Origin of the sequence: Kribbella caucasensis (genome assembly GCF_004361855.1) — a bacterium.
In the GTDB taxonomy this organism is placed as follows: domain Bacteria; phylum Actinomycetota; class Actinomycetes; order Propionibacteriales; family Kribbellaceae; genus Kribbella; species Kribbella caucasensis.
Genome location: NZ_SNWQ01000017.1, coordinates 56,190 through 113,860, shown reverse-complemented (window position 1 = coordinate 113,860; position 57,671 = coordinate 56,190). Strand labels below are relative to the sequence as shown.

Below are 57,671 nucleotides of genomic sequence, written 5' to 3'. Positions count from 1 at the left end.
AAGGAGTTCTGCAACGCAGCGACGGCCTGCGGGGTACCCATCGCGTCGATCTGCTCGTCGATGAACGGGCCCTCCTGACCGCCGGAGTACGACTCGATGGCCGATGCCTTCGAACCGGGCGGGGTGTCGGCGTTGGTGAGGGCAACGAGTTTGGCGCAGGCCGCGTTTTTCGACGACGCCGTGATGTCCCCGCCTTCCGCCGCCTGATCCGACTCGATCGAAAACCCCGGCGGTAGATCCGCCAACGCCATCAGTGCCTTCTTCAGCTCGGCCGCGGTCCGCGTCTGCGGTCCGGCCGGCTTCGGCGTGGACGGTGTCGCCGAGGGTGTCGGAGTTGGTGTCGGCGTCGCGCTCGGCGTACTGGTGCTGGTCGACGGCGCGGGCGAGCCCGACGGCTCTTCGTTCGAGCAGCCCACGACCAGCAGGCCCGCGGCGGCGGCAAAGGCGAGCGACTTCGGAGCACGCATCGGTCCGTCCAATCCTGGACCGGGCGGGATCCCGTCGACAACAAGTCACCGCAATCTACAACGACGGCAATCCGTACGCCGGCACGCTCGGTCGCGTGTTCCGGAGCCCGCGGGCAATCCTGTGGACCGCCGATCTCGACGGCCACCCCATCCAACTCCTCCAGCCGCTCAGTGAGCTGCTCCGGCTGGCGGGGTCTCGAGTGCCGCCGCTTTGAGCACCGGCCGGCCGTGTTCCGGGCCAGGACGTGACTGGCCCGTGCTCAAGGTCGCCGCTCAAACCCATCTGGAAGGCCGGGCCTCCTGCCAAGCGGACTTGGGAGAGTTCCTCCGGCGCAGCCGCAGTTCCCGGAACCGTGAACAAGTTGTCGGGGGCTGGGACAGGTTATGCCTTGTTCACGGTCCCGGGATGGTGTTCAAGGTCCCCGCGTCCGGCGGGGTCAGCCGAATGGTCTGGTGCCCCACCAGGGGCCGACGTCGTAGTAGCGGTAGATGTCGTCGTAGTCCGGGGCGTCGGTCAGTTCGGGGTCGTAGCCGGGGGCATCGACCACGGCCTGCCGGTGGCGGTCGATCACGACCTGGTCGGCGTCGAGCTTGCGGACCAGTTCGACCGGGACCAGGCGCGACTCCTTGCCCAGGCCGAGGAATCCGCCGTCCACGACCTGCAGCAGCCGCACCTTGCCCTCGTCGTGGTCCAGGAAGAGTCCGTCCACCTTGCCGAACTTCTCCCCGTCGGTGTCCACGACCGTCCGGCCACGAATATCGTCCTCGGGATCAGCCAGCACCAGGTCCGTTTCACCCAGTTTCACCAGCAGTACACGGTCACTCATCGTGGTCCTCCTCTCGTCGACCACACTCCCGGTAACCGTCATCGCTCCATTTCAAACAACTAGTGGCGCGCAACGGGCCACTAGCTCACCTTGACGGTGGCGGGGCCGGACAGGCCGGCGGCGTGTTGTTTGGTGGCGGCTCGGAGGACTCGGACCGACCAGGTTCCGGTGGTTGGGAAGGCGTAGGCGATGCGGGTGATCGTGTTGGTCGGGACTGCGACGCTGCGGACCGTGGTCCACACGGTGGAGCCGGGCTTGCGGGCCTGCAGGTGTGCGACGGCTCCGGCGTCGTACGGCGCCGCGGCGACCTCGTAGGTGACGGTCTTCGCGCGAGTGACCGAGGTCGGCACAACGCGCCAGACAACGGTCGCGACGGACACGGCCGGTACGGTCGGCGCGATCACCGTCTCGCCCGGGACCGAGGACGCCAGTACGGCCCGGAAGCTGCCGTTTGCGCCGCTGGTGAAGGGGATCGAGGCCACGCCGCCCGTCACCGTCTTCACCGAGCCGACCGTCGCCCAGGTGGTACCGCCGACCGCCTGGCGCTGCAAGGTCACGGTGATACCGGCGGGCGCGGCCGACCAGGTACCGAGCCGGTGGGTGTCCTGCACGGTCACCTTCGCAGTGCCCCGTTGACCGTAGTTCACCGCCGGAGCGGAGATCGTCGCCCGGCGCGCCGCGAGGAGCGTCACCGGCTGCGCGATCAGCTTGCGGTGGGAGCCGTCGGTCTCGAGCGAGAAGGAGATGGATCCCGGACCGGAGACCTTCGGTGTCACCGCCGCCGTGGTGCGGGGACTGGCGGTGGGTGTGGCGCAGTAGCTGCCCATGCCCACGGAGTCGGCCGGCTGCGCGGCGCTCAACTCGACCAAGCAGGTCTTCAGCAGATAGCCGGTCGGGGCGTCAGCGCTGACCGAGACGGTCGAACGAACCCCCAGAGTAAGTCGCAGCGGGCGGGAAATGGCCGCGCCCGCTGGCTTATCGGGTGATCACGGTGAGTGTTACAAGCGTTTGCGTAAAGGTTGCGCAAGGAGTGGGCGGGTGTTGGTGAGGACCGTGGCGTAGAGCTCTCGGACCTCGGCTGCGTCGGTGTCGGTCAGGCCGGCTGGTTCGGGAGTGCCGAGCGCGATCGGCCAGGTGGTCGGGGTCGGATCGCCGGAGAGGGCCCAGGCGGCTTGGCGGGCGGCACCGAGTGCGACGTACTCACCTGGCTCCGGGAGAACGACCGCAGCGCCCAGCAACGCGGGGGCGAGAGCCTGTACTGCGCGGGAGCGGGCGGCACCACCAAGAAGGAGGATGCGGTTGACCGGGATGCCCTGGGCGCGGAGCGCGTCGACCGCGTCGGCCAGGCCGCAGAGCAGGCCTTCCACGGCGGCCCGGGCCATGGTCGACGGGTTGGCGGTGGCCCGGGTGAGGCCGTAGATGAGGCCGGTCGAGTGCGGGAGGTCGGGGGTGCGTTCGCCGTCCAGGTAGGGCAGAAGGACCAGACCGTCGGAACCGGAGGAGGCCAGAGCGGCTTCGTCGAAGGCGGTGAGGTCAAGGCCGACGAGCTGGGCGGTGGCGGAGAGGACCCGAGCTGCATTGAGGGTGCAGACGAGGGGGAGGTAGCCGCCGGTCGCATCGGCAAAGCCCGCCACCAAGCCGGTCGGGTCGGCGGTGGGAGTCGACGTCGTGGCGAAGGCGGTGCCGCTGGTGCCGAGGGAGACGGCGACGTCGCCGGGTTGGAGGTCGAGACCGAGTGCCGCCGCCATGTTGTCGCCGGTGCCGGCGGCCAGGGCGGCGCCGGACGCGGTGTGGCCGACGATCTCGGCTGGGCCGGCGACGCGGGGCAGGGCGAGGGGGCGGCCGAAGGCGCGTTCGACGAGCTCCGGTGAGTAGTCGTTGGAGAACGGGGACCACCAACCGGTACCTGATGCGTCGCCGCGGTCGGTGGTGATGTCCTGGATGCCGTCACGGTCCGCGGCCAGCTTGTGCGTGAGCCAGTCATGCGGCAGCGCAACAGCCTCTGCCCGAGCGGCCGCAGGAGCGTCGCGGACCCAGCGGAGCTTGGTGATCGTGAAGCTGGGGACCGGGACCGATCCGGTCGCCTTGGCCCAGGCCTCGGGGCCGCCCAGTTCGGAGATCAGCTCGAGCGTGGCATCGGCCGAACTGGTGTCGTTCCACAGCACGGCCGGGTGGACGACGTCACCAGCGCCGTCGAGCAGGACCATGCCGTGTTGCTGGCCGCCGACCGAGATCGCCTCGACCCCCTCGAGCAGGCCGTCCGCCGACGCGATCTCCCAAGCCCGGAACCACTCGGCCGGGTCGACCTGGGTGGCGTCGGGATGCGGCGCGCGCCCCTCCCGTAGTACCTCACCGGTCGCCGCATCGCACACCACGACCTTGGTCGCCTGGGTGGAGCAGTCCACTCCGGCGACCAGTCTCTGCTGACTCATGTTCGGCCTCTCTTCTCGGAGCGGTGGGGCGCGGCCCAACGGTATCCGCTACCCACCGGCCTCGAGGATGACGCTCACCTCCCGGGATGGACGATCGCCTTGATCGCCTCGGGGTCCCGGCGGGAGGCAGCCAACGCGTCCGGTGTCTGCTCCAGCCCGTGGCGGCTGGTCACCAGCCTGTCCAGGTCGACTCGGCCGCTCTCCACCAATGCGATCGCCGTAGGCCACGTATTGGCATAGCGGAAGGTTCCGGTCACCTCGATCTCATGCTCCTGCACGTACGACAGCGGCAACGGCAGCTCGTCACCACCCATGCCCACCAGCACCGCGCGGCCGGCCGCGGCGAGGGATCGGATGCCCTCGGCGACGACGGGTGGATGTCCGGAGCATTCGAGCAGTACGGTCGGGGACCAGTCCAGTCCGGCCGCCAACCTCGCCGTACGGGCGTCGATCACGTCGGTGGCACCAAGCTCCGACGCTGCCGCGAGACGTGCGGGATTCACGTCGGAGACCGCGATCCGGGTCGCGCCGAGTGCTCGCGCCACCTGCACGCAGAGCAGGCCGATCGCCCCGGCGCCGGTGACCAGCACCCGTGAACCGGCACCGACCGCGCCCTTTCCGCAGGCCCAGACAGCCACCGACAACGGCTCCAGCAAAGCCGCCGCCTCGTCGCTCACGCCGTCCGGTACGACGTGCGCCATCGCCTGGTGTACGACGACCAACTCGGCGAAGGCACCGTCGACCGGAGGGGTGGCGAAGAACCGCATGTCCGGGCAGAGGTTGTACCGTCCGGCGAGGCACTGCTCGCAGGTGAAGTCCGGCCGGCCGGGCTCGATCGACACCCGCTGCCCGACCCGGCGGCCGGTCACTCCCGGGCCGACCTCGGCGATCACGCCCGACGCTTCGTGACCCAGGACGAGCGGCTGGTCGACGACGAATCTCCCGATCCGTCCGTGGTCGAAGTAGTGCGTGTCGGATCCGCACACCCCGACGGCGGACACCTTCACCAGAACCTCGCCTGGGCCCGGCCGTGGCACCGCCCGCCGCTCCAGGACCACGTCGCCGACGCCACGCAGTACGGACACCCGCATGGTGTCAACCATCAACCGGCCAGTCCTTCAAGCGTCGCCCGGGCTCCACGCTCGTGCAGCGACGACAGCGAAGATCTGTACGCCGCCACGAACCGCTCATCGGCAGCCAGGTCACCGAACAGATCCGGATCAGAGATGAACACCAAGGGATCTTCCCGGTTCCGCTGGGCCCGCTCAACCAGCTTGTCGCGCAATCGGTCGACCACCTCGATCGGTTCGCCCTGCTCGTCCACGCCCTCGGCGTACCGGGCCCAGGAGGCGACCACCAGCGCGGCTCGGTCGATCCCGCGGCCCGCGGCGAGCTGTTCACGGATGACGGGCAGCAACCATTTCGGGATCCGGTCCGAGCTCTCCGCGCAGAGCCGCGCGAGCGTGTCCCGCACCTCCGGGTTGGCGAACCGCTCGATCAGCTGCCGCTTGTACCGGAACAGGTCGACCCCGGGCACCTCCGGCAGCGTCGGCGTCCCCTCCTCGTCCATGTAGCCGAGCAGGAAGTCGACGAACAGCTTGTCCTGGCAGACCTCGTGCGCGTACCGGTATCCGGCCAGATAGCCCAGGTAGCAGAGCGCCTGGTGGCTCGCGTTCAGCAGCCGCAACTTCATCAGCTCGTACGGCTCGACGTCGTGCACCAGTTGCACGCCGACCTCCTCGTACGGCGGCCGGCCGGCACCGAAATCGTCCTCGAGCACCCATTGGGTGAACGGCTCGCAGACCACCGGCCACCCGTCCTCGACGCCGAACCGGTCGGCCAGCGCGTCCCGGTCGGCATCGGCGGTGACCGGCGTGATCCGGTCCACCATCGAGTTCGGGAACCGGACCTCGCGCTCGACCCAGTCGGCCAGCTCGGGGTCCTTCAACCGGGCGAACGAGGTCAGCATCTTCCGCGCGACGTGACCGTTCCCCGGGATGTTGTCGCACGACATCACCGTGAAAGGCGGAACCCCGGCCGCCCGGCGCCGGGCCAGCGCCTCCACGACGAACCCGAAGACACTGATCGGCGTGGCGCCCTCGACCAGGTCCGCGGCAAGCCCGGCGTCGGACGTGTCCAGTTCCCCAGTCACCTGGTGAACGTGATACCCGCCCTCGGTGATCGTCAGCGAAACGATCCGGGTCTGCGGATCCGCCATCCGCGCGAGCACCGCCTCCGGGTCGTCCGGCGCGAACAGGTACTCGACGATCGAGCCGATCACCCGTGGCTCGAGCGTCCCGTCCGGATGCTTGACCACCAACGTGTACAGGCAGTCCTGCGCCTTCATCACGTCGGCCATCCGCCGATCGGCCGGCATCACCCCGACCCCGGCGATCCCCCAGTCGAGTGCCTTGCCGTCGTTCATCAACCGGTCCAGGTACATCGCCTGATGGGCCCGGTGGAACCCGCCCACGCCGAAGTGCACGATGCCCGGGCGGACCGCCGTACGGTCGTACGCCGGCCCGCCGACCTTGTTGCCGAGAGCACCCAACGAGCCGGAGTTCAAGGTCACTTGACGGCTCCCAGCGACAGACCCTGGACGAGCTTGTCCTGAGCCGCGAACCCGGCGATCAGCACAGGCAGCGACACCACGATCGACGCGGCACACACCTTGGCGAGGAACAACCCTTGACTGGTCACGAACCCAGTCAAGAACACCGGCGCGGTCTGCGCCACCGTACCGGTCAGCACCCGGGCGAACAGCAGCTCGTTCCAGCTGAAGATGAAGCAGATCAGCGCCGCCGACGCGATCCCCGGTGTCACCACCGGCGCGACCACGGACCGCAGTGTCCGGACCAGGTTCGCACCGTCGACCGACGCGGCCTCCAGGATCTCCACCGGTACCTCGGACAGGAACGACCGCAGCATCCACACGGCGATCGGCAGGTTCATCGACGTGTACAGGATGATCAGCAGCCAGATGTTGTCCAGGAACCCGACCGACTGTGCGAACAGGTAGATCGGCAGCAGGCCGGCGACCACCGGCAGCATCTTCGTGGACAGGAAGAAGAACAGCACGTCGGTCCACTTCCGTACCGGCCGGATCGACAGCGCGTACGCCGCCGGGAACGCGAGCAGGATGACCAGCGCGGTGGACAGGATGCTCGCGGTCAGCGAGTTCGCGATCGACGGCCAGGGCCCGGTGTCGAAGAACGACCGGTAGCCGTCCAGCGTCAGCGGCGCGGCGACGTCCGGCGGGTTCTTCGCCGCGTCCTCCTCGGAGTGGAACGAGGTCAGCAGCATCCACAGCACCGGCAGCACGAACAGGAGGCCGACGATCCAGGCCAGCCCGCTCAGCAGCACCCCGCCACGCTTCTTCCGTCCGGTCACGATCGTGATCTGCCCGCTCATCGTCCGGTCTCCTCTCGGAACAGCGTGGACACCGACCGCAGCGCGAACGTCGCGATCAGGATCGTGCCGATGACGACGATCACGCCCGCCGCCGAAGCCCGGCCGTAGTCGTGCGCGGTGTAGAACGTCTGGTAGATCGTGTACGGCAGGTTCGCCGTACCGAGACCGCCGGACGTGATGGTGAAGACGGCGTCGAAGTTCTGCACCACGTAGATCGAGCCGAGCAGCGCGCTCAGTTCGAGGTACTGGCGCAGGTGCGGCAACGTCATGTACCGGAAGATCTCCCACTGGTTGGCGCCGTCGATCCCGGCCGCCTCGATCACGTCCAGCGGGCGGCTCTGCAGACCGGCCAGCAGGATCAGCATCATGAACGGCGTCCACTGCCAGACCAGCGCGAAGATGATCGACCACAACGGCTGGTTGCTGATCCAGTCCGGCTGCGGCGCGTTGTCACCGAACAACCACTTCAGCACCCCGTTGAAGAGCCCGTACGACGGGTTGTAGAGCGCGTGCTTCCACAGCAGGGCGGCCGCGACCGGTACGACGAGGAACGGCGTGATCATCATCGTCCGGACCACGCCGCGGCCGCGGAACTTCCGGTCCAGCAGCAACGCGATCAGGAGTCCGAGCACCAGGCTGATCAGGACGACACCCGCGGTGAGCAGGATCGTCACCCAGATCGCGCTCCGGGTGTTCGAGTCGGTCAGCACCCGGCGGAAGTTGTCGATCCCGGCGAACCCGCGCTCGTCGGGGTAGTACGCGTTCCAGTCCATGAACGAGACGATGATGGTGACCACGAACGGCAACTGGGTCACGATGATCATGAAGATCAGGGCCGGCAGCAACGGTGCCCGGCGGGCCCAGTCCCCGGTCCGGCGCATCAGGGTTCCTTCGCCACCGGGCGGCGGCGCGGCGTGCCGGCCAGGCCGGGTCTCGGTTTCGACGGTCATCACAGCTCCCCTACTTCGCTTCTCGTGAGCGGTACCGCTCGGCCACGTCGTCGGCGAGCTCCTGCCCGCGTTTCAGGGCGTCGTCGACGCTCATCCGCCCGGCGATCGCCGAACTCACGTCCTGGCTGACCTGGGTGCCGAGATCCGGGAACTCCGGGATGTCGACGAACTGGATCCCGATCGCCGGCCGCGGCTGGACCCCGGGATTGCGCGGATCGGCCGTCTCGATCGCCTGCTTGGTCGGCCCCGCGAAGGCCGCGGCCTCCTTGAGGTACTCGGGGTTCTCGTACGTCGAGGCACGCTTGCCGGCCGGCACCCGGGACCAGCCGAGCTGCTGGCCGACCAGTTCCTCGTACTCCTTGCCGGACGCCCAGGAGATGAACTTCCAGGCGTTGTCCTTCTTCTTGCTGGCCTCCTGGATGCTCCAGGACCAGGCGTACAACCAGCCGGCGCTGTCGGTCTTCACGACCGGCGCGGGCGCGTACCCCATCTTGCCCTTGACCGGAGAGTTCGGCGCCTCCAGCGAACCCGCGGCCGACGTCGCGTCGTACCACATCGCCACGTTGCTCTGGACGGTGTTGTTCAGGCACTCGGTGAAGCCCGCTTGTGGTGCGCCCAGCTCACCGTGGGTGCGGACCAGGTCGACGTAGAACTTGACCGCCTCGGTGAACTCCGGGGCGTCGACCTTCGCCTGCCAGTCCTCGGTGAACCAGGTCCCGCCGAAGGTGTTCACCACGGTGGTCAGCGGCGCGAACACCTGGCCCCAGCCGGGCTGCCCGCGAAGGCAGATCCCGCGCATCCCGGGCTGGGCGTTGTCGACCTGGGCGGCGATCTCGGCGACCTGCTGCCAGGTCGGTTTGGCCGGCATCGTGATGCCCTTCGACTCCAGCACGTCCTTGCGGTACATCAGGAACGACGACTCGCCGTAGAAGGGTTCGCCGTACACCTTGCCGTCCTGGCCGGACAGCGAGTCCGTCATCGGCTTGAGCACGTCGTCCTGGTCGAAGGTCGGGTCGTTGGCGATGTAGTCCGACAGGGGTGCGATCCACTTGCTGGTGGCATAGATCGGGATCTCGAAGTTGCTCAGCGACGCCACGTCGTACTGGCCGGCCTGGCTGGAGAACTCCTGGCTGATCTTGTCCCGGACGTCGTTCTCCGGCAGCACGGTGAAGTTGACCGCGATACCGGTCTCTTTGGTGAAGTGGTCGGCGGTGAGCTTCTGCAGATCGACCATCTGCGGGTTGTTCACCATCAGCACGTTGATGCTGTCCGCACCACCGCCACCGGCGCCGCCACCCCAGCCGGCGCAGCCGCTGACCGCAGTCACCAGGAATGCGATCGCGACGGCCCCGATGCGTTTCCGCTGTCCCAGCACGAGCCGCTCCTCTGTGTGTGTCAGTCAAGAGACGTTGTCGGTCAGGGTTCGCTCATATGAGCAGGGCTCTGCTCACAGCATGAGTGAACCGGGAACGGATGTGCCTGTCAAGAGTCTGTGCAACACTAGGGCGCACGCATGCTCATATGAGCGGGGAGGACCGATGGAGCCGAGCAGCTTTGCCGGCGGGCCGGCACAGCTCGTCCTGACGGCGTCGATCGCGCGCCGGTACTACGTCGACGGCCGCTCCAAGGTCGAGATCGCCGACGAGTTCCGGCTCAGCCGGTTCAAGGTGGCGCGGCTGCTCGACCAGGCGCGCAGCAGCGGGCTGGTGCGGATCGAGATCAGCCATCCCGGCGCGATCGACCTCGACCTCTCCGCCCGGCTGCAGGAGGCGCTCGGACTCCGGCGCGCGATCGTGGTGGACACCCCCGAGGAGGACCCCGCCGCCCTGCGTCTCCAGCTCGGCAAGGCCGCCGCCGATCTGCTGTCGGAGATCGTCACCGCCGAGGACGTTCTCGGGCTCGCGTGGGCCCGGGCGGTGACCGCGATGACCGAACAGTTGACCTCGCTGGCACCCGTTCCCGTCGTACAGCTCACGGGTGCCCTGACCCGGCCGGACGTCGACGCGAACTCGGTCGAGCTGGTGCGACACGTCGCGCGGCTGTCGGGCGGACCGGCGTACCTCTTCTACGCCCCGCTCGTCGTACCGGATGCGGCCACGGCGCGAGCGCTGCGGCAGCAACCCGAGGTGGCCGACGCGATCGGGCATTTCGAATCGGTGACCAAGGCGGTGGTCGGGCTGGGGTCCTGGGAGGCCGGCCAGTCGACGCTGTTCGACGCGATGGACGACAAGGCTCGTGAGCAGCTGGGCCGTCGGGGAGTCGTCGCCGACATCTCCGGGGTGTTCGTCAGTGCCGATGGCGAGCCGGTCCAGAGCCGGGTCACGGACCGGGTGATCGCGATCAGCGCCGCGCAGATGGATGCGATCGACGAGGTGATCGCGATTCCCTACGGGATGGCGAAGGTCGAGGCGGTCCGCGTCGCGGTGCGCAGCGGCCTGGTCAACGGAATCGTCACCCATACCCCGCTCGCGAAGGCGCTGCTGGATGAGGTTGACTGAACGGCGTGCCCGAGGTCGAGACCCAGCTGCTCGGCGGTACCGCCAACCGCGGCCTGGTGGTGCGGGTCGGCGACACCGTTCGCCGCCCGCTGCGCCCGAGCAGCACCGCCACCCACGCGCTGCTCCAGCATCTGGAGCGGGTCGGTTTCAGCGGCGGTGGCAACGGCGCACCGACCCTCCTCGGCGTCGACGCTCAAGGCCGTGAGGTGTTGTCGTTCCTGCCGGGCGAGACGGTCACGCCGCCGTACCCGGACTGGTCGATGACGGACGCCGCGCTCGACAGCGTCGCGCAGCTGCTTCGTCGCTATCACTCGGCGGTCGCGGGCTTCGACCCGGACACTTTCGAGTGGGCCGAGCCGGTGCCACCGGCGTACGTCGAGGGCATGGTCAGCCACAATGATCCGAACCTGGACAACGTCGTGTTCCGCGACGGCGTGGCGGTCGCCCTGATCGACTTCGACCTCGCCGGACCTGGTTCGGCACTGTGGGACGTCGCCACCGCGATCCGGCTGTGGGCGCCGCTGCGACCTGATGCCGATATCAACGATCCCCGTCGTGGCCGCGCCCTGACTCGGCTCCGACGCTTCGCCGACAGCTACGGGTTGGGCGAGGCGGACCGTCTGCGCCTGGTCGACGCCGCCGCGCTCAACCACGTCTGGTGCATGGACTATGTACGCCGCGGCGCCGAGACGGGCCACCCGTGGTTCCGCCAGCGCTGGACCACCGGCGAAGCGGACCTCACCGACCGAACCAACCACTGGTTCACCACCCACGCCAGCGCACTTCGCCAGGCGCTACTCAGCTAGCAGATCGCTGTTGAGGAGGCGGCGATGCACGGACTGGGTCGCCGGCGACGGATCGGCACCGAGTTCGTCGGCGAGGCGGAAGCGCAGTTCCTCGTAGACCCGCAGCGCCTCGGCGATGTTGCCCTGTGCGGCCAACGCCTTCATCAGGAGCCGGTACCCGCTCTCGCGGTACGGGGCCTCGGCAACCAGTTCGCGCCCGAGCCGTGCGGCCTGGACGATCTCACCGCCCCCGATCCGGAGACTTGCGGTGGTGTAGACCTCGACGGCCCGGAGGTGAACCTCCTCCAGCTCGCGCCGCCAGTCATCGATCCACCCACCCTCGTGTCCGGGCAGGAAGGTGCGGGCGCTGACGTACATCGGCGTCGCGGCGGCCCACCACGCCTCGGCGTACCGTCCCGCGGCGAGCATGGACTCGGCCAGGTGGACGAACCTGAGCGCTGACTCCACGTCGACGAGCGTGTCGGACGGCAGCCACAGCTCGCAGCTGTCGCGCCCGGCCAGCCGGTCAGGCCCCAGCACTCTGCGAAGTCGGGACAGCACGGCCGAGAGTGACGACGATGCGGCCGGGGGCAGTGCGTCCGGCCAGAGCGCGGTCATCAACTCGTCCCGGGGAACCGGGCGGCGGGGATTGACCGCGAGATAGGCGAACACGAGCCGGCCCTGCTTGCCGGGCAGCGCCGTCTCGACCCGTGAGCCGTCGAGTTCTATCACGAGCCGACCGCACAACTGCACCCGATTCGTCGTGGTGCGCCTCCACAAGGAGCCTGCAAGGTTTGCGCAAGGCCATGTCAAAGGTAGCGCGGCAGCGTGGACCTCGAGGCCGGCGAAGGACGCCGGCCCGGTTCAGAGGAGAACATCATGGCCAAGGTCATCAACTGCGACGACGGTTACGTCGTGCGCGGCGACAACGACGACGAGCTGATCGCCAACGCCGAGCGGCACCTCCGCGAGGCCCACCCCGACCTGGTCGGCAAGGTCACCCGCGACCAGCTACTCGCCCAAGCCGTCGAAGCCTGATGCTGATGGCAAGATGATTTGGGGAAAGGACATGCCATGGCGTATCTCATCCCGTGCTCGTGTGGCTACCTCATCCGCGGCAACACCGAGGACGAGCTCATCGAAGCGGCGTTCGAACACGCCCGAACCGCCCACCCCCACATGCTCGACACCCTCAACCGAGAAGCCCTACTGGCAATGGCCCAGGTCGAGTAAGCCCTTAGTCGCCGGGCTGCTGAGGTGTTCCGGCTTTCTGCCGCTCCGCAGCCCTGGCCTTGGCGATCAGACGGCCCTCCTCGGCGCCTTGGCGGTAGGCGTCCTCGAGGCGGCGGACTCCGTACGGTACGAAGATGGCCGACCAGACGGGCCACGTGCCGAAGTCGTACTGGCTCAGCATCACGATCAGGATCATGAGTACGGCGAGGCCGATGACCGCCAGACCCCCGCGGCGGCTGAACACCCGCGTGTCGTCCCCGACGAGCGGCATTTGGGTGATCGAGGCGACCACGGCGGGACCTTGAACAAGAAGCCGGGACCGTGACCCCCAAATAGCTTGTTCAAGCCCACCGTTTCTTGTTCAAGCTCCCCGCCATCCGCCCGTCCGGGCGGGCGGATGGACGAGAATGGGGCGGTGAGTGCTCGGGTGGTGTTGTTGGCGGGGCCTTCGGGGGCGGGGAAGTCGCACCTGGCTGAGGTCGTGGGGTTGCCGGTGGTGCGGCTGGACGACTTCTACCGGGACGGGGACGACGAGGCGATGCCCCGGTCGTCGCTCGGGATCGTCGACTGGGACGACCCGGGATCGTGGGACGCGGCGCGCGCGGTGGAGGCGCTGGAACGGCTCTGTACGACGGGGGCGGCGGACATGCCGATCTACGACATCGCCGTGGACGCGACGGTCGGGCATCGGGTGGTGTCGACCGACGGGCGGCCGCTGGTGATTGCCGAGGGCATCTTCGCGGACCAGATCGCGGGCGAACTCCGGTCCCGCGGGCTGCTGGCGGCCGCGATCTGCGTGCGGCACCACCGGCTGGTCACGTTCATCCGGCGGTTCCAGCGCGATCTCCGCGAGCACCGCAAACCACCGTTCACCCTGTTACGCCGGGGCTTGCGCCTGCTGCAGGACGACCCCCGAGTGGTCCGCCGCTGCATCGATGCCGGTTGCGAACCCCTCCCGCCCAAAGCCGCCCGCCGCCGCATCGCGGACTTGCTGGCCACCGCCCAGAACGCTTGAGAAGATTGGGGGTCGATGCGACAGTACATAGGACGTCCCAGGCTTCGGAGCGCAGCGAATGCCTTACACATAGTGCATTCGCCTGGTGTTCACCTTCGTCTGATGGCATCGGCGCGGAATCCCCTGACCTGCGGAGGAATCGTGAGGCGGAAAGCGCCGGGCATGACCGCTGTGCTCTTGTGTGCCGTCCTCGGTGTGTCCGGCTGTGCGGGAGGTGACGCCGGCGCCCTGACCAGCTCTGGAAGCTCCGGCCGCCAGGCCGCGCCGGCTCCCGGAGCGGCGTCGGCACCCGCTGACGCCCTGAAGGGCGGGATAGCCGGGTTGATCGTCGTACCGAAGGGTTACGTCGCCGACTCGCGTGAGATGAGCGGCCCGTTCAAGCTGGCGTCGTACCTCGACACCGTCTCCGCGTTCCAGGCGGAGGACCGGGCTCTCCTGCTCAACGCGACCTTCACCGAGGGCTACCAGGCCGCGCGGATGAGCCCGGACCGGCAGAAGCAGTACACGGTCCAGCTGTTCAAGACCGGCTCGGCCAAGAAGGCGAAGTACCTGCAGCTCGGTTTCTGGAACCAGCAGTCGCACACCATGAAGTTCGCCGTCCCCGGCGTACCGCAGGCCTTCAGCGACCAGCGGGTCGGCATCACCGGCACCGCGGAGCAGTCCGAAGCGGTCGCCGAGGTCAGCTTCGTGGTCGGCGCGATGCTCGTCCAGATCAGGGTCCGCCAGGTCGGCGAACTCGAGACCACCCTGGTCCCGGACACCGCCCTCGCCCGCACCTTGGCCAAACAGCAGTACACCCGCCTGACCAGCAAGTCCGGCTGACCCCGCGTCAACCACCTGGGTTCAGGCGGTCACCCGGTCGATGATCAGGCGGCGGTCGGGGGCCGACGTACCGACCTCGACGGCGTCGGCCAGGGCGTCGAGGGCTCGGTCGAAGCGGGTGGCGTCTTCGGTGTGCAGGGTGAGTAGGGGCTGACCGGCGGTGACCTCTTCGCCGGGTTTGGCGTGGAGCTCGACGCCTGCGACCGCGGAGACCGGGTCCTCCTTACGGGCCCGGCCGGCGCCCAAGCGCCACGCGGCGATGCCGACGGCGAGAGCGTCCAGGCGAGTCAGTACGCCGGACGCGTCGGCCGTCACCACGTGCTGCTCGGGAGCGACGGGCAACGGCGCGTCGGGGTCGCCTTCCTGGGCGGCGATCATCTGCCGCCAGACATCCATCGCCGAGCCGTCCCGCAACTTCGACGCCGGATCCACGTCCGTGACCCCGGCCGCGGCCAGCATCTCGCTCGCCAGCGCGACCGTCAGCTCGACCACATCCGCCGGACCGCCGCCCGCGAGCACTTCCAGCGATTCACGGACTTCCAGGGCATGCCCCGCCGTCAGACCGAGCGGCGTGGACATGTCGGTCAGCAGCGCGACCGTCTTCACCCCGGCATCGGTGCCCAGCGCAACCATCGTCTCGGCCAGCTCACGGGCGTCGGCGAGCTCCTTCATGAACGCGCCGGTCCCGACCTTCACGTCGAGCACCAGCGCACCGGTCCCCTCGGCGATCTTCTTGCTCATGATCGAGCTGGCGATCAACGGGATCGCCTCGACCGTGCCGGTCACGTCGCGCAGCGCGTAGAGCTTCTTGTCCGCCGGCGCCAGCCCGTCCCCGGCCGCGCAGATCACCGCACCGACGTCCTCCAGCTGACGCATCATCTCGTCGTTGGTCAGCGCCGCCCGCCACCCAGGGATCGACTCCAGCTTGTCCAGCGTCCCGCCGGTGTGCCCGAGACCGCGCCCCGACAGCTGCGGTACGGCGACACCGCAGGCCGCGACGAGGGGCGCCAGCGGCAACGTGATCTTGTCGCCGACGCCGCCGGTGGAGTGCTTGTCCGCGGTCGGCCGGGACAGCTTGCCGAAGTCCATCCGCTCACCCGAAGCGATCATCGCGGCGGTCCAGCGGGCGATCTCGCGCCGGTTCATCCCGTTCAGCAGGATCGCCATCGCCAGCGACGACATCTGCTCCTCCGCGACCGCGCCGCGCGTGTACGCGTCGATCACCCAGTCGATCTGGGCATCGCTCAGCTCACCCTTGTCCCGCTTGGTCCGGATCACGTCGACAGCGTCGAAGCTCACGTCACTCCTCCAGGTTCTCCGGCCCGAACGCGTCGGGCAGCAACTCGCGCAGCGGGCGGCTGCCGCTAGCCGTTTCGATCAGCAACCCCGGACCACCGTGCTCATGAAGCAGCTGGCGACACCGCCCGCACGGCGTCAGCAGGTCGCCGTTGTGGTCCACGCAGGTGAACGCGACCAGCCGTCCACCCCCGGTCCGGTGCAGCTCGGACACCAGCCCGCACTCGGCGCACAGGGTCAGCCCGTACGACGCGTTCTCCACGTTGCACCCGGCAACGATCCGGCCGTCGTCCACGTACGCCGCCGCGCCGACCGGGTACCCGGAGTACGGCGCGTAGGCGCGGCCCATCATCTCGACGGCGACCTTCCGCAACGCCGCCCAGTCGACCTCATTCGGTGACGTAGGGCTCACCATCGGCCTTCGGAGCGCGGACTCGTCCCACCAGACCGGCCACCGCGATCACGGTCGCCAGGTAAGGGGCCATCAGCAACAACTCGCCCGGGATCGGGGTCTGGATGACCTGCAGCTGGGACTGCAGTTGGGTGGCGAAGCCGAAGAACAACGCGGCCACCATCGCCCCGATCGGGTGCCAGCGGCCCATGATCAACGCGGCCAGCGCGATGAACCCGTTACCCGCGGTCATATCCTTGTTGAACGAGCCCGCGAACCCGACCGTGAAGAACGCACCACCGAGGCCGGCGAGCACGCCCGCCCACAGCACCGCCGAGTACCGGACCCGCTTCACCTTGATGCCGACCGTGTCGGCCGCCTTCGGGTGCTCGCCGACCGCGCGGACCCGCAAACCCCAGCGGGTCTGGAAGAGCATGAAGGTGACGACAGCGACCGCGATGTAGGTCAGGTACACCAGCACGGTTTGCTGGAACAAGATCGGCCCGATGAACGGGATGTCGCCCAGCCCCGGGATCTTCACCGCAGACAGAACCTCGGGCGTGTTCAGACTCGCGTCCTCCTGCAGGAACTGGTCGAACAGGTAGCCGGTGACACCGGACGCGAAGACCACCAGGACGACGCCGAGAACCACCTGGTTGACAAGGTACTTGATCGAGAAGACCGCGAGCAGCCAGGCCATCGCGACACCCGTGAGCGCCGCCGCGACCAACGCCGCTGCCGCGCTGTCCGTAGTACTGGCGACGACCGCCGCGGTGAAGGCTCCGACCAGGAACTGGCCCTCGATCGCGATGTTGATGACGCCCGCGCGCTCGCACAGCACACCGGCCAGCGCGCCGAGGATCAGCGGCGTCGCGAAGTTCAGCGTGCCCTGGAACTGGTTCGCCAACGGGAACGTCTTGCCCGCCGCCGCCCAGCACAGGAACGCACCGATGAAGCAGATCCCCAGTACTGCGGCCAGCCAGCCGGAGTACCTCTGCGGGACGCGGCGGAGCACATACGCCACGGCCGCGACCAGACCGAGGATCCCCAGCAGCAGGGCCGTGCCTTGCGCCGGGACGCCGAGCAGGTTGTTCTGCAGGTCGCCCGAGACCAGTTGGAATGTCGCCTGGCCGCTCTTCGTGAAGATCGCCAGCCCGAGCCCGATCAGCGCGAACACCAGCATCACGCCGCCGATCCGCAACCGCCGGATCCGGTCGGCCGGAGCCTCGATCGTCGCGGGCGCCGGGACCCGGACGGTATCGGGGGTGGTCGTTGTCTCGCTCATCCGTTCCAGCCTTTCGCGAGGACGGCGCCGACGCCGCGTTCCTTCGGCAGGAACCGGACCACCGAGCGCACCAGCGCCGGAGCCGCGACGAACAGCACGATCACGGCCTGCAGGACGGTGGTCAGGGTCAGCGGGGTCTGGGTCTGCAACTGCATCTGCAGACCACCGGCGTTCAGCGCGCCGAACAGCAGACCTGCCAGGACGGTGCCGAGCGGCGTACCGCGGCCCAGCAGCGCGACCGTGATCGCGTCGAACCCGACCGAGGCCGCGACACCATCGGTCAGCGGGAGATCCGTGCCGAGCACCTGCTGGGCGCCGGCCAGACCCGCGAGCGCACCGGCGACAACCATCGCGATCGTGTACGCGCGGCCGACCGACATCCCGGCCGTCCGGGAGGCATCCGCGTTCGCACCGACCGCGCGGAGCTCGAAGCCGACGGTCGAGCGGTTCAACAGCCACCATACGAAGACCGCGGCGAGCAGCGCGAGGATGAAGCCCAGGTGCAGCCGGGTGTCGCCGAACTGCGGGAACTGGGCGTTCGCATCCACCACCGGGCTGATCGGGTCCTCGCGACCGGGCCGCTTGAACGCCGTTGTCGTCAGCAACCACTGCAACAGGTAGATGGCGACGTAGTTGAGCATGATCGTGACGATCACCTCGTGAGCTCCGGTTCGCGCCTTCAGCACACCGACGATGCCGCCCCAGATCGCCCCGCCGATCAGGCCGGCGATCACGGCGAGCACCAGATGCAGGACCGGAGGCAGGTGCCAGGCGAAGCCGACGTACCCGGCCAGGATCGCGCCCACGATCAGCTGGCCCTGGGCACCGATGTTGAACAGCCCGGTGCGGAACGCCAGCGAGACCGCCAGACCGCCGCAGATCAGCGGAGTCGCCTGGGTCAGCGACTCGGCGATCGGGTCGAGGCCCCCGAGCGCGCCGACCGCGAGCGCCTTGTATGCCTCTCCGACCGCGGTCGCGGCCGCCGAGATGGTGTCCATCGGCGCGGCGCCGAAGTACCCCATCGCCGTCTTCACCTGGTCGTCGCCGACGATGATCAGGATCGCGCCGACGACCAGCGCCAGCACGATCGCGCTCAGCGAGACCAGGCCCTGCACCGCCCAGCTGGGCAGCCCACCGCGCTGCTTCTTGGCGGGGGCCTCCGGCGCCGGGGCCGGAGCCGGCTCGGTAACTGTGTCGTTGCTCATCTAGATGGTTCCCAACGTCGTCGGGTGCTCGGTCGCCTCGACTTCGGCCTCGCGCTTGGACGCGCCGGCCATCATCAGGCCCAGCTCGTCGCGCGGGGTGTCGGCCGGGACGACGCCGACCACCTTGCCGCGGTACATCACCGCGACCCGGTCCGCCAGCGCGGCGATCTCGTCCAGCTCGGTGGAAACGATCAAGACCGCGGTGCCCTGGTCGCGCTCCTTCACGATCCGGGTGTGCAGGAACTCGATCGAGCCGACGTCCACCCCGCGGGTCGGCTGGGAGGCGACCAGCAGCTTCAGTGGCCGGGACAGCTCACGGGCCAGCACCACCTTCTGCTGGTTGCCGCCCGACAGCGATGAGACGGCCAACTCGGTCCCCTGGGTGCGGATGTCGAACTCGTCCACCCGGTCCTGCGCGTTCTTCTCGATCTCGTCGGTGCGCAGCGCCAGGCCCTTGCCGAACGGCTCGCGCCGGAACAGGTCGAGTACCAGGTTCTCCGCGACCGAGAAGGACCCGACGAAACCGTCGTGCGCACGGTCCTCGGGGACGTACCCGATACCTGCGTCCAGCCGCTGCCGGGTACTCCGGCCAGTCAGGTCGATGCCGTCCAGGCTGATCTTGCCGGCCGCGATCGGGGTCAGCCCCAATACCGCCTCGGCGAGCTCGGTCTGACCGTTGCCCTGGACACCGGCCACGGCGAGGATCTCGCCGGCCCGGACCTCCAGGTCCACCTCGTCGACGGCGGTGAATCCGCGCTCGTCGATCACGGTCAGCCCTTCGACCCGCAGTACGGGCTCTCCCGGCTGAGCCGGTTCCTTGTCCACCACCAGCTCGACCGCGCGGCCGACCATCATCTCTGCGAGCTCCTCCTCGGACGCCGACGGCTCGGGGCTGCCGACCACCTTGCCGCGGCGGATCACGGTGATCTTGTCGGCGATCGCCTTGACCTCTTTGAGCTTGTGGGTGATGAAGACGATCGAGGTGCCGCTCTCCTTGAGCTGCCGCATCACCCCGATCAGCTCGTCGATCTCGGCCGGGGTGAGCACCGCTGTCGGCTCGTCCAGGATCAGCACACTGGCCTCGTTGGTGAGCGCCTTGATGATCTCCACCCGCTGCTGCACGCCGACCGGGATGTCCTCGACCAGCGCCTCGGGGTTGACCTCGAACCCGTATCGGTCAGAGAACTCGGTGACCAGGGTGTGCGCCCTCTTCCGGTCCAGTACGCCGCCGGGGTGGGTGTTCTCCCGGCCGAGCATGATGTTCTCCGCGACGGTGAACACCGGGACCAGCATGAAGTGCTGGTGCACCATCCCGATCCCGTGCCTGATCGCGTCGCTCGGCGAGTGGATCGCGACCTTCTCGCCGTCGATGACGATCTCGCCGGAGTCGGGTTGTAGCAGCCCGTACAGCATGTTCATCAGGGTCGACTTGCCGGCCCCGTTCTCGCCGAGCAGGCAATGGATCTCGCCCGGCTCGATCACCAGGTCGATGTGGTCGTTGGCGACCAGGGAGCCGAAGCTCTTGGTCAGCCCCGAGAGCTCGAGATGCATACGTGAGCCAACCTTTCAGACGGCGAGCCAGGAAGGCCGGCCTCGCGGACCTTTGCCTTCCTGGCTCGCACCGTACTACGCGATGGCGTCCTGGATCAGGATGCCTTCGGCTGTGCCTTGGACGCGATGGTGATCTTGCCGCTGATGATGTCGGCCTTGATCTGGTCCAGCTCGGTCTTCAGCTCCGCCGGGACCTTACTGTCGAACTCGTGGAACGGCGCCAGCGCCGTACCGCCGTTCTCCAGCGTGCCGATGAACTGGCTGTTGTCGAACTTGTTGTCCACGACGGACTCGATCGCGTTCTGGACCGCGACGTCCATGCCCTTCTTGACGCTGGAGATCAGCACCGAGCAGAACTCCGCGGCGCTCTCACAACCGTCGGTGTCGACCCAGATCGCGTTCACCTTGCCGTTGCTCGCCTTGGCCGCCTGCAGCCCACCCAGACCGGCCGGGCCGGCCACCGGGAAGATGATGTCGGCGCCCTGGGTGATCAGGTTCTGCGCGGTGTTCTGGCCCTTCGCCTTGTCCTCGAAGTCACCGGTGAACAGGCCGGACTGCTTGGCGTCGTCCCAGCCGAGCACCTGGACGCTCTTGCTCTTCTGCGTGTTGTAGTACCGCACGCCCTCGGCGAAACCGTCCATGAAGATGGTCACCGGCGGGATCTTGATACCGCCGTAGGTACCGACCTTGCCGGTGGTGGACATCGCGGCCGCGAGATAGCCGGCCTGGAAGCTCGCCTGCGCGGTGTTGAAGCCGAGCGGCTTGACGTTCGTGATCGGCTGCACCGGGGCGGAGTCGACGATGGCGAACTTGATGTCCGGGTTCGCCTTGGCCGCCTTGTCGGTGGCGTCCTCCAGCTTGAAGCCGACGGACACAATGACGTTGCACTTGGCCGTCACCATGGCGGTCATGTTGGTCGGGTAGTCGTTGTCCGACTTCGACTCGGCCTTGACCTCGGTGATGCCCTTCGACTTCACCGCCGCCTGCAGGCCGGCGTACGAGGTCTGGTTGAACGACTTGTCGTCGAACCCACCCGAGTCGGAGACCATACAGGCCTTGAAATCCTTATTGGCGCCCCCCGCGGCCGAGTCCTCGGCCGGCGGGCTGCCACAGGCGGCGACGGCGACCGTCACCGCGCCCACGATCGCCAGTCCCCGCAAGTACTTCTTCACCGGACGTCTCCTTTGTCGACCGAAAACATTTGCCCGGCACACCTTCCCCAGGGGTGCCGCATCCGCAGACTATAGGGGCGGGCCGCCATTCCCTGAACGTCAAATGGGCCTCGATACCGGAAAGTGACCGGCACTTTCGTCACAATTCCGAAACTCCTCCGGGATCGCTACCGTCCGCGTGCCATGGGTCACCGAGCGCACGATGGCTGCGTTGTCAGGGACATCTGATCGACCTTTGCTCACGGTCAGTCCTCGTCACGGTGAGTCACCGCGGTGCCGCCGCGGCCGGTTTCGTCGGGCCGGGATGGAACAATCGCGGGATGACGACTTCGCACCAGCTGTTGCTCGCGGACGTGATGGCACGCGTCGACGAGGTGGGCGCCGAGGCGATCGCGGTACGCCGGGACCTGCACGCGCACCCCGAGCTCGGCTGGCACGAGGTCCGCACCACCGAGGTACTCCGGCAGCGGCTGACCGCGGCCGGGTTGTCGCCGCAGGTGCTGCCGACCGGGACCGGGCTGATCTGCGACATCGGTTCGGGCGACACCTGCGTCGCTCTGCGTGCCGATATCGACGCGCTGCCGGTATCGGAGGCGATCGACAGCCCTTTTCGGTCGACGATCGACGGGGTCGCGCACGCGTGCGGGCACGATATGCACACCGCGGCCGTTCTGGGTGCCGGTCTGGTTCTCGCCGGGATGTCGGCGGACGGCGTACTGGATCGGCGGGTGCGGCTGATCTTCCAGCCGGCCGAGGAGGTGATGCCGGGCGGCGCGCTCGGCGTGATCGCGGCCGGCGGCCTGGAAGGGGTACGCCGGATCTACGGGCTGCACTGTGATCCCCGGTTGACGGTCGGCCAGGTCGGATTGCGGGTGGGCGCGTTGACCGCCGCGGCGGACCGGGTCCTGGTCCGGCTGACCGGGCCCGGCGGACACACCTCGCGGCCGCATCTGACTGCCGATCTCGTCTACGCCCTGGCCACGCTGGTGACCGAACTCCCGGCCGCCCTCTCCCGCCGGGTCGACCCGCGCGCCGGGATGTCACTGGTCTGGGGCCGCATCACCTCCGGCTCGGCCGCCAACGCGATCCCGGCCCGCGGCGAGGCAGAAGGCACCCTCCGCTGCCTTGACGCCAACGCCTGGCGCCTGGCCGCCGAACTGATCCCCTCACTGGCCGCGCAACTGGTCGCGCCCTACGGGGTCGAGGTCGACACCGAGGTCACCCACGGCGTCCCCCCGGTGATGAACGACGCCGCCGCCATCGACGTACTCCGCTCGGCCGTCGACCAGACCCTCGGCCACGACGCCGTCGCCCAGACCGACCAGTCCCTCGGCGGCGAAGACTTCGCCTGGTACCTCGAACACGTCCCCGGCGCCATGGCCCGCCTGGGCGTCCGCCCGATCGGCCTCGAAACAGCCGCCGACCTCCACACCCCCGGCTTCAACCCCGAAGAACAAGCCATAACCCAAGGCACCACAGTCCTGACCGCAACCGCCCTACTCGACTAGAAGGTGTCGGCGGGGATGTAGGTGCCCCAGACTTCGCGGAGGGCGTTGCAGACTTCGCCTACGGTGGCTCGGGCTTTGAGGGCGTCCTTCATCGGGTAGAGGCAGTTTTCGTTGCCCTGGGCTGCTTTCTTGAGGGCTCCGAGGGCCTGGCCGACGGACGGCTGGTCGCGGTCGGCGCGGAGTTTGGCGAGGCGTTCGACCTGCTGGGCCTCGATCGCGGGATCGACCCGGAGGGGTTCGTAGGGTTCCTCCTCGGCGACCTTGAACTTGTTGAGGCCGACAACGACCCGCTCGGTGCTGTCGATCTGCTGGGCGATCTTGTACGCCGACCGCTCGATCTCCTGTTTCTGGAAGCCCTTCTCGATCGCGGCCACCGCACCGCCGTACTCCTCGACCTGGTCCATCAGCTCGACAGCGGCCTGCTCGACCTCATCGGTGAGCGACTCGACCACATAGGAGCCGGCGAACGGGTCGACGGTCGCGGTGATGTCGGTTTCGTACGCGAGCACCTGCTGGGTCCGGAGGGCGAGCCGGGCCGCCTTCTCGGTCGGCAGCGCGATCGCCTCGTCGTACGAGTTGGTGTGCAACGACTGGGTGCCACCGAGGACCGCGGCCAGGCCCTGGATCGCGACGCGGACCAGGTTCACCTCGGGCTGTTGCGCGGTCAGCTGCACCCCGGCCGTCTGGGTGTGGAACCGCAGCATCAGCGACTTCGGGTTCTTCGCGCCGAACTCGTCGCGCATCACCCGCGCCCAGATCCGCCGGGCCGCCCGGAACTTGGCGACCTCCTCCAGCAGCGTCGTACGGGAGACGAAGAAGAACGACAGCCGCGGCGCGAACTCGTCCACGTCCAGCCCGGACGCGACCGCGGCCCGGACGTACTCGATCCCGTCGGCCAGCGTGAACGCGATCTCCTGCGCGGGCGTCGCACCGGCCTCGGCCATGTGGTAGCCGGAGATCGAGATCGTGTTCCAGCGCGGCAGCTCCGTCTGGCAGTAGGCGAAGATGTCGCTGATCAGCCGGAGCGACTCCTTCGGCGGGTAGATGTAGGTGCCGCGGGCGATGTACTCCTTCAGCACGTCGTTCTGGATCGTGCCGGTCAGCTTGTCCCCGGCGACGCCCTGTTCCTCGGCGACCAGTTGGTAGAGCAGCAACAGCACCGAGCCCGGCGCGTTGATCGTCATCGAGGTGGACACCTGGTCGAGCGGGATCCGGTCGAACAGCACCCGCATGTCGTCGATCGAGTCGATCGCCACCCCGACCTTGCCGACCTCGCCGTGCGCGATCGGGGCGTCGGAGTCGTACCCCATCTGCGTCGGCAGGTCGAACGCCACCGACAGGCCCATCGTGCCGTGGTCGATCAGCTGGTGGTACCGCTGGTTCGATTCGGCCGCGGTCCCGAACCCGGCGTACTGGCGCATCGTCCACGGCCGCTGGGTGTACATGCTCGGGTACACCCCACGGGTGAACGGAAACTCCCCCGGCGCCCCGAGCTTCTCGGCCGGATCGAAATCAGCAAGCTTGTCGGGGCCGTAGACGGGTTCGAAGTCCCAGCCCGACTCGGTCTGGTGGCTCATCCCCCCACGGTAGAAGAACCACGCCGCAACTGGTATGGAGCGCGCAGGTGACGTCCAGCACCCTCTGTGACCGAGGTCTCCCACTCAGCCGACCGGACGGGCAACGAACTCACCCAGGCCTGCCTCGAACTGCTGGTACCCCGGCGGAGCCAAGATTTCGGGCCGATCGTCCATTTTGATCCACGCCATCGATGGACAGTCGAGCACCGAAATGCTCTGCACCGGCGCCTTGCCGATCCGCCGACCGGTCCGCGCCTCGTACACCTCGAACTCGTAGGTCATCGCCGTGACGCGGATGGTCCTCTCCTCGGGCCAGTCGAAGTCGCAGGACCCCAGATAGCCCCCCGGGGTCTGCCCAACCTCGCATGCGATCAGCTGGACCTCCGCGGGCTTCGGTGTCCAGGCAGCCGGCATCGGCTTGGTCTTGCTGGTCAGGCTGCCGTCCTTGATCCAGATCGGATGCGGCCCGTTTCCCGCGTACGCCGGCGCCGCGGGAAACGCAGTACGCCCGGGCTCCTCACACGTTTTGTCCAGCGACCCGCTGCTCAGCGCGTAATCGCGAGTCGCAAACACCTCCAGATAAACCAGCGCAACCACACCGGCAACCAGCCCGCCCAACGCCAGCCCACTCAACGCCAGCTTCAGAACCCTCGCAACCCTCCGCACCCCCCGCAGTCTGCTCCGTCCCCCATCCCCCGCGCCTCCAGTTGCACGAAGCTGCCACCGACCCACGTGAGCTCCGCGGTGCGGCGTCCGGTCGCGGTGTCACTCTTACCGGTAGGAACTTCGTACTCGTGGGAGGTCGCGGTGCGCATCACGTCCAAGGGGCAGGTCACCATCCCGATCGACGTCCGGCAGCAGCTCGGACTGCGTGAGGGGGACGAGGTGGAGTTCATCGTCGACGGCGATACCGCGCGTATGGTCCGGGCCAAGAGCAACGAGCCCGCCGCGCGTCGGCTCGTGGCCAGGCTGCGCGGCCGTGGCTCCAGTGGCATGAGCACCGACGAGATCATGGGGCTACTGCGTGGCGAGGACTGACCTGTCGCTCGTGCAGCCTCTCGTCGAGGTCTCGGTCGACTTCTCTTCGATCGAGGACCTCGATGACGCCCTGCGCGGGGCCGAGTTGCACCGCGAGCCGTTGCCGTTCGAGGCGGGGTTTCCTGGCCGGCAAGGGGTCCGTCGCCTACCGCCGCCTGCGACCGGCAGATGGATCAGCTGCCGATGAACCCCAGCTTTGCGGCGACCTCAGCCTGCGCGTGGTCGCGGCTGGCGAATCCGCAGGCTTCCGGGGAGGACAGCGGCATCGCAGCGAGCTCGGCGACAGCGAGATGCAGGGCGTCGAGTGACCTGATCGCATGATCCCGGACGATCTCGATCGCTCGTGCCTCGACAGCCACCGGGTCGGGCCGGAGCAGAGTCACCGGCCCGTCGACCGCGGTGTCCGTCTCGAACGCCGCCAGCAGGCCGTCAAGGTCGGCTCGACCGCTGCGGGCCGCGCGTGTCAGCGCACTGGTGACCTCCACCAACGTCCAGGTCGAGGTGACCAGCGCATCCTCGCCGAACAGCAGATCGTTGGCCGCCTCGTACCCCTGCTCGTCGGGAAGGTAGGCACGGACCAGCACAGAGGAGTCGACGTAGATGATCACCTACCGGCCGTCTTCCAGGATCGCGTCGACGACCTCCCCCAGCCCGCGGGCGGAGTCGAGAGCCGTTTGCCGCTCGACTCGGGACAACTTCCGTCGGGGGGCATGTGGCTCGGCCAGCACACCCAACTGGTGAGCCTTCGCCCGGAGCCGGCGGCGAACCGACGCGGGATCTTCCTCGATCAGATGGTCCAGCAGCTCGGTGGCCAGCGCGTTGACCGACTGTCCGCGCTCCTGCGCACGAGCCGCCAACCTGGCATGCAGGTCATCAGGCACACGAAGCAGCAGCTGTCTCATGAGACGAATGCTATCACCGAGCATCAAGTGTTGCTATCACCCTCGGCGCGCAACGGCCCGGCGTACGACGGGTGTGTCGTACGCCGGGTTGTTGTGCGGGTTAGCGGATCCAGAGGTCGCCGAGGGTGGGGGTTACTCGGCCGGAGGTGTAGGTGCCTCGTTCGCTGGTCATGGTCGCGTTGAACCAGTCTCGGCGGGTCAGGATCGGGCCTAGGTCCGCCAGGTGGAGGCGGAGGGTGGCGGGCGTGTTCAGGGCCAGGTTGCCTTGGGCTTGGACGATCGCCTGGTTGCCGACCCGTACGATCCAGTCGTCGTGGAGGCCGACGAAGAGACCCTCGCTGGACAGGAACTCGGTCACGCCGACCGGTCTGCCGCCGGAGTAGCCGCCCGTCACGGTCAGCTGAGTCTGCCGACCAGCCGAATCCCGACCGAGCAGGCCGAGCCCGGTCACCTTGGCGCGCTCGTCGTAGTGGACCAGTTCGACCTCGTTGCCAGAGCCCTCCCAGTAGCCGTTCGTCGCCGGGATCGACGGCTTGACCTTCCACAGGTCGACCGGCAACCCGGTCGCCGGGGTGGTCGCGGCGCCCGACGCGTTCGCGGTCGCCTGGAACCGGTACGGCGTCGTACTGAGCGTCGGCGTCAGGTCGAACTGCACCTGGGCCAGCGTGAAGTTGCCCGGCGAACCGTCGTCCTCCTGAGTCGCCTGTGCGGCCAGCCTCGGCGTGGTCCCACGCGGTACCAACGTGTCGCCGGTGTAGACGAGGTTCAGGTCCTCTTCGTCGATCACGAACGCGGTGCTGTCCGAGCTGGCCAAGTACCCCGTGTCACCCGCGAAGGTCGCGCCCGCGGTCGTCGAAATGGCCGGCTGGTTCACCACGATCGACGAGACGGCGTACCCGGTGGCGTCGGTGGTCGCGGATGCCGACTGCGTGCCGAGGGCGAACCCGATCGGCTTGCCCGCGAGCGGCGTACCGCTGATGCCATCGGTCAACACCGCAGACACCGCGGCCGGGTCGGAGTACTCCGCTGTCGCGTCGCCGGTGTAGTCGATCGCCGTCGGCCGCCGTTCGACGGTGTAGTCGGTGAGGAGCGCGGCCCCGGCGTGCTTGCCGAGCCTCTTGACGCTCACCGAGAGTTGGTAGTCCCCCGGTGGCAAGGTGATCGCCGGGTTCGCCGTCGCCACGCCGGACGCGTCGGTGATCGCCGTCGCCTCCTGCGCGTCGGCGGAACCCTGCAACCGGAAGGTGACCTCGGCACCCGCGATCGGGGCCAGCGCGTTGTCGGCGTCCTGGACCGTCGCGGCGAAGCCCGCGCCCTCGCCCCACGGCTGCGAGACGGCACCGGTGTACTCGAGCCGGGTCTCGTGCAACACGACGCGCAACTGGATCGGGCTCGTCGAGGAGATCCCCGCTGCCGTCGTACTACGGCCGACCACGTTCAAGTTGATCGTCGTCTCAGGCGCATCGGCCGGCGGCGTGACGGTGATGTTGGCAGTGCTCCCCGCGCCGGCGGTGAGCGTCTTCCGATCGGTCGACGCGGTCCACCCCGCTGGCAACCCCTCCACCGTGAAGTCGAACGTGTCGGTGGCCTCACCGGTGTTCATCACCGCGAAGCTGACCGGGCTCGCCTCGGTCGGTACGACATCCACTCGCCGCGGCGCAGCCTTTGCGTCGGTCGAGTCGACCAGTACGCCGGGCCCGCGGACGTCGAAGTACGCCCTGATCGTCGAAGCGCTGCACCCGATCGCCCGGACCGCGAGGCGCGACGCGGTTCCGTCCCGCCAGGGCCTCGACATGGTGCGCTGTGAGGAGGTCGTGTCGCACGGGTTCCACGCATCGGCCGGGTCGCCGCCGTAGCAAATGCCGTTGGCGTTGCAGCCGGGGGTCGTGCTGCCGTTCGGCCGCATGATCTCGATCGGGCGGGTCGTGTCGGAGGCGCTCTCCCAGACCGAGTCGTCGGCCCGCCAGATCGCCAGCCCGCTGTCGTGCACGGACCGCTCGTAGGTGTTCGGCGTCGCCTGCCGGTTCTCGACGACGAAGTAATCCTCGGTGCCCTTCGACGGGTCGTACAGGATGTAGTAGGGCTGGGCACCGGTCGCTGCGTTGGCGACGTCGTAGTACCCGTCCTGGACGACGACGTTCGGCGTACCCCAACCGAAGTGCACCTTCTCGAAGCCGTTTGGACCGAACAGCGTGGTGTCCGGCGGTCCGCAGGTCGGGCCGGACAACGCCCACGCGCCGACACCGAACCCGTACAGGTCCCGCATGTGGGTGGTCTGGTGACCGACCTCGTGGACGAGCGTCATCAGGTTGGTCAGCGTGGTGTTCAGCGAGACGCTGATACCGGTCAGGGTTTTGCTGTCGTAGCTGGCGCCTTCGGACACCCGGGTCGCGCCGCAGTTGTCGGCGTTCGCCTCGTTGGCCGGCGTATCGGGATTGTCGGCGATCGGGTTGCCGGTGCGGACGCTGACCACGGTGAGCTCGAGGTCGTCGATCCGGCCGTCGTTGTTGTCGTCGAAGGTCGCGAAGTTGACCGAGGCGTTGGCGAGTTCGAGCACCCGGCGGGACCGTTGCGAGTCGTTGAGCCCTTCGAACGACTGGAACGTGCCGGCGTTGACGATCACCACGCCGTTGTTCGCCGTACCGTCTGTCTCCGCGGCCGCGGTGAGGATGAGGTCGCCGCCGGACATGGCGTTGAACCAGTTCGCGACGCTCGGGAAGCCGCCGAAGAACCGGTTCGCGGCCCAATTTTCATCTGCGCCCGGGGTGTTCGCGACGTCGCTGAACCGCGGCAACACCACGAGCATCTCCCGGTCCCGCTGCCCGCCGGTGAGGCTGTAGACCTGGTCGTTCGCACCCCACGACGTGTTGTGAAAACTCCCCGGATGCGAGAAGTCAGGCGGCGGACTCGGATAAGGCGGCAACGCCCGCGCCTGCGGCTGAACCAACCCCCACCCAACCAAGCTGACGCAGACAAGCACTACCGTCCGCACCCACCGCTTCCGCGCACGCGAAAAGTCCCCCATGACACTGTCCCCCCACCAGTCGGCGCCCTCCGTGACCACCGATCTCCCGCCCAGTGCACTGCCGGCCGTCGTGGTTGTCCAGATCCGGACGCGCCTCCGCCCCGAGTTCTGCCCGAAGAGGCAGCCGGGCGGTTTGCTGAGTGGTCAGATTCCTTCTAATGTAGGCCCGCTTCGGGGGAAGGATGTTCGGGATTCACTCTGACGACGGAGAACTGATGCGCGCGCGTGGACTGGCTCTCGGGGCCCTGGCTCTGACCATCGGATTGTCGACCGGAGTCGTACTGGCCGGACCAAGTTCGGCCGACGAGCCGGTCTTGGTGAACAGCGTGGGAACGCAACTGCCGGTCGACGACTTCCGGGCGATGGAACTCGACGAGGTCCGCGGCCGCCTGTACCTCGCGCAAGGCGCCGGCAGCGAACTCCCGCTCGTGGTGACGGATCTCGACGGCGTCCTGCAGGCCAAGGTCTCCGCCGTAACAGGTGCCTCGGATGTGGTCCTGAGCGACGATCACCACACGTTGCTGGTCGCTGCGGACTTCGACCACGTCACGGCGGTGGACGCCGACACTTTGGTGCCCTCGGCAACGTACGCCGCGCCGACCGGTGCCTGCGTCTACGCGGTCGAGCCGGCCGGCGACAAGATCGTCGGCGCCTACTACAACTGCGGAATCGGCTCCGGCGGCCTCCTGATCTGGTCCGCCCCGGGCACCGCACCGGTTGTCTACACCGGCGGACCCAACTACCACCCCATCATCGATGCCATCGCTTCCGGTCTGATCGTTGCCGGCGACACCGGATACTCCCCGGTCAGCACGTACGTCATCGACGTCTCAGGTACGACGCCCACGATTCTCAGCAAGCGCGACAACGCCGGCTCCAACCTCATCGACTACGCGGTCAGCCCCGATGGCACCGAGGTCGTCGAGACGGTGGGCCACCAACCAGCAATTCCTCCAGGTCTACGCCACCCCCGCCGGCTCCACCGAACGCTCCATCGGCAACCCAGAAATGACCTCAGCCGGCACCTTCACCACCACCTACGCCCTCCCCCGGGGCACCACGACCTTCACCGCCCACTACAAAGACTTCGAAAACTGGTACCCCACCGCCACCGTGGCGACCACCCTTACCCGCTGACCAGGCTGGCCCCCGGCAGATGAACTCCTGCTATCGCGCCCCATCTGCAACGCCCTGATCAATCTCGCGACTTGACTACTCATCCGGTCCGAGAACTTTGGCCCGTTCAGCGAGAGCGGCCAGCGGGTGAAGATTTCCATCCGCGATCCGGGTCCCCCCGAGACGCACGTCCCGCAGCCGGGGCAGATTGAGTAGTGGCTCAACCGATGACACTGAGCCTTGATAGGTGATTCTCAATTCCTCAAGGGCATCAAGGGCTGACAGATCTTCAAGCATCAAGGGATTGGCCGAGGTGAACGAGCTGTCCCCGATCAGCCAGAGACGTCTAAGTTTCGACAGACCACGCAGCGGCCGGAGGCCCTCAACCCGCATCTCGAGGAGCTCCACGTCGGCCAGCGACCCACACGACTCCAGACCCGCCAGCGAGACGTCCTGCCGCGTTCCCTCGACCTTCAGCCTGGAGAGCGCTGAAGAATTCGAAAAGTCCGCAAGGCTCCGGCCCTCGAAACCCCAAATCTGGAGAAGGCGTAACGCTGGCAACATGGACAGATGCTGCAATCCGGATCGGTTGTCGACGCTCACGGCCTCCAACGTAGATTCCGGAGTACTAGGAACTGCCACCTGACATCTCGTCAGCAAGACGACCTCGCGAAGACCTTCAAGCTTGAATGCGTGCGAGTCATCCATGGTCACACCAGATACTTCGACATACTTCAGTTCCGGTAGGTCATCCAAGAATTCGAGGTTCGCTAGCCTGGCCCCACTTGCGATTCGTAGGTAGACCCCATCGTAGCGATCTGACATGTAGGCATTTCGTAACTCTTCCCAGCGAAACAATGCGCCAACCTGCCAGGTGAGAACACTGTAGTCGAAGCGGCTCATCTCGCGAACTCATTTCCTCTATTCACGGCCCGGGGAAGGCTCCTGCCTCCAGAACGTTGGCCGCCACCAATAGAGGACGGCGCGATCCTCGGGCCAAGGTTCATCCTGCACTAATGTTTCTTCGAAGCTATCAATAGCCAGATCTATTGGGCGAAAATTCTCATCGATCGGTTCGTCTCCCATCGGCGGCCGAGCCCGATCAGAACGACTGGATTCGCTGACCCGGATCGTCCTGTACGTCCCCTGGGCATCGACAAGAGACGGCTTGTTCGCACCACCGCTGTAGAGCGGCCACCGGAGTTGCACCTGGTCGTCTTACCAGCGACAGACCGGACAGATTCGATAGGAACCCGGTTGGCCATCGTGCACGAGTCGACCACAGCACGGACACGGACAGCGTCGGATCATGCTGGCGCCAACGTTCGGGCTATGAAGTTCCGGATGGCCGACCGGGTCAAACGCCGCTCGAACCACAGTCCCCAACTCATCGCAGGGACATCATTAACGTAAGTGGGCGGCATCGCGTCGATGTGGCGCCTGCCATACCGACTCAGCAGCGCCGACACAAATCTGCCCGCGGACATCAGCAGAGCCCACTACTTCTTCGAGACCATCGAAATACCGCCCAGCGCAAGGGAGAACATCCGGGCAAGCGCCTTCCGAACATCCGGATCTCGATCGAGTCGCTCCAGCGATTCGAACCTCGCCGGATCAAGATCGATCGTGGCAATTCCGCCGACATCCCTGGCATCCACGGTTGAGAACAGCAGCAGGCATCGGTAAGCCCGCACAGCCCCTCCTCGCTCCTCGCGCATCAGCGACTGGAGGACGACGACTTCTTCCTTGACCTGGCTGCGGAGTGCATCCACCGAGGTCCACCGAGTTGCGTAGCCTCGGTCCTCCGCCTCCAACTGGATCTCGAGCAACGTATCGAAACTGATCTGACACACACGGAAGTCGGCTCAGTCGAATGAATCATAGGCATCAGAGCACTACTCCCCACCATAGACGTCGATACGGATTTGCGTATTTGGGTCGATGCGCCTCGTTGATCATCGTTTGGAATTCATTCCAGCAGTGATGGCCCCAAGAATCGTCCGCCCACACCCGAGGAGGCGCCGGATAGTTCCTCGACCACTAGGATGTATGTCGCCGAACTGCTCCACAGCGCCAGCCCACACCGGCGACTCCGACAGCTTCCGAGGGCTTGAGTTCCCGGCCCTCTCGTCGCCCCGGACAGGAGTCCCCGCGACCGGTATCGGGATTCGATCCACTGAGCTTTCGAAGTCTCGGGCGCGTCTAGGACTACAGACAGCTCAGCTCAGATGCCCAGAAACCTCACTGCTCAATGATATCGAGATGCGTCATCGTGCACTAGGCGAGGCCAGTCATTTCCCCAGGTCGGTTTGACCACACCGGCAGGCAGCACAGGAGATAACGCTCTGAAGACACGCTCAATCGCTGCGGAGTCGTAGTCATTGAGTCGCTCGGTGGCCTGCAGGTAAGCAGCGTCATGATCGAACATGTGGACACGCCAGAACGCACCAGACGCCTCTAGCGCACTTGCGCCGCCGAGGCGCCCGACCAACTCCGACCCACAAACTGTCACCCAGGAATAGCCACGGAGCACTGACCGACTCATCGTGATGGATTCTGCCTCAGACCGATCCAGGGCGGAATCCAGTGCAGTCCGGACCCTTTCATTGTCATCGCTGATGTTGGCGAAGGCCGCGGCAGTCTGTGAAGCGAATCGTTTTACTGCACGGCACCAGTCGGCCTGCACGGCAGCCGGCGCAACCAGGTCCGGAGACCAATACGTCCCGCTCGCGCTGAAATGCGCGCCCTCACGCGATTCCTCCAAGCATCGGACCGCAAGTGCTGCAGAGAAGCAGTCGCCGGTTGCTCCGGGCACTCTGAGTCCGTTGTCCGACTCCTCCTCGACAGCGAGTAGTACCCACTCGGGACGCCGCCCCCGCTCGTCGACCTGCTTGAGCAGCCGATCGAGACTCCGATCTCCGAAGGGCTCGTGATGCTCATCGATGCCCCAGGAGTAGACCGTGTACAGATCCGCGCTCACACGTTCGTCGCCATGGCGATGCCTGTGCAGCAGGTCACCGAATACTGGCTCGGTCATGAGCTCGAACCAGAGCCGAACAGCGCTCTCATACGTCAACTGAGCCTGCAGATCCACATCAATGATCGTTGTCAGCGAACCGCAGGGCCAGTCCTCAGGCGCAACAGCTTCCACCGCATGTTCCCTCCTTGTTAGACAGTCAGGTGTCGTAGGCGAAGATGGCATCGGCGGGTGTGGTCCCTCGGGTTGGATGGTGAGGTGAGAACGTCCATCCAAAACCCCCACACGCCACCCGTCACACACCACACGCCACGCCACAAACGGCAGGCCACAGCCCTACACGCCGACTTTGGCAGGGCCTTAAGGCCGTTCGTAGGCGCGTATCCGAGGGTTTGGCGATCAGCTATGCCTGATGGAGTGGATCATACGCGACGAGATGACATCGTTCAGCAATCTCCCAAACCGCCGCCATCTTGTTTACATCGGAAGCGTGAATATTAATCACGACATACTTAGATAGATCGGCAGGATCGAATTTCGGGTCTTCCTCCCAGGGCTCAATGGACTCCCGGAGTTCTGGCCAGAACTCAAGCAGGCGACCACGGAACTCCCAGACGTCCTCACTCTGAGCTAGCCGACCGGACCGACCCTCACCGAGATCTGCATATATCTCGTCACGAGACCCTTCTCCGGACTTCCAGAAAGCGTAGTCGAGTCCCATTTTCACTCCCCCTTCTCTCGCGGCGCAGACGCGTCAGAATATGATTGACACGTTCACTCGGAATAGCATTGACAGGTTTCATCGAATCTCAAAACATGGGTTTTCCAGCCGAGTTCTTGCTCTATCCACTGATCCTTCACTCGCTCCCTACTGGGATAGTTAGATCCGTTCGCCTTGATCTCATAGAGATCAAATCCGCCACGCGAGTTTTCGCCAGCGATGTCAACCTTGCGGACTCCATGAGGCGTCCAGATGTTAAACTGCACCTGCATCTTGTTTCCTGGGTAGAACTTTCCGAGAATTTGCTCCGCGCGCGCCTGTGCAGCAGCTCCAATGCTATTCGAATGCGGACAGTTCGCATTGTGTACCAAGACCGGAGTTGTTCCCGCCAGTACATAATAGGTGTGGATGTCGTCAACGGTGAGGTTGTAGGCGGTGGCTACTCGCTGTGATCCGGTCCGGACGCCGATGACCCGTACCAGTTGTCCGTCATCCGCGAGGAGTTGGTCGCCGCTGTCCAGCTGATCGGCGCGTTCGAACTTGCCATCGGTGGCGTTCCAGAAGGGGTGGTCCTCAGTGGTGGTGAGGAAACCACCGTCTACCTCGAGCTGCAGCAGCTTGTCGGTGTGGACCCAGAGATGGGTAACCTTCCGCGGTCCTCGTTCACCGGTCTCCGGATCCGTGGCGAGAACCTCGTCGCCGAGCTTCACCTGCGAGATGGGCTTGCGTGAGCCGTCACCCATCTCCACCTTTGTCTCACCACTAAAGCTGCAGTAACCGCCGGCCGCGGCCCGGCTGCCGGTCGGTGCCTCGGGCCCACCGCTGAGGCGGACGCCGCCCCCGTCATGACCGAGTCCCGCCCCTCCCGCGCCTGAAGGGGTGTACGGGCCGCACCGAATGCCAGATTGCCGGCACAGTTCCTCAGCAAACATGTTGGAGAACTGGGTGTCGGACCAACTGCACGTCGTTGCCTGGCCGGCCTCGACCTTCCAGGTCTCCTCATCGTTGCAACCGATGATCGACTCGTGGCCCTGGCCGCCTCCATCGCCAATGAGCTTCGCCTTGGTCGCGTCGTACGCCGCCTTGAACTCATTGGGGTCGTCCGCGGTCACATCGCGGCTACCCACCGTGACGCTCACTGCCGCGGGGGCTCGACCTCCGCCTGCAGTCAAAGATTCATTGATGTGGCCGTCGAGTTCGATGCGGGTGATCGGGTTGCCGCCGGCGAAGGCGTAGCGGTTGATGTTCCACGGGTCCGTTCCCAGGTTCAGGTCGGCCAGCGCACCGTTGTAGCTGTCGCGGGAGGTGAATCTGTTCAGGCCTGGGTTGTAGGTTCGGAAACCCATGTCGTAGTCGCCGGAAGCGGCGTCCCAACGCTTGCCGTTGAAGCGGTAGACGTTGTACGGCTCGGTGCTCACGCCCGGCTTGTCCGCGCCGCTCATGGCGCCGGCGCGGTCCTTGCCGAAGGCCGTGTAGCCGTAGGTCGACTCGGTGTCGCCGGTCGACGTGGTCAGCGTCTCCACGTCCGAGTGCGGGTTGTACCCGTACCACGCGTCCTCCGACGTACCGTCGGTCTTGGTCGTGGTTTGGGTCAGCCGCTGGCCATAGGCGTCGAACGTGTACGCCTCGGTCGGCTTGTTGGTTGCTGTGTCAAGCTCGGCCGGCAGCTGCGAGGACAAGCCAAGATACGACATTGCGCTTGTCTTGCCGGCCGCATCAGTCTTCGACGCGACTCGATCCCAGGCGTCATAGGTCGACTTTGTCGTCTTCGTAACTGCGCCGGTGATGGTGCGCTGCTCGACAACCCGGTCAAAGCCGTCGTACACATACCGGCCGGTGACCGCGCCACCGGAGCTGATGGTGTCCAGTCGGCCGAACGGGTCGTAGTTGTAGAACGAGGAGGTGCCGCTGGTGGCCTTCTGCAGCCTGTTCCGGTCGTAGACGAAGGAGGTGGCAACGCCTGCGATGGTCTGGGACGAGATGTTGGATGTCGCCGTGTAGGTGTACGACTCGTTTCCTGCGCCTGCGCCTGTCCGTGTCACCGCGGTCACGCGGCCGCGGGGCTCGTAGGTGTAGGTGGCCGTTGAGGGGTCGATCGCCTTGGTGTCGCTGTTCAGGACCTTGGCGGTGTCGCTGATTCGGTTGCCGTCGAGGTCGTAGCCCATGATGTGTTCGGCGACCAGGCTGGTGCCGTTGGGTTTGACTTCGCGCGAGGAGGTCATCAGGCCGTTGTCGAACCAGGAGAAGGTGACCTTGTTTTGGTTGCCCTTCGTCTCCGTGGCCCGCTGACCGAGGTTGTTGTACGTGTAACTGGTGGTCTTCGCCGCCGGGTCCGATGCGGTCTCGCCGGTCTTGACCGATCCGAGCAGACCGCGTACGTCCCAGGTGTAGTCGTAGAACTGGTCCTTCAGCGGCGCCAACTGGTTGATCGTCACCGTGTCCGGATGACCGACCGGGTCATAGGTGTAGTCCGTTGTCGCGGTGAGGCATTCTCACTCGATCGTCCCCGTGCTGTGCGCCAGCAATTCCAGGTCGATGACAAGCGAAACCGGGTCACCGTTCGAATCCCGGCCAATCCAGGTGGGATAGACCCCATCACCCATTCCACAATCGAAGACCAGTACGCCGCCGGCCAAATCCTGGTCCATGATGATCTCGGCCCCGTCGGCACCGACCGCATCCAGGATCGAATCCAGCCTCTGCGTGTCGTCGTCCTGCCACAAGCGGCGGAGAAACCCGAGATCGGCGGCATCCAGGAGGCATCCCATCCCGGCGCCGACGCTGAAGCCAGGCAAGCCGACGGCGTCGCGGGCCGGAGGTTCCTGCCCTGGCCGCAACGCAAGCTCCCAACTTCGGACATCGACATCGACATCGCCCAACTCGGCCTTCACCGCCGTCGGCTTCCGAATCGGTGGCGGCACCCGAGGATCCGGCGACTCGTCCCAGTGGACGACACTGATGGAGATTCGCCACTCCCCGGGACGCGCGACCAGTGTGAACGGCTCCTTCTCCTCCGCATCATCGTGGACCCACCTGGCCGGATCACGAGCAACGATCTTCCCGCTCGGAAGGGCAAGATCTCCAACCTGGACCACGTCAAGGCGCGATGTGGTCCCGTTCGCCCACCGATGCCGGGCCCCGTGCGCGAACAGCGCCCCGACATCCGGTTCCGACAAGGTCATGCTGTAGCACCGTCTTTCTGCCCCGCTCAGGCACCTAGGGCACGTTGGGAATGAAAGCCGTACGCACGCCACTTTCACTGGACATGCTCACATATAACCCCCTTGGGACCAATCCGGTTGTCAGGTTATAAACCGGGATGACGGAGTAGTAGACGGTCTCACCTCGGCCGAGCCGCTTCTGTACGTCGATCTCATAGGGGCGAATCGCGCTCTTATTCACGGCCTCGAACTGAGCGACGATGTTCTCTGGGAGGTTGTTGTCGCCACCGAGGCTGTTCGCGATGAGATGACCGCGATGATGCACGGTGGCGTCGAAGCCCGGGGGCGTGTGATTGGGGCTTATATCCCGTTCGTCGGCTGGGACCGGACCTCTGAGGCACGCCTCAGCTCCGGTCGCGCGGCCCTTGCTATCCAAGGGGTGGTAGGTGATCTCTGACATGGTCGCCGATCCCCCTCGGCATCTGCGCGCCTCATCCTCCATATCGATGTCGAGGCTTTGATTCTGTGGGCTGTCGCCCGCCAGTAGCAGCAGCAGCAGCGCTACTCCGCCACCAACACGACCCGCTGCGCGGCCGGACTTCGCAGTGGCCTTGGCTCCGAGGGGCGGGCTGACTGTGCGAGGGGAGATCGGCCCTACGAATCCCAGCGAGGGGTCGTCCTCCGACGCTGTCGAGCAACGGGCCATGGGAGGCGGGCATGCGTTGGACTCCACCGGGACGGTTGGCACCTCACCGGCGCCGCCCGTGCTTTGACTCTCATTGATATGGCCGTCGAGTTCGACGCGGGTGATGGGGTTGCCGCCGGCGAAGGTGTAGCGGTTGGTGTTCCACGGGTCGGTGCCCAGGTTGAGGTCGGCCAGGGCGCCGTTGAACATGTCGCGGGACGTGAACCTGTTCAAGCCCGGATTGTAGGTCCGGAAACCCATGTCGTAGTCGCCGGAAGCAGCATCCCAACGCTTCCCGTTGAAGCGGTACACGTTGTACGGCTCGGTGCTCACACCCGGCTTGTCCGCGCCCGTCATAGCACCGGAGCGGTCCTTGCCGAAGGCCGTGTAACCGTACGTCGACTTCGTGTCACCCGTCGACGTGGTCAACGTCTCCACATCCGAGTGCGGGTTGTACCCGTACCACGCGTCCTCCGACGTGCCGTCGGTCTTCGTCGTGGTCTGCGTCAGCCGCTGACCGTAGGCGTCGAACGTAAACGCCTCGGTCGGCTTGTTCGTTGCCTGGTCCAACTCGGCCAACACCTGCGACGACAGACCCAGGTAAGACAACCTCGTCGTCTTGCCGGCCGCATCCGTCTTCGACGCCACCCGATCCCACGCGTCAAACGTCGACCTCGTCGTCTTCGTGACCCCACCAGTAGTCGTCCGCTGCTCAACCTGGCGGTCGAAACCGTCATACAGATACCTGCCGGCCACCACGCCACCGGCGCTGATCGTGTCCAATCGACCAAACGGATCGTGGTTGTAGAACGACGCCGCACCACCAGTCGTGGCCTTCTGCAACCTGTTGCGGTCATACACGAAGTCCGTCGTCACACCGGAGACGGTCTGTTTCGAGATGTTCGACGTCGCCGTGTACGTGTACGACTCGTCTCCCGCGCCGGCGCCTGTCCGCACTACCCCGGTTACGCGGCCGCGGGGCTCGTAGGTGTAGGCCGCGGTGGAGGAGTCGATTGCCTTGGTGTCGCTGTTCAGGACCTTGGCGGCGTCGGTGATTCGGTTGCCGTCGAGGTCGTAGCCCATGATGTGTTCGGCGACCAGGCTGGTGCCGTTGGGCTTAACCTCGCGCGAGGAGGTCATCAGGCCGTTGTCGAACCAGGAGAAGGTGACCTTGTTTTGGTTGCCCTTCGTCTCCGTGGCCCGCTGACCGAGGTTGTTGTACGTGTAACTGGTGGTCTTCGCCGCCGGGTCCGATGCGGTCTCGCCGGTCTTGACCGATCCGAGCAGACCGCGTACGTCCCAGGTGTAGTCGTAGAACTGGTCCTTCAGCGGCGCCAACTGGTTGATCGTCACCGTGTCCGGATGACCGACCGGGTCGAAGGTGTAGTCCGTTGTCGCGTTGTTCGCGCCAGTGGTTTCAGTGACCCTGGTCGGCCGATTCAACTCGTCGTACGCGACGCCGTAGTCGGTGGAGCCGCCAGCGGTGTTGTCGACCGTGGTGAGGTTGCCGTTCACGTCGTACGTGTAGGCGAGGTCCTTGCTCTCCCGCGGCACGGCCGGGTCGTTGCGAACCAGCATCACCGCGTCAGCGACGACGGTCCCATTTGCGGCGTCAGTGACCTTGACGCTCTTCCCGACGCCCTCATTGAAGGTGTACGTGCCGAGGCTGACCCAAGTGCCCGCGTTCGTGCTCTGGTTCACCGTTACCGGGGTCGAGCCGGTGGCGTGGTTGACCGTGTACTGCGCATTGGTCGCCGCACCGGTCACCTGCGGGTAGCGGACCTTGACCTCGTAGCTGCCCGTGGTCGGGATCGTGAGGTCCCAGGTGAACGTGTTCGTGCCGGTTCCGGCGGCGTGAGTCTGGTAGTTGTAACCCCAATAGCCGGTACTGGTACTCGCGACGGGCCAGGTTCCGACCGGCGTAGTGGCCTGCTGGTCGGAGTTGTCTGCCAGCACCTCCGAGATACCTGCGGGTGCCCCGAAGTCGCTGCGGCTCTTCAGGCTGCCGTCAGCGTTGTAGATCCAGGTCATCTCGCGCTTGGCCGTGCCTGCCGCGGAGGTCAGGGTGCGAGCCTTCTGCTGGCCGGTCTCGGTGTAGGCGTAGTCGGTCTGGATCCCGAACGGGTCCGTGCTGGTCTTGATCCAGCCGTTGTCGAAGTGGGTGTAGCGGTTCCAGACCTGCGTCGCGGTGTCTGTCGGGTCGGTGACCCCGGTCAGATTGCCGATCTTGTCGTAGGTGTAGCTGACATTGACCGGGTTCTTGTAGACGGCGTCCGCGCTGTTGTACGGCAGGGTTCGCTTGGACGGCCGGTTCAACTCGTCGTAGGTGACCGTCTCGGTGTAGTCGCCGGCGAGTGCGGTCGCCATGCCTCGCGGCTGGATCGTTTGCGTCCGGTTGCCGACTTGGTCGTAGGCGAAGCCGGCCGTGATGTAGTCGACACCTGGCCCCGCGACGTCGTACGGGGTCTGAACCGTCGTGACCAGGCCACGCTTGTCACGGGTCAGTGCCGTGATGTTGCCATCAGCATCGATCGTGCGCGCGACCTGGCCATCGACGTCGTACTGGGTGCGGCTAGTGTGACCGGCGGCATCCGTGGTGCTGGTCTGTCGGTGGTTCAGGTCGTAGCCGTACTTCGCGGTGTAGTCGTCGGTCGCGGGCGTCGCGGACTTGATTGGGTCCACTACTTGGAGCAAGTTGCCGACTGTGTCGTAGCTGTAGCCGGTGATGCCGCCCTTGGCGTCGGTAACCGACAGGAGCTGGTCGAGCACGTCGTAGGAGAACCGTGTCGTGTGCCCGGTCGCACCGGCCACGTTGCCCTGCGGGTCGACCCGGGTCAACAGGTTGCCCACCGGGTCGTACGTGTTGGTGATCTTGCGTTCCTCGACTGTCGGCCGGGGCAGTCTCGTTTCGATCAGCTGGTCGACCGCGTCGTAGGTGTTGGTCGTCACCGCACCGTTCGGCGCGATCGTCTCGACCACGTTGTCGTTGCGGTCGTACGACGTGGTGGTGCCGGCGAAGAGGTTGTTTGCGCGGTCGATCGGAACGGTAGCCACCTTCGGCCGGCCGAAACCGTCGTAGGTCTGCGTGGTGATCGCGTCGTTGGCGTCCTTCACACTGAGGACATTGCCGCGCACGTCGTAGGTGAAGCTCGTGGCGTTGCCGAGCGCGTCGGTAATCGTCTGCGGCGATCCGGACGAGTGGTAGTCCGGGGGCTGGATCACGTTGTTCACGACCTTGGAGTAGACGGTCGTGTGCTGGTTGGCGTCGGTCATGCTGAGCAGCAGACCTCTAGCAGTGTCGTAGGTGTAGGTCGTTCGGTAGTCGGTGGCGATCCCGGTCGTGGCAACACCGGCGGGGTCGGTGACGGCTGTGAGATTGCCCCTGGCGTCGTACTCGAATGCCCAGGTGGCGCCGGACGGACTGACCTTCTGGTTCAGGCGCGCGATGGGCGCGCCATCGGCGTCGACGCCGGGCGTTTGATAGGTGAGGATCGTGCGTTTGGGGGACGATGTCTTGTTCTGCTCCGGATCGGTGATCGTCAGGGGCGAACCGGTCGCATAGTCGTACGTCCAGGTAGTGACGGCCCCGTTGGCTTCCGCGAGCCGCGACACGTTGTTGTCGCCATCCCAGGTCAGCGTGGTCGTCTTGCCGGTGGGGTTGGTCGCCGACGAGGGTCGTCCGTAGTCGTCGATGACGTAGCTGGTCGTGTGCTGGTTCGCGTCGCTCACGGTCGCCTGCATGCCATCGAGGTCCGCGCCGTTGACATCGGCATAGGTGAACGTGGTCGCCTTGCCGCGCCGATCGGTGATCGACTGCACCCGGCCGTTCGACCATGAGTCGGTCGTCGACTCGATGTAACCGAAGTCGGTGTGCTGGTCGACCGGCCGCTGCGGGTCGCGGACCCGGCTGAGCCGAATGTTCGAGTTCGTCGAGTCAGTGCTGTACTGGAACTCGAACACCTTGGCGTCGACACCCGCGGCGGCGTCGGTGAGTGAGATGAGCTTGTTGCCGTCGTAGGCGAAGGTCAGCGTCCGGCCCGAGCGGTCGGTCAGGGTCTGCAGCCGGCCCGTGGTGGTGTCGTAGACGAGGTTCAATGTCTCAAGACCCGACGCATCGGTCACCTTGCGGAGGCGTTTTGGCGTGCCGAGATCGTAGGCGAACGTCATCGTGTTGCCGTTCGGGTCCTTCACCGACGTCTGGTAGCCGTCCTGGTCGAAGTAGAACTTGGTGCCGTCCGGCCGGGTCATCACCCACGCCTGCTGGCTGGGCGCAGTGGTGAGCTTTCGCAAGGCCAGGTGGACACCGGCCGGCGGCTCGTAGATCCCGCTGGACGTCAGCATCCAGACCTGCGACGACCCGTCCCCGTCGATCATCGACACCAGACCCTTGGCATTGTCGAACACCAGCGGCGAACCGTTCCGGGTCAGCGTCGAGGTCTGCAGTGAGAACCCATGACCGACCGGAGAGTCCGTGCCGTCGAGACTGCTGTACGACAGGCGCACGAACGTCGACGGGCCGATGGATGGGTTGCTGATCGGCGCGTAGGTCCACAGCAGGTTGCCGGTGTGCAGGTTCACCTGTGCGCCGGAGCCCGCACCGGTCGACGTGCCGGTGTATTGGAAGAACTTCTCGAAGCCGACCCCGTACGACAGCTGGATCTGGGAGTCGGTGTCGTGCGGCTGGCGTTCCTCCACGTCGACCTGCTGCTCGAAGCGCTTGATCCCGGAGCCGTTCTCCGACAGCCAGGCCCCGCCATCGCCCGGAGCGTTCAGGTCCCAGTTCAACCTATAGGTACGGCGTTTCTTTCCCGTCTCGCTGTTGGCCGGTGGCCTGACGGTGATCTCCACCTCGGTCGACTGACCGGGTGCGAGAGTGGTTCCGAGGTCCGCCTCGTTTGCCGTACCGGCGCTCTGAACCGGACTGCCGTCAAGATTGGTCCACACATATGACAGATCCAGATCCGCCGCCAGCGGCTGGCTGGTTGTGTTGATCACCGTTACCGGGAACTTGTAGTCGATGTTCGGGATCATCCGCTGCGGCGTCTCGGGGCCGTAGAACGTGGCCGCCTGCGGATCGACATAGTCGACCCTCAACTGCGGCCGCAGTTCGGGTTCGACGCCGTACTCGCCTGACCAGAACTCGAGGCGATGCTGGGTCGTCACCTCGTTAGCCAACTTCAGCAGCACGCCATAGTTGACGCTGGCGTTGTCCACCCAGCCCTGCACCGCGTCGGTCAGCCCGAGGCCTGCCCAACTCATTCGCGCCGGCGAAGAGTCGGCACCATTCGCGCTCGCGAGCACCGTGCCGCCGGGATCACCACCGGTCCACGCCGAGCCAGTCGCCGCCTGGTTCCAAGTCGCCTGTGTCTCGACGAAGCCCTTGGTCAGCTTGTGCAGGCTGAAGTCGATCGTCGGTGCGGTCGTAGCGCCGAGTCGTTTCCATAGGCTGAGCTTCGCGTCGGCGACCTTCGCCTTCGCCGGAACGGAGCTGGTGTCGAACTTCAGCACCGCACGTTGGTTGCCGTAGGCGACAGCCGTGTTCCCGACACTCAGCTTCGGCTGGCCGGCGAACACGTTCTGGTTCTCCGTCGGCGTCGCGGACGACAATGTCGTGTCGGCGATGTCGCCTTGGATCACCTGGATGATTCGGCCCGCCGCCGGAGTGACCACGTACACCGTTCGCGACGGCGCCACCTCGCCGTCCTTGGTGACGACGGCGACCCGGTAGTAGTAGCCGGTGTTCGGCTGAGCAGTGGTGTCAGTGAACGACAACTCGTCCTTGGGCATGCTGGCCACGAGCGTCGCGTTACTCGGCGCGAAGTACGGATTCGCCTGTGCGTCTGCGACCACCCTGTGGATCTGGTACTCCACCGGCGCGTCTCCCGGAGTCGCCCGTGGATCGAACGCATCGGTCCACGACAGTGCCGGCCCGGTTGAGGTGATCTTCTTCGGCTCCGCCAGATCGACACTGGCACGGCCATAGCGCACGACCAACTTCGGCAGCACCGCCTGCTCGTCGCTGACGCCACCGGTCTGGTGATCGCGTCCACCCTCGCTCGACAGGTACCGCGGGCCGACCGTGCCGACGCCCTCTTGTGCGTCCGGCAACTTCAACACGAATCCGTTGTTCGCCGTCGGATTCTGCGCAGCGGTCCACGCCTGCACGAGGCTGCGCACGCTGAACACATGGGTGCCGTTGTTCTCGCCCGCAGGCTTGACCACCTGGCCCGCCTTCACGAACCGCACCGCATCCGCGACAACCGTCTTGCCGGAGACGTCCTTCAGGGTGACCTTGTTGTCACCACCGACGGAGAAGTGCTGAGTGCCCAAGGCCCGCCAGGTGCTGCCGTTGACGGTCTGGTCGACGTTGTACGTCGTGGCGACGCCGTCATGGGTCACGACGTACGGCGCTGCCGTTGCCCGGTTCGGGTCAGCGACGTACCAGACGTCGACCCGGTAGTCCCCGTCCTCGGTGATGTCCGGCACCCAGGTGAACGAATCCCCGGTCGTCGTGCCGGAGTTGTAGTGCACCGAGTTGCCGACCGCCGTACCGCCCGAATAGGCGAACGTCGGCCACGCGCCCACCATCGACACTCTCGGCTCGTTCTGGTCGTCGACCTGCTCCAGGTTGAACGTCATCGATCCACCTGTGGTGGCGGTGTTGATCGAGTTCCAGGTCACCGTCGACTCGTCCCACGCCGCACTCACCGGACGCGGCTCGATGGTGGCAGCGGCCGCGGCGGTGTCCAAGGTGGTGTCGTGATGCACCCGCAGCTGCGCCGAGTCGATCGGGGTACCGGTCGGGATCATGCTCAAGTCGAACTTCAGCAAACTCCGCCGCTTGTCATTGAACGAGCCTGCGTCGAGAAACATGCTGTTGCCGAAGTTCGTGCCCGCGGCCGCACCGAGATGATCCCCGCGTCCTGCCCGCCCGTCGTGCTGGTCGCGACGACCTCGATGGTGGGGTCGATCCGCACCGGGTATGTGCGCTTCGCGTCACGCAGCCACTCATCCGAGGCGCGGACGATGATCTGCGTCCGCCCACCGTTCTGCACCACAGACTGGGTGACGTCATCTGAGAATCCGGTGCCGGTCGGCGAGGCGGGATCGGCCGCCGAATCGGTCATGAACGGCCTCGGCATCCGCAGTACCATCGTGTCCGGGTCCGACGCCGCATAGAACCCGATCGACCCGTCGCCCAGCGACCGCGCCTTGAGGCCGGCTAGCGTGACATCGAACGTGAACACAGCCTGCGGCGGAGCCTGCTGCAGGACGATGTCCTCTTTGAGCTTGCGCGACTCGACCGTGTACCGCACGTCAGCCGCGCCGAACACATCAGCGAACGTCAGCGAACTGCCCGACGCGGACGGCTTCACCGCCCGGGGACTTCCCAGCAAACCGAGCTGGATCGAGCGGCCACCATGCTCGAACCGCACCAGGCGGTCCGACCGGTCACCGAACGAAGCGTCGAACTTCCCGCCTCCGTTGCGATGCCCGAACCCCGCCCGATCTGACCCGACGACACGCGTGTCCACCGGCTGCCAGCGACCAGATCCATCCCGGTAATGCACCGGCCTGGTGCTCAGCTCGACCTCACGCCGGCCGTCGCTCAACTCAAACGTCTGCGAGAACTCACGACGCTCAGCCACCAGTTCAGCCACCCGATGGGCGGGCTGCGTGCTGCGAGGCGGCTTGGCCGCCGGAGCGGTGTAGGTCGGGGTGGGGCGGCGCGTGGCGGCTACTTCTTGCGCTGGCGAGGTGGCGGAGGAGGCTCGAGAGGAGAACTCCGCTGCAGCGACGGCAGGCAGACCTGCGGCGGAGATCAGAGAGAAGCTCAGGACAGACGTCAGCAGCACGTGGGCGCGGCGCATCGACACTCCAAAATGTGGGCGGAAATGTCCGGCGCGCCCCGAGCAACACCGGCGAAAGCAAGCAATTTATATCGTTCGAACACTGAAGGATCGAGGGCGTTGCCTGTTGTTGCAGTCGACACGTGCGACGCGCGCCGTCGCTGCTGCATCCGTGTTATTGCGGCATTTGGGGGTCGGCTGGACGCCGGTTGGACGTCCAGCCGATGCTCGTCAGCTTCGTCGAACGGCGAGGCCGTCGATCTGGACGAACTTGCCCGTCGCCGACCGCACGGTGAACGTCAAGGTTCCGCTGAAAACCGTGCTCTGCACCGGCAACGGAATCACCGCCTGCCGCTGCGTGGTCGCCGCCGCCAGGTTGACCGCCCCGATGTACTTCCCGCCCGCATACACCGCCACCAACCCACACGTCGGGCACTTCGTCGCCACCAGGTAGAACCGCTTCCCCTGCACCGTCCGCGTGAGGGACGCCCCGTACGACGTACTCTGCGTCGCCGTCCCCAGATAGAACGCCGACCAACTCGTCCGCGTCCATCCCGCCGTCGGAGCCGCCAACGCCCGATCATCCATCGGCCGCGAGAAACACTTCTCCGCACTCCACGCCCCGACGTTCCCCAGCTTGTCCTTGGCCCGCACCGACGTGCAGTACTCATAACCAGCGTCGAGAGGCAAGCTGACCGACGTCGCCGTCGTCGCGGTCCACGGCTGCACGTACGCTCCGAACCCACTCAGATACGACGCCTTCCGGTACCGCACGTCGTACGACGCGACCCCGCTGTGATCGGAGGCGGCCACCTGCACTGTTGCAGACGCGGCCGTCGAAGCGTCGTAGGTAGGAGCGACCACTCGTGCCGTCGGTCCCGTCGCATCGACCGTGAAGGTGCGGACCGCAGTGGTCACGTGGCCACTGGGCTCTTTCGCGGTGATCAGCAGCGTGTGTTCCCAGGACGGCAAACCGCTTGCCGTCACCGGGGAGACGCAGGCGGCGGCCGGTCTGCCGGTTCCCTGGAATTCGCAGGTGAACGTCGTACCCACCGGCAGGGCCGAGCTGTCGAAGGAGATGGAGACCTGTGGACCCATGACGGCTGGCGTCGGCTTGATGGTCACTCCGAGTCGCTGCCAAGCCATGTCAAGTGTGGCGCCGGAGCCCGTACTCCCCAAGACGGAAGGAGGCCACTCTGTCATCTCGCCAAGCGGCGATACGGGGAGTCGGGTCATCCGGCCCGAGGAGGTCAGCGCCAGCAGTCGATCGCCACCCGGAGCCCAGTTTATCGAACGGACCTCGCCGTCGAGTGCCGGACTCAACCTGACTTCCGCCGACCACCGGTTCGTGAGGGCCACGTTGGACTTCGTGGCGAACGCGACCCACTGGCCATCCGGCGACACCCGGACCGACGCACTGTCCCCCGCCGGAGCCGGCAACATGGATACCCGGGCGCCTCCCGGCTTCGCCTCGATCCGGGCGAACCGGTCGTCCCCGTCGAGGCGACGGTCGACCACCATCAGGGTGAGGGCATCCGGCATCCAGCTCGGGTTGGCCACGTCACAGCTGATCTTCTCGGGGGTACCGCCGGCCGCGGGAATGACGAACACGCACGGCAGCGCGCCGTCATCGCCGCTCTCAGGTGCTTGGTAGGCGATTCGGCTCCCGTCCGGCGACCATGACAAGTGAGTGATAGGCAGTGGCGACGCCCACAGCTTCACCGGTACGCCGAGCTGGTCCGGATCCACCTGGCGCGTCCAGAGGACCCGTTCCTGATCGTTCGTAACGTAAGCGAGAGTCCGGCCGTCCGGCGCACTCGCGATGGCCTCCTTCGGCTTCACTGATCCGGCTTCGCCCGGAAACGGAACGATGTTTCCGCCCAGATCGGCCGCGGCCAGCTCAGCCGCGGCCGGCTCGCCCTGGACGATGGCGATCTGGTCGGTCGGCCGCGGCGCCGCCGTCCGCGGCCCGACCGGACCTTCGCCGACTTCGTTGACCACCGAGACGGCGTACTCCGTTCCGGGCTTCGGGTTGGCGTCCGTCGTGCTGAACCATGTCGCCCTTGGATCGCCAGGGAACCATCTGGTCGTTTCCAAACCGTCCACGTAGCGGTGCAGGAAGTAGCCGCGAGTCGTTGTACCACCCGAGGTCGGCCAAGAGAGCCACCGCACGGTGTGACCGGTGAAGGTGGGAGAAACGCTGACGCCCATCGGCCTGGGCAGCGAAGTTCCGTTACCTGTCAGCGCTACTTCCTCGCGGAGCGCAGCGGAGTTGTAGATCGTCAGAGTGGCCTGGAAGAGACCGTGGGTCCATGGCTCGAACGTCAGGGTCACCGTGCAAGAGGCTGCTGCCGGCAACGAGACCGGGCAGTTGTTCGACGCCACTTTCCATTCCGGCGAGGCATTCCAGTCGAGTTCCACCCTCTCGATCTCCACCGGCTCACCGCCGGTGTTCCGGACGGTGATCGGCAGGGCCGCGGAGGTCTTCCCGACCAGCACCTGGCCCGCGTCCAAGGGATTGGGGGTGACCGAAAGCATCTGGTAGCCGATCGAACTCTTGAACCTGATCTCGATCGCGGCCGTGGTGTCTGTGCCCGCGCACGAGTAGACGAGCAGGCTGGCCGCCATCGTCTCCAGCTCGAGATCCGCCCGGTAGGCGAGCGCCGTGACCCGCAGCCGGCCGCTGGTCGTGCAACTGCGATCGCCTTGGGTCAGCTCGATCTGGGACGGGGTCAGCTCGTAGGTCCCTGGGCCGGCCAGGAAGGCCGGAAGCTTGAGCTTGATCGAGCCGGCTGACAAAGTGCGGGAACCGCCGATCGGCGCCGATGCCGTGACAGGACTCGCGCTCTCGTCCCGCAGCCAGGTGACCAGGTCGGTGGCCGCCGCGTTCAGCGCCAGGACGTCCACATCCCCGACGACGGGGGCTGTGGTGGTCCGGGTTGCGGTGACTGATGAGCTGGTGACGCTCTCGGTGTCGGAGGTCTGGGCGACGACCCGGTAGTCGGCTGATGCGCCGGCGCCCAGGGACTCGTCGACCCAGCTGGTGGTCGAGGAGGCCAGGTCGCCGCTGGCGTCCTGCCAGTCGGTTTCGCCTTGTTTGCGTTCGACCCGGTAAGTGGAGGCGTCTACCGGGTTCCAGGTCACGCCGATGCCGGTGCGGGTCGGGAAGACCTGGGCGCTCGGGGTGGCAAGGGTGTCGTCGCCGAAGGCTGCATGGGCGATGAAGGGGACGGCGATCGCCGCAAGAGCGGCGGCGAGGGCATAGCGGAGCACAACAACTGCATGGGCGCGGCGCATCAAGACTCCAGAGCAGAGGGCGAAATCCGGCGCACCCAGAGCGGCACCGGCGAAGACGCAAAGAAATACCGCGAAAGTCGCTTCCGCCGCAACTGTCTTGCAGCTAGTTGCAGTGCGCCCAGCACTGGCCATGCGGCGGTAGTCGGTTGGTCACCAATCAGGTACCCACTGGATACCTAGGGTGTTTCTGCGCGCCGCCAGGGAATCCACGTCGCGTTACGTGACAGTAGCCGAGGGTTCACCGGCGGTGGGGAACCTTCGAATTGTGCGCATCGTCATGGTGGCTGAGTCCTTCCTGCCTCAGATCAACGGGGTGGCGAACACGGTTCGTCACGTCGCCGACCGGTTGCTCGTCCGCGGGCACAAACTGCTGATCATCGCCGCGGGCGCTGGTCCGGACAGCTACAACGGGGTCCGGGTCATCCGGGCCCGGAGCTTCGGGATTCCCGGTTACAAGGAGTTCCCGGTCGGTCTGCCGGATCCGGCGATCGAGCGGAGCATCACCGAGTTCAAGCCCGATCTCGTGCACCTCGCGTCGCCGTTCTTCCTGGGGGCGTACGGACTGCGGGCCGCCCGCCGGCTCGGGCTGCCCACCGTGGCGATCTTCCAGACCGACATCGCCGGGTTCGCCCGGCAGTACCCGTTGTTCGCCAAGACCGATCGCGCGGTCTGGGCGTTGCTGCGCCGGAACCACTCGCGGGTGGACCGCACCCTGGCCCCGTCGTCCGCGTCGATGGAGCTGTTGATCCAGGCCGGCATCCCGCGGGTGCACCATTGGGGTCGCGGCGTCAACCTGGATCTCTTCGATCCGTCCCACCGCAGCGACGAATGGCGCCGGCAGCTCTCCCCCGACGGCAAACCGATCGTCGGGTACGTCGGCCGGCTCGCCGCGGAGAAGAAGGTACGCCGCCTCGCCGAGCTGACCGATCTCGACTGCCGCGTGGTCATTGTCGGCGACGGACCGGACCGGGCGGCACTGGAGAACTCGTTGCCCAACGCCACCTTCCTGGGGATGAAGCGCGGTGCGGAGCTGGCCTCGATCTTCGCCGGGCTCGACGTGTTCGTGCACACCGGTGAACACGAGACCTTCTGCCAGACCATCCAGGAAGCCCAGGCCTCCGGGGCCGCCGTTGTCGGGCCGGCCGCGGGTGGTCCGCTCGACCTGATCCGCCCGGGTGAGACCGGTCTGCTGTTCGCCCCAGGGCAGCCTGGATCGCTACGGAACGAAGTCGCCACGTTGCTGGCCGATCCCTCGCTGCGGGCGGGGATGGCGGCGGCGGGGTTGAAGCGGGTACAAACGAGGACATGGCCCGCAGTCGTCGACGAGCTCGTGGACAGGCACTACGCCGAAGTGATGCGCGAGGTCACGGCCGTCCGGCGGGTCGCGGTCGCATGACACTGCGCATCGCCCAGCTCGCGAACTTCGTCGGACCGACCTCGGGAGGGATGCGGACCGCGCTCGAACACCTGGGACAGGGGTACTGCGAGGCCGGCGCCGAGCGGATTCTGATCACCCCCGGTGAACGCGACAGCATCACCCGGACCGAGGTCGGCACCGTGGTCCGGATGAAGGCCCCGAAGGTCGGCGGCGGATACCGACTGATCACTGACCCGTGGCGCGTGATCGAGACGCTGGAGCGGTTCCAGCCGACGACAGTCGAGATCTCGGACAAGTCCACCCTGCTGCCGGTGGCCCGGTGGGCCCGTAAGAACGGCATCGGCTCGGTCCTGTTCAGCCATGAACGCCTCGACGCCATGCTCTCCCTCCGGACCGGCCGCCAGCTCGGTGTCGCCGCCGGAGTGGGCGCCCTCTACAAACTGCTGAGCCGCACGTACGACGCTGTCGTGGTCACCTCCAGATACGCGGCCGAGGAGTTCGACGAGGTCACCACCCCGCTGGTCCGGATCCCGCTCGGCGTCGACCTGGACACCTTCCACCCGTCCCTCGGTACACCGACCGACGACGGCATCCTCAAGCTCGTCCACGCCGGCCGCCTGTCCCGGGAGAAGAGCCCGCATCTCGCGGTCGCGACCGCCGCCGAGCTGCACCGCCGCGGCGTACCGGTCCGGATGGACGTGTACGGCTCCGGCCCGCACCTCGACGAACTCGTCGCCATCGCCGGCAACGCCCCCATCCACTTCCACGGCTACATCGACGGCCGCGTCGCCCTCGCCCGCCACCTCGCCCAGGCCGACATCGCCTTGTCGGTCTGCCCCGGCGAGACCTTCGGCCTGGCCGTCCTCGAAGCCCTCGCCGCTGGCACCCCCGTCGTCACGGCCAACACCGGCGGCGCCCGCGAACTGGTCGACGAAACCTGCGGCCGCTGGCGCGACGCGAACCCCGCAGCCCTCGCGGACGCCGTACTGGAACTGGCCGGCGTCCCCGGCCGCAGAGCCGCCGCACGTCAGCGCGCCGAACTCTACGACTGGGACACCTGCATCCAACACATGCTCAACCTGCACAGGCGACTGGCACTGCCCCTCGCCGCCTGAAGGTCAGGTGCTCAGGTGAGGTGGTCGTAATCGCCGCGGGCCCAGGCGGCGTGGCGGTCGGCTGAGCGGCGGACTACGGCGCGGGCGTCCGAAGGGATGCTGGCGCCGAAGTTGCCGTACAGGCGGTCGTAGGTGAAGGCGTCCAGGGACTTGGCGACGCGGTCGACGACGGCGCCGGACAGCGGGATGCGGTTCGGGTAGGAGCGCATGAAGCTCACCGAAGTGCGGTCCGGGTTGGCGAAAACGGTGTCGCCGGCCAGGATCACGCCCTTGCCCTCAGCACCCTCCGCCCAGTGCACGATCGCACTGCCGGGGAAGTGGCCGCCGGGCTGGATCAAGGTGACGCCGGGCAACAGCTCCAGCGTGCCGGACCAGGTCCGGATCGCTGAGTCGGGCCGGGCGACCCACTCGGCATCGGCTTCGGACACATAGACCGGTACGCCGCCGAGACGGCGACTCCACTCGACCTGTACGCCGTACATGTGCGGGTGACTCGCGATCACCGCGGCGACCTCACCGAGTTCGCGAACCCGGCTGACCGCGTCGTCGTCCAGGTAGCCGATCGGGTCCCAGAGCAGGTTCCCCTCGGCCGTCCGGACCAGCATCGACTGCTGGCCGATCCCGGCGCTCGGTTCGGAGGTGATGCCGTGCAGGCCGGGCTCGACCTCCTTGATCTTCACCTGGTAGCCGGCCGCGGCCAGCTCGTCCAGGGTGGTCCAGTGCTGTCCGTCGGCCGGCACCCACTGCCGTTCGTCGGCGCAGATCGCGCACACCTCGATCTGTTCGGCGTGCTCGACGGCGCAGGTTGCGCAGATCCAGAAACTCACCGTGATCCCCTCTCTTTCGGCTCCCCCACGCTAAGCCGAGGACAGGTCCGCCGACAGGGGCCAATCAGGCAGGGATCCCACGGGCCACTGAGCGACCAGTGACCTGGAACACTGCCGAGAGCGATGTCACACGGGACCGGGGCTGAAAGGGTTCAGGGCAGCGATAGCATCAAGACCGGCCTGGTATCCCCTCCGGGCCGAGCCGACCGCGGCCCCCTCTGCCACGCGGACCCCATGCGCCCCAGGAGTCGCCGCGCTCGCCGGCTCTCGGTCTGTCGTCCGATCGGAGGATCGGTTTGCCCAGCAAGCCAGCTGGCACGCTGTACCGCGGCCATGAAGGCATGTGGTCGTGGGTCGCCCACCGGATCACCGGTGTCGGGATCTTCTTCTTCCTCCTGGTGCACGTGCTCGACACCGCACTCGTCCGGGTCTCCCCGGCGGCGTACAACGAGGTGATCGGCACCTACAAGAACCCGATCATCGGCCTGCTCGAGGTCGGGCTGGTGGCCGCGATCCTGTTCCACGCCTTCAACGGCATCCGGCTGATCCTGGTCGACTTCTGGGCCAAGGGCCCGCGGTACCAGCGCCAGATGATGATCGGCGTCGGTGTGGTCTGGGTGGTCCTGTTCGTGCCGTTCGTGATCCGGCACCTGAGCCACGTCTTCGGAGGCTGAGATGACGACCCCAGAGATCGCCCAGCCCCGCTCGTCCACCCGGGCGGTGTCGCTGAAGGGCGGCGGCCGGAACCGGTCCGGCCAGACCAACTTCGAGCTCTACAGCTGGCTGTTCATGCGGCTGTCCGGGCTCGCCCTGGTGGTGCTGGTGCTCGGCCACCTGTTCGTGAACCTGATGCTCGGCGGCGGGATCACCGCGCTCGACTTCGGCTTCGTGGCCGGCAAGTGGGCCAACCCGCTGTGGCAGGTGTGGGATCTGCTGATGCTGTGGCTGGCGATGCTGCACGGCACCAACGGGCTGCGCACGATCACCAACGACTACGCCGAGAAGGACCAGACCAGGTTCTGGCTGAAGGCGCTGCTGATCACCGCCTCGATCGTGATCGTGGTGCTCGGCACCCTGGTCATCTTCACCTTCGACCCCTGCCTCGACCCCAGCTCCACGCTGTCGGTCTGCAGCAAGTAAGGACCGGACAATGCAACGGCATCAGTACGACGTGGTGATCGTCGGCGCGGGTGGCGCCGGGATGCGCGCGGCGCTGGAGAGCAGCAAGCGGACCCGGACCGCGGTCCTCACCAAGCTGTACCCGACCCGGTCGCACACCGGCGCGGCCCAGGGCGGCATGTGCGCCGCGCTGGCCAACGTCGAGGAGGACAACTGGGAGTGGCACACCTTCGACACGGTCAAGGGTGGCGACTTCCTGGTCGACCAGGACGCGGCCGAGGTGATGTGCCGGGAGGCCGTCGACGCGGTGCTCGACCTGGAGAAGATGGGCCTGCCGTTCAACCGGACCGCCGAGGGCAAGATCGACCAGCGGTTCTTCGGCGGCCACACCCGCAACCACGGCGAGGCCGTCGTACGCCGCTCCTGCTTCGCCGCGGACCGTACCGGCCACATGATCCTGCAGACCCTGTACCAGCAGTGCATCAAGCAGAACGTCGAGTTCTTCAACGAGTACTACGTTCTCGACCTGCTGATGGTGGCCGGCAAGGCGACCGGCGTGGTCGCGTACGAGCTGGCCACCGGTGAGCTGCACATCTTCTCGGCCAAGTCGATCGTGTTCGCCTCGGGTGGTTTCGGCAAGGTCTTCCGGACCACGTCGAACGCGCACACCCTGACCGGTGACGGGATGGGCATCACCTGGCGCAAGGGCCTGCCGCTGGAGGACATGGAGTTCTTCCAGTTCCACCCGACCGGGCTCGCGGGCCTCGGCGTACTGCTGTCGGAGGCCGCTCGTGGTGAGGGCGGGATCCTGCGGAACAAGGACAACGAGCGGTTCATGGAGCGCTACGCCCCGACCGTGAAGGACCTGGCGCCGCGGGACATGGTGGCCCGGGCGATGGCGAACGAGGTCCGCGAAGGCCGTGGCTGCGGCCCGGACGGCGCGTACGTGATGCTCGACCTGACCCACCTCGAGCCGGCTCACATCGACGCGAAGCTGCCGGACATCACCGAGTTCGCCCGCACCTACCTGGGCGTGGAGCCGTACACCGAGCAGATCCCGGTGTTCCCCACCGCGCACTACGCGATGGGCGGCATCCCGACCAACATCAAGGGCGAGGCGCTGGCCAGCAACGACGACGTCATCCCCGGCCTGTACGCCGCCGGTGAGGTCGCCTGCGTGTCCGTGCACGGCGCCAACCGGCTCGGTACGAACAGCCTGCTCGACATCAACGTGTTCGGCCGCCGGGCCGGGATCGCGGCCGCGGAGTACGCCGCGACCGCGGAGTTCGAGGAACTGCCGGACGCACCGGAGCAGTTCGTCGTCGACCTGGTCGAAGGACTGCGCACCTCGACCGGTGACGAGCGGATCGCGGCGATCCGGGCCGACCTGCAGGCGACGATGGACCTGAACGCGCAGGTGTACCGGACCGAGGGCTCGCTGAAGCAGGCGCTGACCGACATCGAGGCGCTGAAGGAGCGGTTCACCCGGGTCGGTGTGCAGGACAAGGGCAAACGGTTCAACACCGACCTGCTGGAGGCCGTCGAACTCGGCTTCCTGCTCGACCTGGCCGAGGTGCTGGTGGTGTCCGCGCTGGCCCGCAAGGAGTCCCGCGGCGGTCACTTCCGCGAGGACTACGCCAAGCGCGACGACGTCAACTTCATGCGGCACACGATGGCGTATCGCGAGCTCGATGCCGAAGGCAACGTGAACATCCGGCTCGACTACAAACCGGTCGTCCAGACCCGCTACAAGCCGATGGAGCGCAAGTACTGATGGACGTCAAGGTCAAGATCCTGCGGTACAACCCGGAGGTCGTGGACGAGTCCGAGTGGAAGACCTACTCGGTCAGCCTGCAGCCGACCGACCGCGTGCTGGACGCGCTGCACAAGATCAAGTGGGAGCAGGACGGCACGCTGACCTTCCGCAGGTCCTGCGCACACGGCGTCTGCGGCTCCGACGCGATGCGGATCAACGGCCGCAACCGGCTGGCCTGCAAGACGCTGATCAAGGACCTGAACCCGGAGAAGGAGATCACCGTCGAGCCGATCAAGGGCCTGCCGGTGCTCAAGGACCTGGTCGTCGACATGGAGCCGTTCTTCGACGCGTACCGCTCGGTGATGCCGTTCCTGGTCACCAGTGGGCACGAGCCGACCCGGGAGCGGATCCAGTCGCAGGCCGACCGGGACCGGTTCGACGACACCACCAAGTGCATCCTCTGCGCCGCGTGCACGACGTCCTGCCCGGTGTTCTGGTCCGACGGCCAGTACTTCGGCCCGCAGGCGATCGTCGGCGCGCACCGGTTCATCTTCGACAGCCGGGATGAGGGCACTGAGCAACGACTGGAGATCCTGAACGACAAGGAGGGCGTCTGGCGCTGCCGGACCACCTTCAACTGCACGGAGGCCTGCCCGCGCGGTATCGAGGTGACCAAGGCCATCCAGGAAGTCAAACGCGCCCTCATCTTCCGTCGCGTCTGATCCCGCCACGCCGGGGTTTGTGTCGACTGGGCAACAACTTCTCCACACCGGTATCTCAGTGGTGCGGCGGGCAGATGTCGACAGCTGCCTGACAGCGGTCTGAAAGCCGGGACGCCTTGGATTGAAGGCGTTCTGAGAGATCCGCTGACAGAAGGAGTGAAGATGTACCGCAAGCGCGTAGCCGCCACCCTGGTCGCTGGAGTGGCCGTCGCAATGTTCGGCGCCATCAACCCTGCGACTGCCTCGGAAACCGCCCCGGCCGCCGGGTCGGTGCGGATGTGGGAGGACCCGAACTACACGGGGAGCCAGTACGTCGACGCGACACCCGCCAACTGCCCGGACGGGTGCGACATCGACGGGTGGGACGGTGACAACGAGATCTCGTCGGTCCGGAACGAGACCAACTGCACCGTTCGTCTGTACGCCGACGACAACTTCGGCGGCCGCTCGGTCGACCTGGCGGCCAACACCTCGTACTCCAACCTGGAGCAGATCGGCTTCGACAACGAGGCCGATAGCTTCCAGTTCAAGTGCTAGCAGGCAGTTTCTGATCGGAATGCAACCAACTCTGCCCTCCCAGGAGTCGTCTGACTGTACGGATGACTCCTGGGAGGCCGGATGGGAGACGACGAAAGCCTGCGCGACCTGTACGACGGCTGCTACCGCCGGCTGGTCGGGCAGCTGTACCGCGCCGATTCGCGAAGGTGGACAACCCCGAGGCCTGGCTGCGAACCGTCGCGCTGAACGTGGTCCGAAGCAGATTCCGCCGATCGACCCGGTACCACGGGCTGCTGGCTCGCGCCGCTGCCGGACCACCGCCCTCCGACGTACCAGGGCTGTCACCTGATCACGTCGTCCTCGTCGACGCGTTGAGACAGCTTTTAGAGGGCAGACTTATGTGTCGTGCACTGTCGCACTGAGGTGGTCTTTGGACAGGTGCACGACACCCCGCTCCCGCACCGTCGACAGGCACTTCTACAGTTTGCTTGACCGAGACTGTGCTCTCGCCTTCATTCACGCGGACTCGCAGATGCAGAGTTGAAGCGGCGAATCCACGGCAAATGGCCGACCGAACCAATCGCCGAAGCGCTCGACGAGCCGAAGGCCGCCGAGCGAGAGGAGCAGCGGCAGCTCCTGCGGGAAGATGCTCCTGATTTCGAGCGGTGCGACGACGAACTCGGGCTCGGAGTCAGTCGAGAGGTACCACGTCCCGCGTGTAACTTGCGCAGGCGCATCGTAGATCTCAGCGACATCGACGCTGACGTTGCCACGGTCAGGATCCATGAACGACAACGACTCCCGGGTGCGCCGCACGCCATCGGCTTCGGCAAGGAGGCGAACGCTCGGGTTGAATACATCGAAGACGAACCGTGCTCCAGGTGCCAGGTGTCTTCGGACCGACCGGAAGCAGCTCACCAGATCTTCAGCCTCATGCAGATGCAGTAGAGAATTGGCTGTGATGAACACGAAGTCGAATGTGCGGCCCAGATCGAAGGCCCGCATGTCGCCCTGCATCCATTCCACCGCTATACCGCGCTCGTCCGCCTTACGCTGAGC

At 66.6% G+C, this 57,671-nt stretch carries 50 protein-coding genes and 1 pseudogene (2 of these 51 cut by a window edge); 17 read left to right on the top strand and 34 right to left on the bottom strand.

Going from position 1 to position 57,671, the window contains the following annotated elements; all coding sequences use genetic code 11:
* From EV643_RS30380 to EV643_RS30340, 9 genes are all read right to left on the bottom strand, one after another.
* On the bottom strand, positions 1-467 hold the 5' portion of the coding sequence (locus EV643_RS30380; RefSeq protein ID WP_133803605.1) for a sensor domain-containing protein. 298 nt of this gene lie to the left of the window's left edge; 467 of the gene's 765 nt are visible here — the first part of the coding sequence; its start codon is at positions 465-467; its stop codon lies beyond the left edge, outside the window.
* A 437-nt stretch (positions 468-904) separates the two neighbouring features.
* A complete protein-coding gene (locus tag EV643_RS30375) occupies positions 905-1,294 on the bottom strand; it encodes a PRC-barrel domain-containing protein (RefSeq protein WP_133803604.1) in 390 nt (129 codons plus the stop codon).
* Between the two features lie 80 nt (positions 1,295-1,374).
* Complete coding sequence (locus EV643_RS30370) at positions 1,375-2,163, bottom strand: hypothetical protein (protein ID WP_133803603.1); 789 nt, start codon at positions 2,161-2,163, stop codon at positions 1,375-1,377.
* A gap of 129 nt (positions 2,164-2,292) precedes the next feature.
* On the bottom strand, positions 2,293-3,726 hold the full coding sequence (locus tag EV643_RS30365) for an FGGY family carbohydrate kinase (RefSeq protein WP_133803602.1): 1,434 nt from the start codon (positions 3,724-3,726) through the stop codon (positions 2,293-2,295).
* Positions 3,727-3,800: 74 nt separating this feature from the next.
* The gene (locus EV643_RS30360) at positions 3,801-4,829 is read right to left on the bottom strand and encodes an NAD(P)-dependent alcohol dehydrogenase (RefSeq protein WP_133803601.1); all 1,029 of its coding nucleotides are present in this window, start codon (positions 4,827-4,829) and stop codon (positions 3,801-3,803) included.
* Positions 4,829-6,298, bottom strand: coding sequence for a mannitol dehydrogenase family protein (locus EV643_RS30355; RefSeq protein WP_133803600.1), 1,470 nt, complete (start codon positions 6,296-6,298; stop codon positions 4,829-4,831). The genes EV643_RS30360 and EV643_RS30355 overlap by 1 nt, the downstream gene beginning before the upstream one ends.
* Positions 6,295-7,137, bottom strand: coding sequence for a carbohydrate ABC transporter permease (locus EV643_RS30350; protein ID WP_133803599.1), 843 nt, complete (start codon positions 7,135-7,137; stop codon positions 6,295-6,297). Before EV643_RS30350 ends, EV643_RS30355 begins: the two co-directional genes overlap by 4 nt.
* Positions 7,134-8,087 carry a carbohydrate ABC transporter permease gene (locus tag EV643_RS30345; protein WP_133803598.1) on the bottom strand — a complete coding sequence of 318 codons (954 nt, stop codon included), beginning with the start codon at positions 8,085-8,087 and terminating at the stop codon, positions 7,134-7,136. The genes EV643_RS30350 and EV643_RS30345 overlap by 4 nt, the downstream gene beginning before the upstream one ends.
* Before the next feature lie 10 nt (positions 8,088-8,097).
* Positions 8,098-9,462, bottom strand: a complete 1,365-nt coding sequence (locus tag EV643_RS30340) for an ABC transporter substrate-binding protein (protein WP_133803597.1) — start codon at positions 9,460-9,462, stop codon at positions 8,098-8,100.
* 163 nt (positions 9,463-9,625) lie between these two features.
* On the opposite strand from EV643_RS30340, the gene EV643_RS30335 reads away from it, so the two are divergent.
* Both EV643_RS30335 and EV643_RS30330 read left to right on the top strand, forming a co-directional pair.
* Positions 9,626-10,585, top strand: coding sequence for a sugar-binding transcriptional regulator (locus tag EV643_RS30335; protein ID WP_133803596.1), 960 nt, complete (start codon positions 9,626-9,628; stop codon positions 10,583-10,585).
* Between the two features lie 5 nt (positions 10,586-10,590).
* Positions 10,591-11,391, top strand: coding sequence for a phosphotransferase (locus EV643_RS30330; protein WP_133803595.1), 801 nt, complete (start codon positions 10,591-10,593; stop codon positions 11,389-11,391).
* On the opposite strand, the gene EV643_RS30325 is transcribed toward EV643_RS30330, so the two are convergent.
* Positions 11,380-12,102: an AfsR/SARP family transcriptional regulator gene (locus tag EV643_RS30325; RefSeq protein ID WP_166665630.1), complete on the bottom strand. Its 723-nt coding sequence runs from the start codon at positions 12,100-12,102 to the stop codon at positions 11,380-11,382. The genes EV643_RS30330 and EV643_RS30325 overlap by 12 nt on opposite strands.
* Before the next feature lie 147 nt (positions 12,103-12,249).
* Between EV643_RS30325 and EV643_RS44335 the strand changes: the two genes are divergently transcribed.
* The gene (locus EV643_RS44335) at positions 12,250-12,408 is read left to right on the top strand and encodes a hypothetical protein (protein WP_166665629.1); all 159 of its coding nucleotides are present in this window, start codon (positions 12,250-12,252) and stop codon (positions 12,406-12,408) included.
* Between the two features lie 36 nt (positions 12,409-12,444).
* The gene (locus EV643_RS30320) at positions 12,445-12,603 is read left to right on the top strand and encodes a DUF1059 domain-containing protein (protein ID WP_133803593.1); all 159 of its coding nucleotides are present in this window, start codon (positions 12,445-12,447) and stop codon (positions 12,601-12,603) included.
* Positions 12,604-12,607: 4 nt separating this feature from the next.
* Here EV643_RS30320 and EV643_RS30315 read toward each other — a convergent pair whose 3' ends face one another.
* Positions 12,608-12,895 (bottom strand): hypothetical protein, encoded by a 288-nt coding sequence (locus EV643_RS30315; protein ID WP_133803592.1) that lies wholly within the window; start codon positions 12,893-12,895, stop codon positions 12,608-12,610.
* Between the two features lie 123 nt (positions 12,896-13,018).
* On the opposite strand from EV643_RS30315, the gene EV643_RS30310 reads away from it, so the two are divergent.
* Entirely contained in the window at positions 13,019-13,618 is a 600-nt protein-coding gene (locus EV643_RS30310; RefSeq protein ID WP_133803591.1) for a uridine kinase family protein, read from the top strand.
* A 162-nt stretch (positions 13,619-13,780) separates the two neighbouring features.
* Complete coding sequence (locus EV643_RS30305; protein ID WP_133803590.1) at positions 13,781-14,440, top strand: hypothetical protein; 660 nt, start codon at positions 13,781-13,783, stop codon at positions 14,438-14,440.
* Positions 14,441-14,461: 21 nt separating this feature from the next.
* On the opposite strand, the gene EV643_RS30300 is transcribed toward EV643_RS30305, so the two are convergent.
* The 6 genes from EV643_RS30300 to EV643_RS30275 all read right to left on the bottom strand — a co-directional run bounded on the left by EV643_RS30300 (position 14,462) and on the right by EV643_RS30275 (position 21,340).
* Entirely contained in the window at positions 14,462-15,739 is a 1,278-nt protein-coding gene (locus tag EV643_RS30300) for a thymidine phosphorylase (RefSeq protein WP_133803589.1), read from the bottom strand.
* A gap of 1 nt (position 15,740) precedes the next feature.
* Positions 15,741-16,148: a cytidine deaminase gene (locus EV643_RS30295; protein ID WP_255513055.1), complete on the bottom strand. Its 408-nt coding sequence runs from the start codon at positions 16,146-16,148 to the stop codon at positions 15,741-15,743.
* Positions 16,126-17,412, bottom strand: coding sequence for an ABC transporter permease (locus EV643_RS30290; RefSeq protein WP_133803587.1), 1,287 nt, complete (start codon positions 17,410-17,412; stop codon positions 16,126-16,128). The genes EV643_RS30295 and EV643_RS30290 overlap by 23 nt, the downstream gene beginning before the upstream one ends.
* The gene (locus EV643_RS30285; RefSeq protein WP_133803586.1) at positions 17,409-18,617 is read right to left on the bottom strand and encodes an ABC transporter permease; all 1,209 of its coding nucleotides are present in this window, start codon (positions 18,615-18,617) and stop codon (positions 17,409-17,411) included. Before EV643_RS30285 ends, EV643_RS30290 begins: the two co-directional genes overlap by 4 nt.
* The gene (locus EV643_RS30280) at positions 18,618-20,168 is read right to left on the bottom strand and encodes an ABC transporter ATP-binding protein (RefSeq protein WP_133803585.1); all 1,551 of its coding nucleotides are present in this window, start codon (positions 20,166-20,168) and stop codon (positions 18,618-18,620) included.
* A gap of 95 nt (positions 20,169-20,263) precedes the next feature.
* Positions 20,264-21,340, bottom strand: a complete 1,077-nt coding sequence (locus EV643_RS30275; RefSeq protein WP_133803584.1) for a BMP family lipoprotein — start codon at positions 21,338-21,340, stop codon at positions 20,264-20,266.
* Between the two features lie 320 nt (positions 21,341-21,660).
* Between EV643_RS30275 and EV643_RS30270 the strand changes: the two genes are divergently transcribed.
* Positions 21,661-22,848: an amidohydrolase gene (locus EV643_RS30270; RefSeq protein WP_133803583.1), complete on the top strand. Its 1,188-nt coding sequence runs from the start codon at positions 21,661-21,663 to the stop codon at positions 22,846-22,848.
* Here the strand turns inward: EV643_RS30270 and EV643_RS30265 are convergent.
* A complete protein-coding gene (locus tag EV643_RS30265; protein ID WP_133803582.1) occupies positions 22,845-24,425 on the bottom strand; it encodes an acyl-CoA mutase large subunit family protein in 1,581 nt (526 codons plus the stop codon). The genes EV643_RS30270 and EV643_RS30265 overlap by 4 nt on opposite strands.
* A gap of 84 nt (positions 24,426-24,509) precedes the next feature.
* Positions 24,510-25,091, bottom strand: coding sequence for a hypothetical protein (locus EV643_RS30260; protein ID WP_133803581.1), 582 nt, complete (start codon positions 25,089-25,091; stop codon positions 24,510-24,512).
* Between the two features lie 141 nt (positions 25,092-25,232).
* Here EV643_RS30260 and EV643_RS30255 point away from each other — a divergent pair, with 141 nt between their 5' ends.
* Positions 25,233-25,463 (top strand): AbrB/MazE/SpoVT family DNA-binding domain-containing protein, encoded by a 231-nt coding sequence (locus EV643_RS30255; RefSeq protein WP_133803580.1) that lies wholly within the window; start codon positions 25,233-25,235, stop codon positions 25,461-25,463.
* 173 nt (positions 25,464-25,636) lie between these two features.
* On the opposite strand, the gene EV643_RS30250 is transcribed toward EV643_RS30255, so the two are convergent.
* The 3 genes from EV643_RS30250 to EV643_RS30240 form a co-directional block, all read right to left on the bottom strand.
* Positions 25,637-26,071, bottom strand: a complete 435-nt coding sequence (locus EV643_RS30250) for a type II toxin-antitoxin system VapC family toxin (RefSeq protein ID WP_133803579.1) — start codon at positions 26,069-26,071, stop codon at positions 25,637-25,639.
* Complete coding sequence (locus EV643_RS30245; protein WP_166665628.1) at positions 26,072-26,365, bottom strand: toxin-antitoxin system HicB family antitoxin; 294 nt, start codon at positions 26,363-26,365, stop codon at positions 26,072-26,074.
* A 100-nt stretch (positions 26,366-26,465) separates the two neighbouring features.
* Positions 26,466-29,357, bottom strand: a complete 2,892-nt coding sequence (locus EV643_RS30240; RefSeq protein WP_133803577.1) for a COG1470 family protein — start codon at positions 29,355-29,357, stop codon at positions 26,466-26,468.
* 248 nt (positions 29,358-29,605) lie between these two features.
* Between EV643_RS30240 and EV643_RS30235 the strand changes: the two genes are divergently transcribed.
* Entirely contained in the window at positions 29,606-30,550 is a 945-nt protein-coding gene (locus tag EV643_RS30235; protein WP_133803576.1) for a hypothetical protein, read from the top strand.
* Between the two features lie 52 nt (positions 30,551-30,602).
* Here the strand turns inward: EV643_RS30235 and EV643_RS30230 are convergent, their stop codons facing one another.
* The 10 genes and pseudogenes from EV643_RS30230 to EV643_RS30185 form a co-directional block, all read right to left on the bottom strand.
* Positions 30,603-31,409: a leucine-rich repeat domain-containing protein gene (locus tag EV643_RS30230; protein WP_133803575.1), complete on the bottom strand. Its 807-nt coding sequence runs from the start codon at positions 31,407-31,409 to the stop codon at positions 30,603-30,605.
* Positions 31,410-31,427: 18 nt separating this feature from the next.
* A pseudogene (locus EV643_RS47020) lies at positions 31,428-31,817 on the bottom strand (CPCC family cysteine-rich protein).
* Positions 31,818-32,005: 188 nt separating this feature from the next.
* Complete coding sequence (locus tag EV643_RS30220) at positions 32,006-32,335, bottom strand: hypothetical protein (protein ID WP_202869831.1); 330 nt, start codon at positions 32,333-32,335, stop codon at positions 32,006-32,008.
* Between the two features lie 419 nt (positions 32,336-32,754).
* The gene (locus tag EV643_RS30215) at positions 32,755-33,657 is read right to left on the bottom strand and encodes a hypothetical protein (RefSeq protein ID WP_133803573.1); all 903 of its coding nucleotides are present in this window, start codon (positions 33,655-33,657) and stop codon (positions 32,755-32,757) included.
* Between the two features lie 229 nt (positions 33,658-33,886).
* Positions 33,887-34,204, bottom strand: a complete 318-nt coding sequence (locus EV643_RS30210; RefSeq protein WP_133803572.1) for a hypothetical protein — start codon at positions 34,202-34,204, stop codon at positions 33,887-33,889.
* Between the two features lie 53 nt (positions 34,205-34,257).
* Positions 34,258-36,639: a polymorphic toxin-type HINT domain-containing protein gene (locus EV643_RS30205; RefSeq protein WP_133803571.1), complete on the bottom strand. Its 2,382-nt coding sequence runs from the start codon at positions 36,637-36,639 to the stop codon at positions 34,258-34,260.
* A gap of 57 nt (positions 36,640-36,696) precedes the next feature.
* Positions 36,697-37,386 (bottom strand): DUF4241 domain-containing protein, encoded by a 690-nt coding sequence (locus tag EV643_RS30200; protein ID WP_133803570.1) that lies wholly within the window; start codon positions 37,384-37,386, stop codon positions 36,697-36,699.
* 34 nt (positions 37,387-37,420) lie between these two features.
* Positions 37,421-44,923: a golvesin C-terminal-like domain-containing protein gene (locus EV643_RS30195; RefSeq protein ID WP_133803569.1), complete on the bottom strand. Its 7,503-nt coding sequence runs from the start codon at positions 44,921-44,923 to the stop codon at positions 37,421-37,423.
* Entirely contained in the window at positions 44,875-45,921 is a 1,047-nt protein-coding gene (locus EV643_RS30190) for a hypothetical protein (protein ID WP_133803568.1), read from the bottom strand. Before EV643_RS30190 ends, EV643_RS30195 begins: the two co-directional genes overlap by 49 nt.
* A 210-nt stretch (positions 45,922-46,131) precedes the next feature.
* Complete coding sequence (locus tag EV643_RS30185; RefSeq protein WP_166665626.1) at positions 46,132-49,197, bottom strand: choice-of-anchor D domain-containing protein; 3,066 nt, start codon at positions 49,195-49,197, stop codon at positions 46,132-46,134.
* Positions 49,198-49,462: 265 nt separating this feature from the next.
* Here EV643_RS30185 and EV643_RS30180 point away from each other — a divergent pair, with 265 nt between their 5' ends.
* On the top strand, positions 49,463-50,593 hold the full coding sequence (locus tag EV643_RS30180; protein WP_202869830.1) for a glycosyltransferase family 4 protein: 1,131 nt from the start codon (positions 49,463-49,465) through the stop codon (positions 50,591-50,593).
* Positions 50,590-51,690 (top strand): glycosyltransferase, encoded by a 1,101-nt coding sequence (locus EV643_RS30175; RefSeq protein WP_133803566.1) that lies wholly within the window; start codon positions 50,590-50,592, stop codon positions 51,688-51,690. The genes EV643_RS30180 and EV643_RS30175 overlap by 4 nt, the downstream gene beginning before the upstream one ends.
* Before the next feature lie 11 nt (positions 51,691-51,701).
* Here the strand turns inward: EV643_RS30175 and EV643_RS30170 are convergent, their stop codons facing one another.
* Positions 51,702-52,517 (bottom strand): MBL fold metallo-hydrolase, encoded by an 816-nt coding sequence (locus EV643_RS30170; protein ID WP_133803565.1) that lies wholly within the window; start codon positions 52,515-52,517, stop codon positions 51,702-51,704.
* Between the two features lie 296 nt (positions 52,518-52,813).
* On the opposite strand from EV643_RS30170, the gene sdhC reads away from it, so the two are divergent.
* The 6 genes from sdhC to EV643_RS46545 all read left to right on the top strand — a co-directional run bounded on the left by sdhC (position 52,814) and on the right by EV643_RS46545 (position 56,858).
* A complete protein-coding gene (gene sdhC / locus EV643_RS30165) occupies positions 52,814-53,191 on the top strand; it encodes a succinate dehydrogenase, cytochrome b556 subunit (protein WP_133803564.1) in 378 nt (125 codons plus the stop codon).
* Position 53,192: 1 nt separating this feature from the next.
* Positions 53,193-53,657 carry a succinate dehydrogenase hydrophobic membrane anchor subunit gene (locus tag EV643_RS30160; protein WP_133803563.1) on the top strand — a complete coding sequence of 155 codons (465 nt, stop codon included), beginning with the start codon at positions 53,193-53,195 and terminating at the stop codon, positions 53,655-53,657.
* 10 nt (positions 53,658-53,667) lie between these two features.
* Entirely contained in the window at positions 53,668-55,410 is a 1,743-nt protein-coding gene (sdhA, locus tag EV643_RS30155; RefSeq protein ID WP_133803562.1) for a succinate dehydrogenase flavoprotein subunit, read from the top strand.
* Positions 55,410-56,114: a succinate dehydrogenase iron-sulfur subunit gene (locus EV643_RS30150; RefSeq protein WP_133803561.1), complete on the top strand. Its 705-nt coding sequence runs from the start codon at positions 55,410-55,412 to the stop codon at positions 56,112-56,114. The genes sdhA and EV643_RS30150 overlap by 1 nt, the downstream gene beginning before the upstream one ends.
* A 162-nt stretch (positions 56,115-56,276) precedes the next feature.
* Positions 56,277-56,651, top strand: a complete 375-nt coding sequence (locus tag EV643_RS30145; RefSeq protein WP_133803560.1) for a peptidase inhibitor family I36 protein — start codon at positions 56,277-56,279, stop codon at positions 56,649-56,651.
* 81 nt (positions 56,652-56,732) lie between these two features.
* Complete coding sequence (locus EV643_RS46545; protein ID WP_255513054.1) at positions 56,733-56,858, top strand: hypothetical protein; 126 nt, start codon at positions 56,733-56,735, stop codon at positions 56,856-56,858.
* A gap of 270 nt (positions 56,859-57,128) precedes the next feature.
* Here EV643_RS46545 and EV643_RS30140 read toward each other — a convergent pair whose 3' ends face one another.
* On the bottom strand, positions 57,129-57,671 hold the 3' portion of the coding sequence (locus EV643_RS30140) for a class I SAM-dependent methyltransferase (protein WP_133803559.1). Its footprint extends 210 nt past the window's final position; the window shows 543 of its 753 coding nt (coding positions 211-753); the start codon falls outside the window, past its right edge; the stop codon is at positions 57,129-57,131.

What these genes read in the sequence shown, in the direction of transcription:
- EV643_RS30375 (WP_133803604.1), bottom strand. Translation starts at nt 1,294, where the DNA reads ATGAGTGACCGTGTACTGCTGGTGAAACTGGGTGAAACGGACCTGGTG.
- EV643_RS30365 (WP_133803602.1), bottom strand. Translation starts at nt 3,726, where the DNA reads ATGAGTCAGCAGAGACTGGTCGCCGGAGTGGACTGCTCCACCCAGGCG.
- EV643_RS30360 (WP_133803601.1), bottom strand. Translation starts at nt 4,829, where the DNA reads ATGGTTGACACCATGCGGGTGTCCGTACTGCGTGGCGTCGGCGACGTG.
- EV643_RS30350 (WP_133803599.1), bottom strand. Translation starts at nt 7,137, where the DNA reads ATGAGCGGGCAGATCACGATCGTGACCGGACGGAAGAAGCGTGGCGGG.
- EV643_RS30345 (WP_133803598.1), bottom strand. Translation starts at nt 8,087, where the DNA reads ATGACCGTCGAAACCGAGACCCGGCCTGGCCGGCACGCCGCGCCGCCG.
- EV643_RS30335 (WP_133803596.1), top strand. Translation starts at nt 9,626, where the DNA reads ATGGAGCCGAGCAGCTTTGCCGGCGGGCCGGCACAGCTCGTCCTGACG.
- EV643_RS44335 (WP_166665629.1), top strand. Translation starts at nt 12,250, where the DNA reads ATGGCCAAGGTCATCAACTGCGACGACGGTTACGTCGTGCGCGGCGAC.
- EV643_RS30320 (WP_133803593.1), top strand. Translation starts at nt 12,445, where the DNA reads ATGGCGTATCTCATCCCGTGCTCGTGTGGCTACCTCATCCGCGGCAAC.
- EV643_RS30305 (WP_133803590.1), top strand. Translation starts at nt 13,781, where the DNA reads ATGACCGCTGTGCTCTTGTGTGCCGTCCTCGGTGTGTCCGGCTGTGCG.
- EV643_RS30290 (WP_133803587.1), bottom strand. Translation starts at nt 17,412, where the DNA reads ATGAGCGAGACAACGACCACCCCCGATACCGTCCGGGTCCCGGCGCCC.
- EV643_RS30285 (WP_133803586.1), bottom strand. Translation starts at nt 18,617, where the DNA reads ATGAGCAACGACACAGTTACCGAGCCGGCTCCGGCCCCGGCGCCGGAG.
- EV643_RS30280 (WP_133803585.1), bottom strand. Translation starts at nt 20,168, where the DNA reads ATGCATCTCGAGCTCTCGGGGCTGACCAAGAGCTTCGGCTCCCTGGTC.
- EV643_RS30270 (WP_133803583.1), top strand. Translation starts at nt 21,661, where the DNA reads ATGACGACTTCGCACCAGCTGTTGCTCGCGGACGTGATGGCACGCGTC.
- EV643_RS30265 (WP_133803582.1), bottom strand. Translation starts at nt 24,425, where the DNA reads ATGAGCCACCAGACCGAGTCGGGCTGGGACTTCGAACCCGTCTACGGC.
- EV643_RS30245 (WP_166665628.1), bottom strand. Translation starts at nt 26,365, where the DNA reads ATGAGACAGCTGCTGCTTCGTGTGCCTGATGACCTGCATGCCAGGTTG.
- EV643_RS30235 (WP_133803576.1), top strand. Translation starts at nt 29,606, where the DNA reads ATGCGCGCGCGTGGACTGGCTCTCGGGGCCCTGGCTCTGACCATCGGA.
- EV643_RS30230 (WP_133803575.1), bottom strand. Translation starts at nt 31,409, where the DNA reads ATGAGCCGCTTCGACTACAGTGTTCTCACCTGGCAGGTTGGCGCATTG.
- EV643_RS30210 (WP_133803572.1), bottom strand. Translation starts at nt 34,204, where the DNA reads ATGGGACTCGACTACGCTTTCTGGAAGTCCGGAGAAGGGTCTCGTGAC.
- EV643_RS30200 (WP_133803570.1), bottom strand. Translation starts at nt 37,386, where the DNA reads ATGACCTTGTCGGAACCGGATGTCGGGGCGCTGTTCGCGCACGGGGCC.
- EV643_RS30195 (WP_133803569.1), bottom strand. Translation starts at nt 44,923, where the DNA reads ATGTTTCTCGACGCAGGCTCGTTCAATGACAAGCGGCGGAGTTTGCTG.
- EV643_RS30190 (WP_133803568.1), bottom strand. Translation starts at nt 45,921, where the DNA reads ATGCGCCGCGCCCACGTGCTGCTGACGTCTGTCCTGAGCTTCTCTCTG.
- EV643_RS30185 (WP_166665626.1), bottom strand. Translation starts at nt 49,197, where the DNA reads ATGCGCCGCGCCCATGCAGTTGTTGTGCTCCGCTATGCCCTCGCCGCC.
- EV643_RS30175 (WP_133803566.1), top strand. Translation starts at nt 50,590, where the DNA reads ATGACACTGCGCATCGCCCAGCTCGCGAACTTCGTCGGACCGACCTCG.
- EV643_RS30160 (WP_133803563.1), top strand. Translation starts at nt 53,193, where the DNA reads ATGACGACCCCAGAGATCGCCCAGCCCCGCTCGTCCACCCGGGCGGTG.
- sdhA (WP_133803562.1), top strand. Translation starts at nt 53,668, where the DNA reads ATGCAACGGCATCAGTACGACGTGGTGATCGTCGGCGCGGGTGGCGCC.
- EV643_RS30150 (WP_133803561.1), top strand. Translation starts at nt 55,410, where the DNA reads ATGGACGTCAAGGTCAAGATCCTGCGGTACAACCCGGAGGTCGTGGAC.
- EV643_RS30145 (WP_133803560.1), top strand. Translation starts at nt 56,277, where the DNA reads ATGTACCGCAAGCGCGTAGCCGCCACCCTGGTCGCTGGAGTGGCCGTC.
- EV643_RS46545 (WP_255513054.1), top strand. Translation starts at nt 56,733, where the DNA reads ATGGGAGACGACGAAAGCCTGCGCGACCTGTACGACGGCTGCTACCGC.